Genomic DNA, 56453 nt, shown 5'->3' with positions numbered 1-56453 from the left:
GGCCGGCGCTGTGCACGGTCATGACGCGTCCGGCGTCGTGATGCGCGCCGCGTCCGACGGCTCGGGGCCGCCCGAAGGTACGCGCGTCGCACTGGGAATGGCTCCCCACGCGTGGGCGGAGCGGGTGGCGGTCGATCCCGCCTCGCTCGGCACCGTCCCCGACGGCGTGGACCTGGCCGACGCCGCCGCGCTGGGGATCGCCGGAGTCACCGCGCTCCGGGTGCTGCGCACGCGTTCCCTGCTGGCGCGCAACGTCCTGATCACCGGGGCCAGCGGGGGCGTGGGGCACTTCGCCGTCCAGCTGGCGGCGCTGGCGGTCGCCCGGGTGACGGCACTCGTCGGTTCCCCGGGCCGGGCCGCCGGACTCCGCGAGCTCGGCGCCGACGAGGTCCTGACCGAACTGGCCGATACCGGGGACCGGTTCGACCTCGTCCTGGACACGGTCGGCGGGCCGCTGATCGCCCAGGCGTGGAACTCCCTCGCCGAGGGCGGCACCATCCACCTGGTCGGTTACTCCTCGGGGCAGGAAACCACGTTCCCGGCAGGGGCCCTGTTCGGCTTCGGCGAACCCCGCAGCATCGCCACCTACGGCGACATGACGCCGACGAGGGGGGAACTGACGGACCTGCTGGGCCTCATGGCCGCCGGGAGGCTCTCGGCGCCGGTCGGCCTGCGGGGCGACTGGCGGGACGTGGACGACGCCGTCCAGGCGCTGTTCGCGCGGAAGGTGCACGGAAAGGTCGTTCTCGACGTGGCCTGAGGCGGTGGACGAGGACGCGTGCACCGGCGCCCGCCGGGGGCGGTTCGCGGCGGTGGGCGAGGATGGATCCATGGATGTGCTGGCGGAGGTCTTGCGTGTGTCGGGGGCGCGTGGGGCGCTCGGGGTCGTGCTGAAGGCCGGAGGAACCTGGGGCCTGTGGCTGGACTCCTATCCGGGAGCGGCACTGCACGTGGTGTCCCGCGGCACGATGTGGCTGCACGCCACAGGCGAGAAACCTCTTCAGGTGCAGGCCGGGGACGCCGTCCTGGTCCCGCCGGGCACCGCGCACGGGATAGCCGGCGCCGCAGGCGTGACGATGGGTTCCTGCGACCGTGAGGAGGCCGCCCGGGCCTTCGGCGACGGCCGGGCCCTGCGGCTGGGCTCGGAGCCGGTGCAGACGGAAGTGATCGTCCTGCACTATGAGCAGGACCCGGAGGTGAGCACGCCGGTGCTCACCTCCCTCGCCCGGCCGATGCACGTCACGGCACGCCAGAACGCGCAGCTCGGAAGGACCGTCGAACTTCTCGCCGCGGAGCTCGCACAGCCGCAGATCGGCACCACCGCCGCCGTCAACAGCATCGTCGACCTGCTGCTCGTCCAGTTCGTACGCGCCTGGCTGGCCCGCCACCCGGAGGAGCAGTCCGGCTCATGGCTGGGAGCGATGCGTGATCCGGTCGTGCGCGACGCCCTGGCATGTGTCCACGCCCGGCCGGAGCACCCCTGGACCACGGAGACCCTGGCCGCCGCGACGAGCGTCTCCCGGGCGACGCTGTCCAGGCATTTCCGGTCCGCACTCGGACAGACGCCGGGCGCGTACGTCACGCAGTGGCGCATCGACCTGGCGTCCGTCCGGCTCCGCGATACCGACGAGCCGGTCGAGTCGATCTCCGGCGCGGTCGGCTACGCCTCTCCGCACGCTTTCAGCCGTGCCTTCAGACGTGCCCGGGGCACGACCCCGGGAGAGTACCGTTCCCGGCTTCGCCGGTGACCGCAGGCAGGCGTTCACCGGCAGCACCAGAGCGCACGTGCGGTCCGGGCGGCATGCGCACGAGCAGCCGGGCGGAAGCGGCGCACAATGGGGCAACCCGGGGCGCTCACCTGCGATCTTTCGCTGTTCCCTGGGTGAAGTCCCCAGGAATCGAAGTGCCTTACTGAGTACATGTACTCAGGCCGCGGCGCGGCATGTGCGGAAAGCATGGGGTGCATGCCCGAATCGACAAGCACGCCGCCCCGGCCGGAGGACCCCGCGCCGGCGGGCGGCAGACGGACGGGGATCACCGCCGTCGGCAGCGCCCTGCCGGAAGCCGAGGTCTCCTCGCGGGAGTTGCTGCGGCAGGTGGCCGACGACAGCGGACTGACGCTGCCTCCGGACCTGCTGCGGCAGGCCACCGGGATCTCCTCCCGCCGTGTCGCGGACGAGGGCGTGTACGCCTCCACCCTGGCCGTACGGGCCGCGCGCCGCGCGCTGGCCGCGGCGGATCTGCACCCGCTCGACGTGGACCTGCTGCTGTTCGCCTCCGCGACCCGCGACATGATCGAGCCCGCCACGGCGCACATCGTGCAGGACGAACTGGGCAGCAGGGCACACGCGTTGGACGTCACCAACGCGTGCAACAGCTTCCTCAACGGCATCGACCTGGCCCGCTCCATGATCCTCGCGGGCCGGGCACGGCGCGCGCTGGTCGTCACCGGGGAGACGCCGAGCCGTTCCGTCCGCGCGCGGCCCGCCGGGCTCGCCGAGTTCCGCGAGTCCTTCGCCGGCTACACCTTCGGCGACGCCGGCGCGGCCGTGGTCGTCGAGGAGGTGCCGCACGGCGGCATCCTCGACGTGGACACCGAGACGCACTCGGAGCACTGGCGCGTCGGCGGCATCCCCGGCGGCGGCTCCCAGCACCCACGGGGCGACGAGCACACGTACTTCCGCGGCGACGGCCACGAGCTGCGCAGCGTGTTCGAGAAGGTCGGCACCGCCGTCGTCGAGCGCACGCTGCACCGGGCCGGCACCGACTGGGACGGCATCGCGAAGGTCCTGGTGCACCAGGTGACCGTGCCCTACCTCGACCGCTTCCGGGAGCTGACCGGCGTCCCCGAGGAGAAGCTGGAGATCACCGTCCCCGGGCTGGGCAACATCGCGAGCGCCTCCATCGGCGTGCAGCTGGAGCGGGTGTACGGCGAACTGGCCGCGGGCGAGCGGGTGTTGTTCGTCGGGCTCGGCGGCGGCATCAGCATCACGACAATGCTGTGGGAGAAGTCATGAACGCCCCGGACGCGGCCCGCCTTCCGCACCGGCTGTGGGTGATCGTCCCCGCGTACGAGGAGGAGGCCCGGCTGCCCGCCACCCTGCGCGCGCTCGCAGCGCAGCGCGACCGGGACTTCACCCTGCTCGTCGTCGACAACGGCTCCACGGACGACACGGCGCTGCTGGCCCGGAAGTTCGGCACGGAGGCGCCGTTCCCCGTCGAGGTCATCGAGGAGCCGGAGAAGGGCGTGGGGTCCGCGGTGGACACCGGGTTCCGGTACGCCATCGCCCGGGGCGCGGTGCTGCTGGCCCGTACGGACGCCGACTGTCTGCCGCATCCGGGCTGGACGGCGGCGGCGCGCGCGGCACTCGACGGCGAACAGGGCGCCGGTGGCGCCGAGTTGGCGTGCGGGCGGATCGTGGCACGGCACGACGAGCACGGGCCGGCGGGCCGGGCCGGGTTCCGCGTCCTGGTCGGGCTGGCCGCGCTGTTCGGACGGCTGCGCCCTGCCCACGCCCGCAAGTACGGCTACCGCGCGCCGTACCGCATGCACGCCGGCAACAACATGGCGGTCACCGCCGCCACGTACGAGGCGATCGGCGGCATGCCCCGGCGCCCCTCACCGACCGACCGGCTGTTCCTCAACCGGGTGCGCAAGCACACCGCCCGCATCGTGCACTCCCGGCGGATGGTGGTGGAGAACTCCACGCGGCGGCTGCGCGCTTACGGGTTGCGCGGCACCGCCCGCTGGTATCTGGACCAGGGCAGCGGACCGCACGGGGAGGACCCGCGCTGATGCTCGACCGCCTCGACCACACGCTGCGGGCCCGCCCCGAACAGCCCGCCGTCCTGGGCACGTCCCGCTCCGGCACACCCCGCGTGGTGGCCACGCGCGGCCAACTGGCGGACATGGCCGACTCGTACGCCGCAGCCCTGCACGCGCGCGGACTGCGTACCGGCGACACCGTGGGCGTCGCCGTCCGCCCCGGACCGCGTGCGCTGGCCGTACTGTTGGCGCTGTGGCGGCTGGGGCTGCGCGGCGCCGTCCTCGATCCGGGTGCGGGGCCCGACGTGCTGCGCGCGCGGCTCGCCCTCGCTCCCCCGGCGCTGATCCTCGCCGACGCCACCGCGCAGGCCGTCGCCGGCTGGGCCCGTCCGCTGGCCCGTCGGGCGCAGATCGCGCTGCCCGACCTCGCCGAGCTGGGCCCCGTGGCCACCGTAGGCCGCCGACTCCCGGGCTGCGCGCCGGTGTTGGAGCGTTCCGGTGCCGTGCCGCCCCGGGTGGACGTGCCGGGGGACGCGGACGCGGTGCTCGTGTTCACGTCGGGTACGACGGCCAGGCCGCGCGCCGTGGTGCACACGCGGGCGAGCCTGGAAGCGGGCATGGACGCGGTCGCCTCGATGGTGCCCGTACACGGCGAACAGCCCGTCCTGGGCGGCACGTTCTTCGTCCTCGTCCCCTGCCTGGCCCAGGGCGCGGCCGTGGCCCTGCCCGCCCGTTCCGCGCGCACCCTGGCCCGGCAGCTGCACCGGCTCGCCCCGCAGAGCACCTACCTCACACCGCCCCGACTGCGCGGCGCCCTGGCCGAGGACGCGCGCTTCACCGGCGGGGTGTGGACCGGCTCGGCGCCTGCCAGTGCCCAACTGCTCATGCGGGCACGCGACGCGGGGGCCCGTGAGGCGTGGGGGGTGTACGCACTGACCGAGATGTTCCCCGCGGCGGCCGTGGAGGCGCGGGAGAAGGCGGACTACGACGGGCTGGGCGACCTCGTCGGCGCCCCGCTGCCCGGCGTCGAGGCGAAGCCGGACGCGCAGGGCGAGTTGCTGCTCACCGGGCCTGCCGCCCGCCACCGCTATCTGGGCGAGGACCCCGAGCCCTGGGTGCGCACCGGGGACCGGGCGCAGCTGGACCCCTCGGGACGCATCGTCCTGGAAGGCCGCTGCAAGGACATGGTGCTGCGCGGCGCGGAGAACCTCTACCCGGGTCTGTACGAGCCGCAACTGCACGTCCCCGGCGTCGAGTTGGCGGTGCTGGTCGGCGTCCCGGCGGGGGACGGAGACGAACGGCTGGTCGCCGTCGTACAGCCGCGGTCCGGTACGTCCGAGCGGACCCTCCGCGGTGAGCTGGCGGAACCGCTGCGCAGGATGCGCGAGGCCCGCCCCGACGCGGTCCTGTTCGCCGACGTGCCCCTGTCGGGCCGCTCCCGCAAACCGGACCGGGAGGCGACGGCGCGGCTGGCGGCCGCCCGGCTTGCCGAGGGGTCGAACGCGGTGTGGTGGAGCGGCAGTTGAGGGCACGTCACCTGAGGGCCGTGCCGGGCGAGGCTGTCCGGGCGGTGTCGCTCCGCCGCATGGTCCCTGTCTGGGAGCGGACCGTGCTGCCAACCGTCCGCCCGGCGTGGGAGCGCGTCATGCGCGCACACCGCCGCTACACCTCCGCCAACGGCGACGCGTTGGCCGGTGCGCTGACGTACGCGCTGCTCATCGGGGCGGCCCCGGCGGTCCTGCTCGTCGGCTCCGCGGCCTCTCAACTGGGCGCGGGTGCAGGGTCGTTGCGGGAGGCGCTGGCCCGCCTCACCGGAGCGCTCCTCCCCCGCGAAGGCGCGGCACTCGCGGCCCGCATGCCGCTCGACGCATCGCACTGGCGGCCCGTGCTGGCCCTCGCGCTGGGCTGGGCGGTGGTCCGCATGACGCGCGCGCTGCGTACGGGAGTCCGGGCCATGTGCGGGCAGAACGCGGGCAGCGGCAACCCGTTCCGGGACGCCGCGCGGGATGTCGTGCTGGCAGCCGGTCTGTGCGTGGCGCTGGTGCTGGTGGCCGCCTTCGTATCCCTGGGCGGGGGCGGGCCGTTGGCGACTGTCGCGGCACTGTGGGCGCTGTTCGCCGCCGTGCTGCGGATGCTGCCCTGGCCGGGCGCCGGGCGTCCGCCTCTGCGGGCGGTGCTGCGTGCCGCGCTGGCGGCCTCGCTCGTGTGTCAGGCGCTGGCGCTCGCCGGAGGGCACTATCTCGCCGCGACGGCCGCCCTCCACGACACGCTGTACCGCTCGGCCGGACTGCTGGTCGGCGTGCTGATCTGGTGCGGCCTGTGCGCACGCGTGCTGCTGCGCGCCGCGGCGTGGGCCGCGACCGCCTCCTCCCCCGTCACCATTTCCCCTTCCAGGAGCGGCAGTTGAATCTCTGGGTGATCATCCCCGCGTACAACGAGGCGGCAGCGCTCCCCGGCGCTCTGGCCGCGCTCGCCGCGCAGCGGGACAAGGACTTCACGCTGGTCGTCGTGGACAACGACTCGACCGACACCACCGCGCAGATCGTCCGGGGCTTCGCCGGCAGCGCGCCCTTCCCCGTCGAGCTGGTCGCCGAGAAGGAGCCCGGCGCGGGTGCCGCCGCTGACACGGGCTTCCGGCACGCCATCGCGCACGGCGCCGACGTCCTGCTGCGTACGGACGCCGACTGTGTGCCGGCGCCCGACTGGACGGCCGTGGCCAAGGAGCAGTTCGCGCGCGGCGCCGAGATGGTGTGCGGGCGCAGCGTGCCCCGCCGCGACGAATGCACGGGCCCGGTCGAGGCCTACGTGCTGCCCGCCGTGATCCGGCTCGCCGCCCTGTACGGGCGCTTCCGCGCCGACCACCGTCGCCCGTGCTACCGCACCCCGTACATGCTCTGCCACGGGCACAATCTGGCCCTCACGGCAGACCTGTACGAGCGCTGCGGTGGTGCCGTACGGGTGCCTCTTCACGAGCGTTCCGAGGACGTGGCACTGCTCAACCGGGCCCGCAGACACAGCCGGAACGTGGTGCGCTGCGAACACCTCGTCGTCTTCAACAGCCTGCGCCGGCTGCGGGCTTGGGGCCCGCGCAACACGCTGCTCTGGTACTGGGACCGCCGTTTCCGCCCCGCCGACATCGAGGAGGTGCACGTACGATGAGCCGCCCCCTGGACGAGGCCGCTCGCCGGCCGGACCACCGCCGGGCGCGGCGGCGCGACCGGCAGGTGTATCTGCGCAGCCATCCGCTGCTGTTCGCGCTGCTCGCCGCGTCACGGGGCCGGCCCGTACGCCGCATCGGCCGCACGGTGCTGGTGCACGACAGCGACGCCTACCGGGAAGCGCTGACCCGCCTCCGTCTGGACCGTACGGCCGAGGGCACCACCGGCGGCGCCGCACAGTCGGCCCTCGCCGGGAACGCGCCCGACGCCGGCGGCATGCTCTTCGACCAGGAAGGCGCCGCGCACCGGGCCGAACGGCGTTCCCTGGCCGGGCACTTCGGCACGGACGGCCTGGAACGGCTGCGGCCCGTATGGCAGGACGTCCTCGACCGCGAGCTGGCCCCGCTGGCCCGCGGCTCGGACGTGGATCTCGTGGCGCTCGCCCGCGAACTGGCCGGCGCGACGACATGCGCGCTGCTGGACTGTGCGGCGTCCCCGCGTGCCGTCGCCGACGCCTGCGCGCGTGTCGCCTCGGCCTCCATACGCGCTCATCTGCCGGGGCCGGGCGCGCGGCGGGCGCGGAACGCCGCCGCACACGCCACCGCCGAGCTGCAACGCGTCCTGGGTTCGGACGGGGATCCCCTGCACGCGATGGTGGCGGTCGCCGCGGTGAACACCACCGCGGCGGCGCTCCCCCGTGCGGCGGCATGGTGCGCCGACGCCGGCTTGTGGGAGCAGGCGGAGGACGCGGCGCTGCGCCCCGCGCTGGCCGACGAACTGCTGCGGGTGACCGCGCCCTCGCCCCTGCTGCCACGTGTGGCGGCCGAGTCGGGGAGCGTTGGCGGCCACCCCGTACGGGCAGGCGACCGGCTGCTGTTGGTGGCCCGGCACGCTGTGGGCGCCCACCGCGACGACCCCGACGCGCACCACCCCGCCGACCCGGCCCTCACCCACCTGGTCTTCGGCGCCGGCCCCCACACCTGCCCCGGCGCCCGCCTGGCCCGCGTGCAACTGGCCGACACCCTGGCCGCGTTGGCTCCCCTCCGCCCCGCAGTGACCCACGCCCGAGCGGACCGCCACGCGGCCCTCCCCACCTGGCGCGACCTGACGGTACGGGCGACGGTCGACGCTGGGCGGGAGGCTCGCACGGGGGCGGGGCAACGAACTCGCCTGTCGGACACGCGCGTTGGCGGCACGGACGGAACGGGCGACGGCGTGGCGCACCCGCACCCGCACCCGCACACCACGGAGGCAGAGGCGAGCCGGCGAACCTGCCCGGCGAGCGGAGGCGGCGCGGACGAAACCGGAAACGCAGCGGAGCAGCCGCACACAACGGAGACGAAGGCGGGCCGACGAACTCGCCCGCCCCACACGGACGTTGACAGCACCCACGTCGAGGCCCCCGCAGGGCAGCCGCACACCACACAGGAGGCACGACGATGACGGCCGGACCGTACGCGCCGGGCGTCGACGCACCGGCGGATGCCCTCGCCGGGCTGCGGCTCGCCGTGACCGGGGCGAGCGGATTCTGCGGCGGGCATGTCGCCCGCGCCGCCGCCGCTCGGGGCGCGCACGTGGTGGCTCTGGGGCGCCGGCCGGGCCCGGTGGGCGAGCACCGTTTCTGGGACGCCGCCCGTACGGCTCCCGAACTGGCCGACGTGGACGCGGTGGTGCACTGTGCCGCGGACGTCGGCGATCCGGCGCCCGGCTCACCGCGGGAGGCCGCGATGCACGCGGTCAACGTCGAGGGCACCGCCCGGCTCATGGAGGCCGCCGGCGGCCGCCCCGTGGTGTGGGTGAGCAGCGCCAGCGTCTACGACCCGCGCCGCGACCGCACCCTGGTCACCGAGGCGCACCCGCGCGACGGACACCTCAACGCGTACGGCCGCACCAAGGCGGCCGGCGAACGCCTCGCCCTGGACGCGGGCGCGGTGGTCCTCCGCCCCCGCGCCGTCTACGGCGACGGCGACACCCAGCTCCTGCCGCGCCTGCTCAGCCGCGTACGGGCCGGGACGCTGCTGCTCCCCGGGCCCGATGTGCCGCTGAGCCTCACCGCGGTGGAGAACCTCGCCGACGCCTGCCTCGCGGCAGTGACCGCGGCCGTACAGCGGGACACCCCATCAGACGCGCCCCGTACGGGAGTTGAGCCCCGGACCGCCGGTGCGCGCTGGCTGCCCGGCGCGTACAACATCGCCGACGCCATCCCGTACCACCGTGACGCGGCGCTGTCCGCGGTGCTGCGCGCCCACGGCGTACGGGCCCGCATCCGCCACCTCCCGCGACCTGTCGCCCGGGCCGCGGGACGCGCCGCCGAGGAAGCGGCCCGCCGCCTCCCGCGCTCCCCCACCCCGCCCCTCACCCGCTACGCGGTCGACCAACTGGCCAGCCCCGTAGTCCTCGACCTCACCCGAGCCCACACCCAGAACTGGACCCCACCCCGCACCCTGGACGACTACCTCGCCGAGATGGCGGATCGCCGGGTGTGCGGGTAGCGGCCGGCCGTACGCAACAGACGGGCTCGGACGGCGACGGCCCGGACCACAGGCAATCAGCGCGGCTCGCCCGTGTATCTGCGGTGCGGCTCCGGCACGTCTGCGCCTACGAGAGGCCGAAGGGGGCGGGAGCGTGGCCTTCCCAGATCCGGCGGGACGCCTGTTCGGGGTAGGGCAGAGTCTCCGATTCGGCGTCCAGGAGACGGGTGAGCTGCTGGTCGCGCCGGTAGGCGGGCCATCCGGCATCGCCGGTGGTGACGAACCGGACCCACGCCCGCTGGAGTTCGCGGGAGAGCGCGTGGGCCTCGGGGGTGGGCGAGTCGCCGATGAGCCGTGTGCCGACGGGGCTGTTCAGCGTGCCGAAGGCCAGGGGGACGTCGAGGCTGTGGCAGGCGCCGAGGGAGCCGCCCAGCGCCGGAGCGCTCCAGCACAGCTCGAACAGGTACGAGGTTCCGCCGGCCGCGGCGTTCGCCTCGGCCAGCTGCTGTGACGGCATGCGGAAGAGCGCGTCGGAGTAGACCGTCTCCACCAGCTCCTCCGGCCCGGCCTGCGGGAACCCCGCGCGGTAGGCGTCCGCACCGTGCGGCTGCGGGGCCAGCAACTCCAGTGCCGCACGGGCGTCCTGCTCGGTGAAGGTGCCCCGGAGTCCGCTCATGACGCTGAAGTACCGGAACTCGTCGCGGGTGTGGCCGACAAGCAGCTCGGTCCCGCTCGCGCGCGCTCCGCTCAGCGCGGGCCAGGGCGTTTCGGGGAGGACCTCACCGTCGACGACGGGGCACAGCGCGGTGCCGGTCTCCGTGAGCCGCCCCCAGCTCTCGCGATGTGCGGGGAGGCCGGCGTTGAAAGAGGTGAGCTCCGCGGCCAGATGCCAGGGGTCGATGTCGCGCCAGGCCGCAGCGGTGGGGGCCGCCGCCCCGAGCCGGTCCGCGAATGCCGCGGTGACCTGCCGTGCCAGCGCGGGGGTGCTGTGCAGCCCCGGCACCGAGTGGGCGATGGCCCGCCGGAACAGGCCACGCGCATGCTTCATCGTCAGGAGGGCGGCGACCGACCCCGCTCCGGCGGACACCCCGCCCACGGTGACCCTGTCGGGGTCGCCCCCGAAGGCGGCGATGTTCCGCCGCACCCACTCCAGTGCGGCGATCTGGTCGAGGAACCCGCGATTGGGCGGCGCGTCGTCGAGGAACGCGAAACCCTCCGCACCCACGCGGCAGTTGATGCTCACCACGACGAGCCCCGCCTCGGCCAGCGCGGCCGGGTCGAACATCGGGTCGCTCGACGCCGCCGAGACGTAGCCGCCCACCGGAATCCACACCAGCACCGGCAGTCCCGCCGCGCCCGGATCCGGGGTGCCGACGTTGAGCGTCAGCCAGTCCGTGCCCTGCGACGGATCCACGTCGACCGGCAGGGACAGCGGCACCACAGGGCCGAACTCCGCCGCCTGTCTCGTCCCCTCCCAGCGCTGCGGCGGTGCGGGCGCCGCGAAGCGGAGCGCTCCCACCGGGGGCCGGGCGTACGGGATGCCGCGGAACACCGCGTGTCCCTGCCGCCGGCGCCCCTGCACCACACCTTCCGTGGTCCGGACTCTTGGCTGATCAGGCAGTTGCCCGGCCATGACGACCCCCTCCCGAAGTGGGCTCCAGGGTTATGGGTCAGATGTATTATGTCAACTGTATGGGAAAAGGTTCCGGGCGCGAGGGAGAGGGATGCCAAAACAGGTGGATCACCGCGGACGCCGCGAAACGATCGCCCGTGCGCTGTGGCGGGTGGTGGAGCAGCGCGGCGTCACGCAACTGACGATGCGCGTGGTGGCTCAGGAAGCAGGCATCTCCCTCGGGCAGCTGCAGCACTATTTCGCCTCCCGGGCCGCCATGCTCTCCTTCGCCATGGACTTCGCGTCCGAACAGACCTCGCTGCGCGTCGACCAGGGCCTCAAGAAGCTCGGCGACCGTCCGCACCCCCGCGACGTCCTGCGGCTGACGCTCGCGGAAATGCTCCCCCTGCATGCCGATGCCCGCGCGACCAGCCGGATGAGCGCCGCCTACGTCCTGGAGGCCCTGCACGACGAGACCGTCCACGAGCAGGCCCGCGGCGGCCTCCTCCAAGGGCGGTCTCTCGTCGAGCAGTTGGTCCGTCAGGCGGTCGCCGACGGGTACATCGGCTCCGACCGCGACCCGGCGACCGAGACCAACCTGCTCCTCGCCCTCAGCGGCTTCACCCCTCTGATCGAACTGGACGTGGTCGGCCCGCGGGACGCGCTCGCCGCGATCGATCTGCATCTGGACAGGCTGTTCAGCGGCGACGATCAGAGTGCCTGACCTGCACCGGACTCCGCCCGCCGGCGGCTTGGCGCCCGTGCCGGCATCGGCCGCGACGTCGTGGCACCGGGTGAACTTCTCGACCGCCCGCACCCTTTCGCCGGCCCGGCACACACCCCGGGACCCCTCCCCGAGCATCCCGAACGCCAGCCCGCACGTGCACCCGCCGCACCGCACGCGCTCTTGTTGTCCGGCCCCCGAACGGGTAGACCTCAGCTTCTGCTCGCGTATCACTCACGTTCGTGTACCACCTGCGTACCTGCACCGCCTCTGTCACCGTTCGAAGGGTGTGCTGCATGAGAACGACCGGTCGCTCGTCTGCGAGAAGCGCGTCGCCCAGACCCTCGTCCCGACCGTCCCCGTCGCGGCCGTTACTGCTCGCGGCGCCACTGGCCGCGGCGCTTGCCGCGGCACTGCTCGTTCCGCCCGCCACCGCGGCGCCCGGACCGGCGGAGCCGCGGCCGCATCCCGTACGCGAGGGCGGCGGGCGTGACGCGGCGGACGCGGCGCGAACTCCCGCACCGGCAACGGCAAGTACGCAGGACACGACCTCGCCGAAGCTCACGGGCGACGGCGGCTATCCGCGGAGGACGGTGCTCGACACCCCGCCCGTCAACCCGGCCGACAAGTCGACAAAGCTCGGCCTCGCCCCGTACCACTCGCTCGCACCCCGTCTCAACGCCCTGCAGAAGCTGGGCGACCGGGTGAGTGTGGAGGTCGCCGGGCGCAGCGCGGGCGGGCACGAGCTGTACATGGTCACGCTCACGGCCCCGGAGAGCTCCGCCGAGACGCGCACGCAGGAGCGTATGCGGGAGCGGATCGAGAACGCTCCCGACGCCGCCGCCAAGGATCCCCGCATCAAGTCCTCGTACAAGACGCCGGTGTTCATCAACAACAACATCCACGGCAACGAGTGGGAGGGCACCGACGCCGCGCTGAAGCTCATCGAGAGGCTGGCGAAGGCGAAGGACGCCGGTACGTCCGGTCTGCTGGCGAAGAACCGCATCTATCTGAACGTGACGGCCAACCCCGACGGCCGCATCGCGGGCACCCGCGCCAACTCGGCCGGTTTCGACCTGAACCGCGACTTCATCACCGGCACGCAGCCCGAGACGCGCGCCATCCGGCAGATCGCGATCGACAAGCAGCCGGCGGTCATGCTCGACCTGCACGGCTACGTCAACGGCACGCTGATCGAACCCACGACGCCGCCGCACGGCGAGAACTACGAGTACGACCTGTTCCTGAAGAACGCGTACGCCAACGCGCTCGGCATGGAGAAGGCCGTCAACGGCCTCGGCTACACCGACGGCAAGGACGGGGTGAAGCCGGCCGTCATCCCGTTCCGGGACGAGAAGGAGGGCTGGGACGACTGGCCGCCCATATTCACCCCGCAGTACATGCCGTTCCAGGGCGCGGTGGCCTCGCACACCATCGAGTTCCCGATGCGTGTGAACAACGAGGACTACGACAAGCTGCCCGTCGACGAGCTGCGGCGGCGGTCGGCCATCAACACCGACATCGCGGGCGCGGCGATGCAGTCGACGCTCGACTACACGCAGAAGCACCGGAGTTCGGTGATCGCCGACCAGATCGAGACGTTCCGGCGCGGCGCGGCGGGCGAGGCGCAGCGGCCGGTCTCGGAGAAGACGGTGCCGGGTGTGCCGGGCATAGGGCCGGAGGACGTCTACACGACGAAATTCCCGCGTGCGTACGTGATTCCGGCCGGCGACCGGAGCAGGTCACAGGGCGGCCAGAGATCCGCGGTGGCCGCGGCCCGGCTGGTGGACCATCTGGTGGCCAACGACGTACGGGTGACGCAGGCGCGCGAGGACTTCCGCCTCCAGGGGCGTTCGTACCCGGCGGGCTCGTACATTGTCGACATGCACCAGTCGAAGCGCGGTATCGCGAATGTGATGCTCGCCGAGGGGCGTGACATCAGCGCGGACGTGGAGACGATGTACGACATCTCCGGCTGGAGCCTCGGCCTCCTCTGGGGTGCGACGGTCGACAAGTCGGCCTCCGAGGCCCCGCGGGTGCCGGCCCGTCCGGTGCACGCCGCGTCGCCGACGGGCGGCGTCGCGCCGACCGGCAGCCTGAAGCTGAAGCTGGACGATCCGAAGGAGGTCGCGGCCCTCAACTCCCTGCTGGCGCAGGGCGTTCCGGCACGTCGCGCGGCCGACGGCTCGGCCATCGTGCCCGGCTCGGCGCGGGGAACGGCCCGTGAGCTGGCGGACCGGTTCGGCGTCGCGTTCTCGGCGACGCGGGAGAAGGGCACAACAGCGTTGCACCGTACGCGCGTTGCCGCGGCCGCCGCACCGGGTGAGCTGCACGCGCTGCGCGAGATGGGCTTCGCGGTGCAGCCCGTGTCGACTGCCGTACTGAACAAGGGCTTCGACTGGTCGAAGACCGACGCGCTGTACGTGTCCTCCGGCCTCGACCACGCGAAGCTGACACCGGCCGCGCGGGCGGCACTCGAGAAGAGCGGCGTCGGCGTCGTGGGCCTGGGTCAGGAGGGCGGCGCGTTCAACAAGGCCGCCTCGCTGCTCCCGGTGACGGCGGTGACCGGCAACGAGGCCGCGAACGGCGTGGTGCGGGTGAAGAACACGAACGGCCCGGTCACGGCCGGCGCCCCGCCGCACTCCTTCGTCTACTCGCCCGGCTGGTTCACAGGCCTGGGCAGCGGCGTACGGGCGGAGCAGTCGTACGGCTCCGGCAACCCGCTCGTCTCCGGCCACTGGCGCGCCGACGACGGCGGCAAGGGCGGCCCCCAGGACGCGGCCGGTCACCCCTCCATCGTCTCCGGCGCCTCCAAGGCGGGAACCCCGGTGACCCTCTTCGGCACCGAGCCCATGTTCCGCGCCCACCCCAAGGGCGAGTTCGCCCAGATCGCGAGGGCACTGCTGAAGCGCTGACCGCGCACAAGCACGCGGAGAGGGCCGTACTCCCGGGCGGGGGTACGGCCCTCCTCGCGCCGGGCAGGGGTACGACCCAACTCGCGTATCCCTTCGTCAGCTCGCGTATCCCTTGATCAGCCGTCCGTCGTCAGCCGTCCGTCGTCAGGGCCGCACGCGCGGCGGCGAGGATCTCCTCGGAGAGCGGGTCGTCCTTGGTGGCCCGGGACAGGACGAGCGCGCCGAACAGGGTGCACAGCCGGGTGAGACCGTCCTCGCCGCCGGAGTCCCCGGTGGCGAGAAAGCCGGCGAAGTCCCGCACTCCCTCGGTGTAGACGCGGCGGGCCTCGCGGCCCTCCGGCTCCCGCGCGATGTCGGTGGCGAGCGCGGCGACGGGGCATCCGTCCGCCGCACTGTCGCGGTGCTCGACGGAGAGGTAACTGTCGACAAGTGCCCGCTGGGCGGCGTCGCGCTCTCCGGCGTACTGCTCGAGCCCGTCCTTGTGAAGCCGGGTGAGTTCGTCGAACGCGTGGGCAGTCGCTTCGTCGACGAGTGCCTCTTTGGAGGCGAACTGCTTGTAGAAGCCGCCGTGCGTCAGACCGGCCTCCTTCATGAGGTCGGCGACACTGACGTGGGTGCCCTGCTCCCGGAACAGCCGGGAGGCAGTCTCCACCACTCGCCGGCGGTTCTCCTCCGCCTGCGCCTGCGATACGCGGCCCATCAGCCACCTCCCTCTTGGATGTCGTGTGCCATCTATCTTAGGCCACGCTCAAAATTGCCGGCATCATCCGACCAGGACGTACCTCCTGATCCGTTCCGGGGCCCGCGTCAGGACTGTGCCTGGCTCCCCGAATGCCGTTCCAGGAGCAGCCGGGCCGTGGCGGCCATCGCTTCGTCGACCATTTCGCCCTCGAAGGAGACCGCGCCGAAGCCGTTCGCCTGGGCCTGCTCCACCGCGGCGATCAGCCGTGCGCAGCGGGCGAGTTCACCGGGGGCGGGCGAGAACACGTCGTTGATGACCGGGACGTGGGAGGGGTGGATGGCCATCATGCCGGTGTAGCCGAGGGCGCGGTTCTGTTCGGCGAAGGCGCGCAGTCCGTCGAGGTCGGCGAGGCGTGTCCACAGGCCGGCGACCGGGTGGGGTGTGCCGGCGGCGCGTACATCCAGGAGGACACGGGAGCGCAGCTCATGGGTTTCCGTTCCCTGAGGGCTCCAGCGGTAGCCGACGGCGCGTTCGACGTCGCCGCCGGCTCCGGTGACGGCGCCGAGGTACGCGACGCGCGCCGCCGCTGCCGCGCAGTCGTGGGCCTCACGCAGGCCGCTGGCCGTCTCCAGCAGCGGGACGAGCGCGAAATGCCCGTCCCGCAAGCCGTGTTCACGTTCGCTCCAGCCGAGGAGACGGTCGGCGAACCGTACGGAGTCGGGGCCCGACACCTTCGGCAGGACCACCCCGCTCAGTCCGGGCCGCGCCACCGCGCGCAGCTCCTCGGCGGCCGCCCAGCCGTCGAGAGGGCGTACGCGAACGAAGAGTGCGGGCTCCCCCGCCGCGCCCTCGACTGCCCGGTCGAGGGCGTCCGTCACCGCATCGAGCGCTGCGGCTCTGCCCTGCTCCGGTACGGCGTCCTCCAGGTCGAGGATGACCGCGTCGGCCCCCGCCGCCCGCGCCTTGGGCAGCCAGTCGGTCCGGTTGCCCGGTACGAAGAGCAGGGACCGCAACAGGGGCCGCACCGGCGCCGCACGGACATCAGGCGCCACACGGGGATCAGGCGCCGTACCCGCGCCGGGCGCCGTACGCGCGTCGAACCCGGGGTCACACGACGTCATGCTTCACCAAGTCCGCCAGCTCGTCCTCGGCGAGCCCGAGCCACTCGCGGTACACGAGGTCGTTGTCCTCGCCCAGTGCCGCGCCGGTCCGCCACACCTGCCCGGGCTGCTGCCGGAAGTGCGGGAGCACGGCCTGCATCTGTACGGGCCCCAGGTCCGCGTCGTCGACCGTCACGATGTCGTCCCGCTCCGCGTACACGGGGTCGGCGGCGATGTCCGCGGCGCTGAACACGCGGGACGCCACGACCTCGTTGGCGGCGAACGCCTCCAGACAGTCGGCGGTGGCGCGTTCCGCCACCCACGCGCGGAGCCCGTCGTCGAGCTCGCCGCGCCGCGCGTACTGCTGCTCCACCGTGGCGAATTCGTCCTCGGGCAGAGCGAGCAGACGGGCGATGTTCCGTACGGAGCGCGGGGTCGCGGAGGTCACCGTGATCCACTCGCCGTCCCCGGACCGGTACGTGTTGATCACGGCGGCGGGTGCGACGGCCAGCTGGTTGCCGGCGCGTTCAGGGGTCGAGCCGAGCTGGTCGTGCACGATGACCTGCCACTCCACGAGCCGGAACAGCGGCTCGAACAGGGCGAGATCGATCCATTCGCCGTCGAACCCGGGGTCGTGGTCGCGGCGGTGGAGCGCGGCCAGCACGGCGTACGCGCCCATCAGCCCGGTCACGGCGTCGCCGTGCGAGAAGCCGGTGTGCACGGGCGGCCCGTCGGGGAACCCCGTCAGGTGCACCACGCCGCTGCGCGCCTCCCCGACCTTGCCGAAACCGGGGGCGTCGGCCTGCGAGGAGGTGGCGCCGAAGCCGGAGATCTGCAGCAGGACGGCCTTCGGGTTGAGCCGGTGCACCGCTTCCCAGTCGAGTTCCCACTCGCGCAGCCGCCCGTTCCGCAAGGTGACGATGACGACGTCCGCCCAGGCGACCAGCCGGTGCGCGACCGTACGGCCGGCTTCGTGGTGCAGGTCGAGCGTCACCGAACGCTTGTTGCGCCCGGCGACTTTGAACCACAGCGGGTGGCCGTCCTTCTTCGGGCCCATCCCGCGTGCGGCGTCGCCGCTGCCGGGCGGTTCCACGTGCACCACGTCCGCGCCCTGGTCGGCGAGCAGGGAACCGGCCAGCGGGCCGGCCACCACGTGCGCGAACTCGACCACTTTCAGGCCCTGTAGCTGGCCCCGGCCCCGACCGGGACCCTGGTCCGCGGTACTCCGATGCGTACTCGACTCCACTGTGCTCCCTCGCAGAATCCGTCACCCGCCCCCTGCACCGTGGGCGGGCCTGCGGCACCCGCAGCGGACTTCAGCGTGCCGAGGCGCGTACATGACTGTCCAGCAAGAGAGAGCGATCAATCCATGCGGTTTGCGCATGAGTTGACGGGTCCCGTACGGGGGCGAACCGCGACCCCGGGCCGGTTCAGGCCCAGGAGACACCGGGCGGCAGGTCGCGTTCCTGCTCGCGGAACTCCTGCAGGGTCTCCAGGAACCGGTCCGCCGCACGCGGCAGCGTCCGGCGGGCCCGCACCGCGATGTCCAGACGCCGGTCGACCGCGGGCCCCACGAGCGACCGGAACTCCACGGGACCGGAACCGAGGAGCGGCAGCACCAGCGCGGGCATCGCGGTCACTCCCAGCCCGGCCGCGACCAGCCCGCCCACCGTGGCCACGCTGCCCGCCTCCGCTGCCGGTGCCGTATGCGCGTCGACCTGCGCGAACGCCGCGTCCGTGAGCCGCCGTACGCTCGACTCCCGTCCGACGGCGAGGAACGGTTCACGGGCCAGCTCCTCCCAGGACACCTCCTCCCGCCCGGTGAGCGGATGGTCCTGCGGCAGCACGGCGACGAAGCTGTCGCGCACCAGGGGCCGGTGCTCCAGCTGCCCCGACGGCTCCCCCGTGGTGATCGCGAAGTCCGCGTCGCCCGACAGGACCCGGCCCAGCGCGGCCTGTTCCAGCCCGTCCATGATCTGCAGCGCCACCTGCGGCCACTGTCGTCGGAAGGCCGAGATCACCTGGGGCAGCAGCACCGCGGCGACCGAGGGCAGCGTGGCCACCGCGACCGACCCCGACTCCCCGTGCAGGAAGCGTTCCAGCTCCTTCATGCCCGACCGGTGGGAGTTGACGATCTGCTCGGCTATCCGCAGCGCCTCCACGCCGACCGCGGTCAACTGCACGTTGCGGGTGTCGCGTTCGAGGAGCTGCGCCCCGAGCCTGCGCTCCAGATCGGCCACCGCGCGGCTGAGGGAGGACTGCGAGACGTGCAGGTCGGCGGCGGCTGCCGTGAAGCTCGCGGCGCGGGCGACGGCCGCGTACGCCGTCAGTTGACGCAGGGTGCTGTCCATGGCGAGCGAGCTTAGGACGCACCGCCATTGATGCACAGATCGCATGGACAGATCCCGGTCCGATGCTGGACGCCGATCGGTCGCCGCTCCGAAACTCGTCCGCGACGCACCGGCGCCCGCACGGAACGCCGCTGTCCGTGCACGGAGCCGTAGAAGAGGAAGCGAGCGACATCGATGCTGGCAGTTCTGGGATTCACCACGATCGGCCTGTTCCTGCTGCTGACGATGACGAGACGGATGTCCGTCCTGGTGGCGCTGGTGCTGCTTCCCGTACTGGCCGCGCTCGTCGGCGGGTTCGCCGGGGACCTGGGCGAGATGGTCCTCGCCGGGCTCACCACGGTGGCACCCACCGGCATCATGATCGCCTTCGCCGTCCTGTACTTCTCCCTGATGGTGGACGCCGGCCTGTTCGACCCGCTGATACGCGGCATCCTGCGCGCGGCCCGGAACGATCCTGCGCGGGTCACCGTCGGTACGGCCGTCCTGTCGATGAGCGTGGCCCTGGACGGCGACGGCGCCTCGACGTTCCTCATCGCCGTCTCCGCCATGCTGCCCGTCTACAAACGGCTGGGCATGAGCCCGCTCGTACTGTCCGGGGCCGTCTGCCTCGGCGCGGGCGTGATGAACATGATCCCCTGGGGCGGCCCGACGGTACGCGCCATGGCGGCGCTCAAGCTCGACAGCTCCGAGGTGTTCACCCCGGTGCTGCCCGCGATGTGCTGCGGCATCGTCTGGGTCCTGCTCGCCTCCTACTGGATCGGCCGCAAGGAACGCCGCCGCCTGGGCGCGCTCACGACACCGGACGGTCAGTCGGCCGGCAACGGAGAAGCAGGCAGCGAGACGGCCGAGGGTGCGCGCCCTGCTCACGTAGCCGGGGACGGCCCGGGAACGCCCCACGTGGCCCGGCAGCCCGCACGGTGGCTCGGCGTCTTCAACCTCGTACTCACGCTGTCGCTGCTCGTCTGCCTCGTGCTCCAAGTGATGCCGCTGCCCGTGCTGTTCGCCGTGGCGTTCGCGGTCGCCCTGCTCGTCAACCACCCGCGCTGGGAACACCAGCAGGCGCTGCTCGAGAAGCACGCCAAGAGCGTGGTGCTGGTCACCACGATGATCTTCGCGGCCGGCGTCTTCACAGGCGTGCTGACGGAGACGAAGATGATCTCCGAGATGGCGGAGGCGCTCGTCTCCGTCGTCCCCGACTCCCTCGGCGGCCATCTGCCGGTCCTCGTGGCGGTCACCGGGATGCCGCTCAGCCTCGCCTTCACCCCCGACGCCTACTACTTCGGCATCCTCCCCGTGCTGTCCCACACCGCCGAAGGCTTCGGGACCGGCCGGGCCGAGGTCGCCAGGGCCGCCATCCTCGGCCAGATGACGACCGGCTTCCCCCTCAGCCCACTGACCGCCTCCACGTTCATCCTCATCGGCATGAGCGGCGTACAGCTCGGCGAACACCAGCGGTTCATCTTCCGCTGGGCCTTCGCCACCACCCTGGTGATGACCGCCGCGGCGCTGCTCACCGGCGCCATCCCGCTCTGATCCCGGCCCGGTTCGGGAGTACGGCGAAGCGGCCGTTCCCCAACGGGCCGCCACCCCGCCTCCGTTCAGGCCGAGCGGCGCGCGAGCCGCTCCAGCAGGGTCACCGCCTCGTCGGCGCGCTCGTACGGTACGAAGAGGTGGTCGTGGTGGAAGCCGGCGACGATGTTGCAGCTCAGACCGGCGTCGGCGAGTTCCTTCGCGACGGCGGCGGTGAGGCCGACGGCCTCCAGCGCGGAGTGGATCCGCAGCGTGATCCAGCCCGCCACGTACTCGTACGCCAGCCCCGCCGCGTCCGCCTCCTCGGCGCGGACGACCAGGGTCACGCCCTCCTGCTCGGCCACCGTGACCACGGGCCGCACCCCGGCGGGCGCCGCCCCCGCGACGGTGGTGAAAACGTAGCGGCCCGCGGCCAGTTCCGGCCGCATCCCGCTCAACAGCTTCCGCAGATCACGTTCACCCGACACGACCGTAAGCCTAGGCGCCACGGAGCGCAGCCGGCACATCCCGGTACATCCCGGACCGCGTCGATCATGCGTACGCGGCGCCGGGGCGGCAAGCTAACGGCCCGGTGACGGTTGGGTCGCGAGACGGATGATCCACCTGTCTCCGACCGCGGCGAGTCGTTGCACCTGGCATGCACACCTATACGGAGCACCGCGCTCTCGCCCGCCTCTCCGGCGCCTACTGGCTCGACTCCCCGCTCCAGCAGGAGACCGGCTGTGTCGGCTGCCACGCACCCGACACCACCCCTCCCCCGCCCGTGAACTCCGGCGTACGCAGCATCCGTTCGGCACCGGGAGTGCCCGCCCCGCCGCCACAGCCCGACCCGTGAGGGCAGCCCGGCCCTGAGCCCGGCCGTGAACCCTCCCCTGAGCCCGGCCCGGTCCGTCCGGCCCCTTTCGGTCCAGTCCCGTCCCCCTGGGGGTACGAGCCGGGCTGCGGGGTGGCACGCGCGTGTCGTCTGCGGGCGCCACCCCGGGGCAGGTCGTCCGGCGTCCTATTCTGGGCGCCATGGTGAACGAGGCTGATTTGCGGCATCTGCGCCGCTGCGTGGAACTGGCCACCGAGGCGCTGGACTCGGGTGACGAGCCGTTCGGCTCCGTGCTCGTCGGCGCGGACGGGACGGTCCTCGCCGAGGACCGCAACCGCGTCGCCGACGGCGACCAGACCCGCCACCCCGAGTTCGAGCTGGCCCGCTGGGCGGCCGGGCACCTCTCCCCCGCCGAGCGTGCGGCGGCCAGTGTGTACACGTCCGGCGAGCACTGCCCGATGTGCGCGGCCGCGCACGGCTGGGTCGGCCTCGGCCGCATCGTGTACGCCACCTCGTCCGCTCAACTGACCGAGTGGCTGGACGAGTTGGGCGTCCCGACAGGGCCCGTACGGCCGCTGACGATCCGGGAGGTCGTCCCCGGCCAGGAGGTGGACGGCCCCGTACCCGCCCTCGCGGAGCAGGTACACGAACTGCACCGCCGCCTGCACGCCGGAAGCCGGCACGAGACCTGAGGGGCCCGGCCCACCCCTCCCGCCGCCCCCGTCAGGCCCCCGACCCGGCGCCCCCGCGGCCCCGGCTCAGGGTGCGGGCGCACCAGCCGATGACGAAGGCGTTCACGAGCGCACCGAGGGCGATGGCGACGAAGATCATGGACATGTGGTCCGGCAGCAGGAGCAGGATCAGACTGACGGGCATCGTGGCGAACAGCGGGATCACGCCCGCGAAGGACGCGTCGGGCTGGTCGCCGGAGCTCACCACGAGGGCCCAGACGAGCAGGCCCGCGCAGACGGCGAGGTAGACGAGGGCGAAGACGCTGGTGAGCGCGTCCCGGACGGTTCGCAGGACGGGGTTGCCGGGCTGGCGGGTGCCGTTCTGGCGGGGCTCGGTCATGACGGTGGGCTCCTCGGATGCGGTACTCATGGGTTCAATGTCCTTTCCACGACGGGCTGTTGTGGCGGGTCGGCGGCGCATGGCTTGCCCGCATACGTCACCCCGGAGACGTACGAGGGTGCGTCGCGGCACACCTCACGGCGGTCTCGGTGCGGCAGCCCGCACAGCGGATTCGGTTCGGTACGGGGGCAGTTGGCGGGCCGTCAGGTGTGCGTCTCCGGCGGGTTCACACGGGCGAGGCCCAGGTCGTACGCGAGGATCGTCGCCTGCACCCGGTCCCGCAGCCCGAGTTTGCGCAGCAGCGCGTTCACGTGGGACTTGACGGTGCCGACGGTGATGTCGAGCTCCCCCGCGATCTCCGCGTTGTTCAGGCCGGAGGCGACCAGGGTGAGGACGTACCGCTCGCGCGCGGTCAGCCGGTCCAGGAGCCCCGCGTCCGCGCCCTCCCGAGGTCCGGCGGCAGCGGCGCCGTCGGCGTAGTGGCCGATGAGGCGGCGTGTCGCGGACGGCGCGAGGATGCTCTCCCCGGAGGCCACGACCCGGATGCCGTGCAGCAGTTCGGCCGCGCGGACGTCCTTGAGGAGGAAGCCGGAGGCGCCGGCGCGCAGCGCGCCGAAGACGTACGAGTCGAGGTCGAAGGTGGTCAGGACGAGGACGCGGGGCGCGTTCTCGTGGCCGGTCAGGATGCGGGTGGCGGCGATGCCGTCGAGTTCCGGCATCCGTACGTCCATCACGATCACGTCCGGTGCGAGCTCCTCCGCGAGGCGCACCGCGGCGGCGCCGTCGCCGGCTTCCCCGACGACCGTCATGTCGGGCTCGGCGTCGATGACGGCGGCGAAGCCCGCGCGGACGACGCTCTGGTCGTCGACGACCAGCACAGTGAGGCTCATCGGGACTCCTCCTCGTCTCCCGCGTACGGGGTCCCGGCGCGGGCCGGGGCCGGGGTGAGGGGCAGGCGCAGCACGGCCGTGTCCGCCTCTCCGGTGCCGAGCGTGCCGCCGAACGCTTCAGCACGTGCCGCGAGCCGTTCCCGGGCCCGGGAGCGTGGGGCGAGGGGTACGCCGGTGACGGTGAGCGTCAACTCGCCGTCGAGGGCGTCCAGTTCAAGTACGGCGGGTTCGTCGCCGACGGCTTCCAGTGCGGCTTCGGCGGCACGGTACGCGGCGAGGTCCACCTCCGCCGGCAACCGTTCCGGCACCCGGCCGGTGAGCCGCGCCTCGACCCGGCGGCCGGTGGCCCGGTACTGCCGGACCAGCAGGTCCAAGGCCTGGAGCGTGGGCTGCGGCCGGAGTTCGGCGGGCTGTTCGCCGTCGCGGACGGTCTCCAGCAGGGCGCGCATGGCCGCCAGCGCTTCGCGGGCCCGTTCGCCGGTCTCCGCGAGCCGTCCGGCCTCCGCCTCCTCGACGACCTCGGCGGTACGTGCCAGCACGGTGCTCTCCAACCCCTCAGTGATACGGCGTCGTTCGGCCCAGGCGTCCCGGACGGCCTCCTCGGTCCATGCTGCGAGACGCGCCTCGTCCGCGTCCCGCACGACGCGCCCACGCCGCCCGTACGAGCTCCCGACAGCCCACGCGGCGCCAGCCGCCGAGACCGCCCCGCCAACCACCCCCACAACAACCACCCACCCATGCCCGAGCACGGCAACGCCAGCGACCACGGCATGCACGATCCCGGCCACCCCGGGCACACCCCACCGCCCAACTCGCCCACCCCCGTACAACGCCCCAACAACCCAACTGGCCGCCACCACCCTCCAGTTCGCAAGCCCCATGCCCCCACCCCGTACGGCCCCGTCCCCCGCACCCGCCGAAGCCGCCCCGCCCACCTGGCGCACCCCCGCACGTGAGCCCGCACGCACGCCGAGAAACGCCCCCGGCTCACGCGTCGCCACCGCGGCAAGCGCCACGCACGTCGCGACCATGCTGAGCGCAGGCGGGAGGAGCGCCGGTCCGCCGTAGTCGCTCGCGGTCATGGCCGCGGGCCACAGCGCGGCGAGAACGAGCAGTGCGGCCAGGGCTGTTCGCGGGGTCCGGCGGAGCCGGAGGAGCGCGAGTGCCTGTGCCGCGCCGAGCAGCGCGAAGAGCGCGCCGGCGGAGACGCCGGGCCCGGCGGGCGTCTCGGCCTCCCGGATGACGAGCAGCGGCACCAGCGGCTGGACGCACAGCCCGACGGCCGCGACGCACTGCGCGAGACGGTACGTCCGCGGCACGGATGCCCGTGCGGGGCCCACGCTCCGGCCCGGCAGGGCCGCCCGTACCTCCCAACCGCCTTCCTGCGTCGCCCCGCTGGTGAGCGCGCCGCCTGCCTCGCGGGCCCGGCCGCGCAGCAGGTTCTGACCGCGGCCGCCGCCAAGACCCGCGCCGGTTTCCGTACCTTCGCTCGCCGCCTCCGGCCGCGCGTTGCGTACGACGACCTCCACACCCGCACCGTCGTACGCGCAACGCACGGTGGTCGCGGCGCCGGGCGCGTGGCGCACCACGTTGGTCAGCGCCTCACGGACGATGCCGTACGCCGCGTCGCCGACGGCGCCGTCCGGCAGCATCTCGCCGTCACGGGGCTCGAACGAGCAGGTCACCGGCAGCCCCAGGGTGCGGAAACCCGCGACGAGTTCGCGCATCCGCTCCTCCGGAGCCGGGCGGTCCTCCGCGGATGGCGCCGGAGCCCGTACCGCGCTCAGCGCACGCGTCACCTCACGGCCCGACTCGGCGGCGAACCGCACGGCCTCCCCGGCCATTTCGGGCCGCCGCACGCGCAGTCCGAGCGCCGCCTCCACGGTGACGACGACCGCCGTCAGGTGGTGCGCGCTGACGTCGTGCAACTCCCTTTCCATGCGCCGCCGTTCGGCCGCGGGGAGCCGGTGCCGTTCGGCTTCCGCCCGGTGCAGCCGCTCCTCGGTGGCCAGCCGTGCGGCCCTCCGCCGCCGCAGAACCATCCCCGTACCGGTCGCGGCCGCGTACAGCAGCGCCGTGAGCACGAGGTCGAGGCCACCCACCCCCGGCAGGCTCACCCCGTGCAGGGTGAGCCCATGGACCGCCTGCCAGACCGCGAGCGTCGTCACGCACAACAGCGCGGTCACGGTGTCCCGTTCGACGGCCACCGTGAACAGCGCCAGGGCGGCACCCGCGGTTCCGAGCACTGCCGTCGCGCCCGTCGGCAGCGGGGACGCGCCGAGCGCGCAGGCGGCGGCGACGAGGACGAGGACCGGCACCGGGCGGGTACGGCGAGCGGTGAGCGCGACGGTCACCAGGCCGTCCACCAGGGCGGCGGCCAGCAGTTCCGCGGCCGTCGGTACGGCACCGAGCAGCAGCGCGGCCCCGGGCCACACCGCGGCCTGGACACCGAGCAGCAGGACCGGGAGGAACCGGTCGTCGTTTCGTTCCATGATGCGTCTCAGGCTATGGCCCGGTCCGGCCGCGGACGTCGCCCCGCAGGGCGATCATGCCCTCCAACCAGCGATAGAGAAGGCCCCGCCCTCCCCCGCACCCGTCACCCCGCGAAACGCCCGGCCAGGCCCCTCACCACCGTGGCAGCGGGGCCTCGAATCCCGGGTGGACGCGCCGCATGTAGCCCGTGTCGTCGCGGTCGCGGATACCCGATTCCACGTACCGGCGGTGCATCCGCTCCAGCGCGTCGTGGTCGAGCGTGACGCCGAGCCCCGGCCCCGTGGGCACACGTACCGCGCCGTCGCGCAGCTCCAGCACGCCTGGCTCGACGATGTCGTCGGCCGCGTTCCACGGGTAGTGGGTGTCGCAGGAGTGCGCGAGCTCGGGCAGCGCCGCGGCGACGTGCGTCATGGCGGCGAGGCTGATACCCAGGTGCGAGTTGGAGTGCATGGACAGCGCGATGCCGAACGCCTCGCAGACGGCGGCCAGTTCCCGCGTACGGCGCAGCCCGCCCCAGTAGTGGTGGTCGGTGAGCAGCACCTGGACGGCGTTCTGTTCGACGGCCGGCTTCAGATGTTCCCAGGCGATCACGCACATGTTGGTCGCCAGCGGCAGGTCCGGCCGCCGCCGGGCCACCTCGGCCATGCCGGGGATGCCGGCGGTGGGGTCCTCCAGGTACTCCAGTACGCCGTGCAGGCGGTCCGCCACGTACGCCGAAGTCTCCACCGTCCAGGCGGTGTTGGGGTCCAGCCGCAGCGGTGCGCCGGGGAAGGCGTCCCGGAGTGCCTCCATCGCGGCGATCTCCTCGTCCGGCGGGAACACTCCGCCCTTGAGCTTGAACGAGTCGAAGCCGTACCGCTCCCGCATCAGCCGCGCCTGCGCGACGACGCCGGCCGGGTCGAGCGCCTCGCCCCAGTCGTCGGCGACAGCCGGTTTCCCGTCGAGGGCGGGGTGTCCGTCCCATTTGTAGAAGAGGTAGGCGGCGAAGGGCACGGCGTCACGGACGGCGCCGCCCAGCAGGTCGCTGACGGGGCGGCCGATGAGCTTGCCCTGCGCGTCGAGGCAGGCCACCTCGACGGCGGAGGTCGTCCAGCCCCGCTGGTGCGAACCGGGCACGGACGGGCGCAGCACGTCGTCGACGGCGGCCACGATGGCCGTCGTGTCGAAGACGTCCATGCCCACGACCGTCTTCGCCGCCGCGCGCAGCCTCTCCAGCCGCACCTCCCCGCCGGTCGACTCGCCGAGCCCCACCGTGCCGTCCTCCAGGACGAGTTGGAGGACGCAGCGCAGGGCGTACGGCTCGTGCACTCCGCTGGAGTTGAGCAGCGGCGGATCGCGGAAGGCGATGGGCGTGGCGATCAGCTCGCGGATGCGCGTGCCGGTTCCTGCCGGGGCTCCTGTGCTCATACGGGGGCCGTCTCCAGACTCTGGTCGCTCAACTCGCCCCGCCCGACGGGGCGTTACGGAGACGCCGGCACTTCACACGGTCGGCGCTCCAGGGCATTCATGTAGTCAAGGCCGATATTCATACATGAACTCACTGACCACAAGCCCCACTCGGCCGTTACGCCGCGAAGCCCCGCCAGTTGCGCTCCGGCAGCGTGAAATCCCCGTCATGACAGATCCATTGACCCGCCGCGGGGCCGTTCGTAAGGTCTCCCCAGCTGTGACCCAAGTTCATGTCAATGAACTCCCCTTCTACAGCAATCAACGTGGGAGACCCGATGACCCCGCAGTCCCCGGAGAAGAAGACCCCAGCCGGGGACGCCGCCCCGGCCACTGCCGAGAGCGCCGCGGAAGGACGCGCGGTCACCAAGTTCCTGCGCCGCATGCTGCCGGTCCTGGTCCTGATGCTGCTGATCAACCAGATGGACCGGACGAACGTGGGCTTCGTCCAGGACGACCTGCGCGCCGACGTCGGCGTGGGCGCCGCCGCGTACGGGCTCGGCGCCGGGCTGTTCTTCATCGGATACGCCGTCTTCGAAGTGCCCAGCAACATGCTGCTGGAGCGTTTCGGAGCGCGCGTCTGGCTGACCCGCATCATGATCACCTGGGGCGCGGTGATCATGGCGATGTGCTTCATCCACGACGTCTGGATGTTCTACGGGCTCCGCTTCCTGCTCGGCGTCGCGGAGGCGGGCTTCTTCCCCGGCGTCCTCCTCTACTTCACGCAGTGGCTGCCCGACTCCAGCCGCGGCAAGGCGAGTGCGATCTTCCTCGGCGGCTCGGCGACCGCGTACATCGTGACGGGCCCCATCACCGGTGCCCTGCTGGAGCTGCACGGGCTGGCCGGAATCGCCGGCTGGCGCTGGATGTTCGCGCTCGAAGGCGCCTTCTCCATCGTGTTCGGCATCTTCGCCGGCTTCTTCCTCGTCTCCCGTATCGGCGAGGCGAAGTGGCTGACCCGGGAGGAGAAGGACGCGCTGAGCGCGGCGGTCGCCCGCGACCGCGAGGCACGCGACCGGGCGCCGCACACGTCCCGGCTCAAGCTGATCTTCCACCCCCAAGTGGCGGCGCTGACCGGCGTGTTCTTCGCCATGGCCCTCACCGGGTACGCGATCACCTTCTGGCTGCCCAGCCTGGTCGAGGAGATCGGCGGCCTCTCCTCCTTCGAGATCGGCCTGCTGTCCGCCGTCCCGTGGATCTGCGCGGTGGTCGCGATGTACACGGTCAGCCACTTCACCGACAGCTCCCCCGACCGGCGCCCGTATCTGGCGTTCGCCCTGGTGGCCTCGGCCGTGGGCACCTTCTTCGCGACCCTCGGATCGCCGTGGTTCGGTCTCGCCGCCATCACCCTGGCCGCGGTGGGCGGGAAGTGCGCCGCTTCGCTCTTCTGGCCGATGGCGCAGTCGGGGCTGGACGCCAAGATCGCCGCACCGGGTCTGGCCGTCGTCAACTCACTGGGAAATCTCGGCGGGTTCGTCTCCCCCACCCTCTTCGGCTACCTCAAGGAACACACCGGAAGCACCAACGGCGGCCTCTACACCCTCTCGGCGACCTCACTGCTGGCACTCATCGGCGTCTTCTTCCTCCGCCGCCCCGGCACCCCGGCAGCCGGCCAGGGCAAGAACGCGCCCGCCCCCGCCGAAGGCCGGACGGCAGTCGGCGAGACGGGCTGAGACGGAAGCCGCGGCCGCGGCCCGGGACGGCCGCGGTACGAAGCCAGGGCGAGGACAAGCGCGGAACAGGCCCGCCCGTCAGCGCGGGACCGCCCGGCGGACCTGCGACACGGAAGCGCGGCCACGCGGCAGCGCAGGGCCACGAACAGTTCAGTTCCGCGGAGCCACAGCAGCCACACCGCAGGACTGCGGAAACCAGTCAGCGGGCGGGACGGTGACAGGTGCCGGCAGGGCGGAATCGTGCCCACCAGTCAAAGGCGAGCGGGACCGTGACGGAGTCAGTAGCGCAGCACAGCGGCGATGTGCCCGGCGTCGGCCAGTGCCCCGTCGGGTACGAAGTCGACCCGGGTGCCCGTGTCCAGTGCCGTTTCGATGATCCCGTCGACGATGTCCTGAACGGCTTCCGGATCGTCGTCCTCGGCCGGCTGAAGGTGCCCGTCCCCGGTGCGGACCGTCACGCGGTAGTGCTCTTCGACGACCAGCCGGTGGATGCGTCCGGTGCCCGCCTTCTGCCACACCTCGTCCACGCCCGCCGCGTAGGCATGGCGGCTGCGCGCCCGGTCGAGCTCGGCCAGCGCGTCGGCGACCGTACGTTCGCTGTCCGCGGCCCGCGCCGCGGCCACCGCGGTCGAGACCGCTTCCGGCGTCCCGTGGGCCAGCCCTCCGTGAGCGACCTGGATCCCGTCGGAGGACGCCGTGCCCACCTCGTCCAGCAGGGCCAGGGCCTCCGGAGCGCCGGTGACGTAGAGCGGGCGGGGCCGCGCCGCGAGGAGTTCGGCCAGCGCGGCGTCCGCGTCGCGGAAGAACTGGCGGGTCTGCTCGTCGCTGAAGGTGCTCGGCACGTCGCCGATGCGCTCCTTCCGCTCGGCGTCCGGGTCCTCGAGGCTGCGCGTCAGCGGGAACCCGCGCGACTCCTCCTCCGCGAGCTGCTCGCCGTGGCCGTTCCACAGGGTCACACGGTCGGCGGCCACGGCCAGCACCCAGTAGGGCTTCTCCGCCACGTGCGCGGCGACGAGATTGCGGGTGAGGAAGGTGTCGGCGACGACGACCCGTTCCGGCACGGTACGGGTGACGGCCCACGTACGGTGCTCGCCCGGCGCCGCGAAGATCACGAGCCCGTCCGCGGCGTGCGCGAGGTCGACGTCGTCCGCCGCCCTCTCCAGCTGCGCGAGAACGTCCTCGCGCCGCTCCCTGGTGACGCCCGCGTCCCCTTCGAGCCGCCGTGCGGCCTCGCGCAGGAGGTTGCGCAGCCGGACCGGGTCCTGCGCGTTGTCCGGCTTCCGCCGGTGCGTGGGCATCGTCAGGGACACGGCGGGATAGTCGCGCTGCCTGCGGAGCTCTTCGAGGGCGGCGGGTGTCAGCGAGGGGTGCATACCGGATGTCCTTCTTCCTGCGGCCTTCGACGCCGGTGACGGCACCGGCGGAACGGGGCGGGTCAGTAGCGCTGGGCCTTGACGATCTTGGCGTCGAGATGCGGCTCGGGAGGCTTCCGGCTGACCACGAGGGGCTGGGCCTTCTCGCCCGCCTCCAGGGACTCGGTGCCGACGACGACCGTCTCGGCCACCTTCCCGTCGGAATCACTGAAGTCGACCTGCACGGCGAACGAGGCCGTCTTGTCCGTGCGGTTGGTGATATTGGCGACGAGAGTACGTACGCCATTGGTCTCGGACAGCGGCTTCCCGGTGAGCGACACGTCCCGCATCGCATTGCCCTTGCCGTCGGCCTTGCCGAGCTGCTTCTCGTACTCCTTGCGCTGCCGTTGGAGGTCCGCGTCGACCGACGCCTCGAATTCCGAGGCCCGGGCGGAATTCGCCGAGGCCGAAGCGCTCCTCTCGGCCTTCCTCGATTCGACAGCGGACTGCCTCGCCGACGGGTCCGCGCTGCTCGCACCGGCGCTGCTGGTCGGGTGCGGGCTGACGTTCCCGCTGCTCTTGCCGCCGTCGTCGCCGCAGGACACCAGCGATGCCGCACACACGGCCGCCGCGCACAGCGCGAGCAGCGCTGACCGGCGCGGCCGCTTCTCCGTACGGAACGGCGGAATTGCTCCAGTCATGCTCTGTTCCTCCTGTGCCGGTCCTCTGCCGTGCGGCCGGTGCGGTGAACGCGCCGCTGTCCGGCCGGCGGTTTCGCGCGCGGAGCCTCGTGAATTGCCCGTGCGCCGGGTCGGTATCCGCGTCGCGGCCAGAATCTGCCACACCTCACGGGTGGTCGCACTCCGAGTGATTCCGGGTCGCGGAAACGGACGAGATCCGGTGTTCCGCCCGTCTTTCCGAGATGCCCACGCGCGAAAAGCTGCGCAGAATCCCCCTAGCTGACAGTTACACCGACCGGCCGACCGACGGTGCGAACGGTGTTCCGTACACCGCGCACCCGGGTCTGGAAGGACGCCATGTCGCACGTGAACACCGCCGAAACAGAAGCAGCGTCTCCGGCGCCGGCGAAGCTGTCCTTCCTCACCCTCGCCGCCATGGTCGTCGGATCCATGGTGGGCGCGGGCGTGTTCTCCCTGCCGGGACGCTTCGCGGAAGAGACGGGGGTCGCCGGCGCGCTCATCGCCTGGGCCATCGCCGGCGCCGGCATGCTGATGCTCGCCTTCGTCTTCCAGACGCTCGCCAACCGCAGGCCCGACCTCGACGCCGGTGTGTACGCGTACGCCAAGGCCGGGTTCGGTGAATACCTCGGCTTCTTCTCGGCGTTCGGCTACTGGGCCAGCGCCTGCGTCGGCAACGTGACGTACTGGGTGCTGATCATGTCGACGGTGGGGGCGATCTGGCCCGCACTGGGCGAGGGCGACACCGCGCTCGCCGTGGTGCTCTCGTCCCTCGGCCTGTGGGCGTTCTTCCTGATGATCCGGCGCGGCGTGAAAGAGGCCGCGGCCATCAACAAGATCGTGACCGTGGCGAAGATCGTGCCCATCCTGGTCTTCATCGTGCTGGCCCTGGTCTACTTCGACCCCGGTGTCTTCGCCGACAACTTCGGCGGCGCCGACTACGCCGGCTCCCTCTTCAGCCAGGTCCGCGGCACGATGCTGGTGACCGTGTTCGTCTTCCTCGGCATCGAGGGCGCCAGCGTCTACTCGCGGCACGCCAAACGCCGTTCGGACGTCGGCAAGGCCACGGTCCTCGGCTTCCTCAGCGTCTTCGCCATCTTCGCCTCGGTGACCATCGTGTCGTACGGGATCCTGCCGATGGACCAGATCTCCGAGCTGCGCCAGCCGTCCATGGCGGGCGTGCTGGAGGAGGCCGTGGGCACGTGGGGCAAGGTGTTCATCAGCGTCGGGCTGATCGTCTCCGTACTCGGCGCCTATCTCGCGTGGACGCTGATGTCCGCCGAAGTGCTCTTCGTCGCCGCCAAGGACGACGACATGCCGCGCTTCCTGCGCCGCGCGACACGGGACGACGTGCCCGTCCCGGCGCTCCTGATGACCTCGCTGCTCATCCAAGTGGTCCTCGTGGTCACGGCGTTCTCCGACGACGCGTTCAACTTCGCGCTGGACCTGACGAGCGCGCTGTCGCTGATCCCGTACCTGCTGGCCGCGGGGTTCGCGGTCAAACTGGGCCTCAGCCGCGGCAGTTCGGACAGTTCCGGCAGTACGTCGTCCGCGTCCGGCGGCCTCTCCGGGCGGGAGCTCGTCGTCGCGGTCATCGCCACCCTCTACACGGCGTTTCTGCTGTACGCGGCAGGGCTCCGGTTCGTCCTGCTCGCCTTCATCGTCTACGCCCCGGCCACCATCCTGTTCGTGATGGCCCGACGCGAACAGGGCCGGCGTCTCTTCTCCCCGCGTGAACTCGTGATCCTGGTGATCTCCGTGGCCGGCGCGGTCATCGGCGTCGTCGCCCTGGCCGCCGGCTGGATCTCCCTGTGAACCCGCACCGCTGACCAACTCCCCATCCCTCGCGCACCCTTCGGGAGGTCGCCTTGTCCGCCGCCAACACCACCCAGCCCTCGTACGGAGTCCATTCCGAGGTCGGCAAGCTGCACAAGGTCCTCGTCTGCTCGCCGGGCCTCGCCCACCGCAGGCTCACCCCGACCAACGCCGACGGTCTCCTCTTCGACGACGTCATGTGGGTGGAGAGCGCCCAGCGCGACCACGCCGACTTCGTCGGGAAACTGCGGGAGCGCGGCGTCGACGTGGTCGAGCTGCACGATCTGCTCGCCCAGACCATGGGGATCCCGGAGGCGAAGAGCTGGCTCCTGGACCGGAAGATCACCGCCAACCAGGTCGGCCTCGGGCTGATCGACGGCACCCGTTCCTTCCTGGAGACGCTCGCACCGCGGCAGCTCGCCGCGTACCTCATCGGCGGCCTCGCCACCGCCGACCTGCCCGACGACTTCCGCTCCGGATACACGGCGCTCGCCCGTGAATCGACAGGCGTGCGCGAGTACTTGATGCCGCCGCTTCCCAACACCCTCTACACGCGGGACACCACGTGCTGGCTGTACGGCGGCGTGACGCTCAACCCGCTGTACTGGCCGGCGCGGCACGACGAGACGCTGCTCATGAAGGCGATCTACGCGTTCCATCCCGACTTCAAGGGCGCGACGGTGTGGTGGGGCGATCCCGAAGAGGACTGGGGGCAGGCCACGTTCGAGGGCGGCGACATCATGCCCGTCGGCAACGGCGTCGTCCTCATGGGCATGAGCGAGCGCACCTCCCGGCAGGCCGTCACGCAGGTCGCCGCGTCCCTGTTCCAACAGGGGGCCGCCGAGCGGGTCATCGTCGCCGGGATGCCGAAGCTGCGCTCCGCCATGCACCTCGACACCGTCTTCACCTTCGCCGACCGCGACCTCGTCACGCTCTACCCGAAGATCATGGACGCGGTGCACACGTTCTCCCTGTACCCGGCCGACAAGGCGCCCGGCCTGGACATCGTCGACGAGGGCTCGCGCCCCTTCGTGGACGTGGTCGCCGAGGGACTCGGGCTGCCCGCCCTGCGCGTGGTCGGCATCGGCGGCGACGTCTACGCCTCCGAACGCCAGCAGTGGGACAGCGGCAACAACGCGGTCGCCGTCGAACCGGGCGTCGTCTTCACCTACGACCGCAACACCCAGACGAACGCGCTTCTGCGCGAGGCGGCCGTCGAAGTCATCCCCATCGTCGGCGGCGAACTGGGCCGCGGCCGAGGCGGCGGCCACTGCATGACCTGCCCCCTCATCCGCGAACCGGTCACCTTCTGAGCAACCCACGCTCTGAAAGGGGCGCGGGGAACTGCGCAAACCCCATGCGAACCGCAGCCGCCGCACCCCGCCCGCCCCAGGCAGGGCGACGTACGGCGACGCTCCCGGCTCACCCCCGCGACGGCCGGCTGACCGCCAGGTCACGGGTGCATGCGGGCGCCCTTGATGGTCCTGTCCACCGCGTTGCGGGGGCCGTAGACGGCGAGGCCGACCACGTCCAACTGGTCGCCCGGCACGGCCCGTACCGCCGCGCGGTTGGCGCCGTCGTGGCCGGTGGCGAAGAGGTCGGAGGTGAAGACCGCGCGGGGCAGGGCGCGGGAGAGGGCCTTGCCGTGGGCTGCGGTCAGCGTCTCCTTCGTCCCCTCGAAGACGAGGACGGGCTGGCGGAACATCGGCAGGTACGGCGTGCCGTCCGCGTCCTCGTACGGTTCGCCGATCACTTCGGGGATCTCCGAGCCCAGGCCGCTGACCAGGAACGCGGTCACGTTGAGCCGCTGCCACTGCTCCAGGTCCTCGCGCAGCAGGACGGCGATCTTGGTGTCGAAGCGTACGGGCGTGTTCTCGGTTGTCATACTCCGAGACTGCCCGCCGCCGCACGGCGGTTTCTTGTACGTTCTTTGCATGGTGGCAGGTCAGGACGTGGCTGGTCAGGAGGTTTCCGCGTGGCGTCCCCGGATCCCGGGCGTCGCGGAGGTCTTCCACGCCCACTTCACCGGGCACGCCTACCCGATGCACGTGCACGACGTGTGGACCCTGCTCATCGTGGACGACGGCGCGGTGCGCTACGACCTGAACCGCCGCGAGCACGGCACCCCGCACGACACGGTGACCCTGCTGCCGCCGCAGGTCCCGCACAACGGTTCGTCCGCCACCGCGCAGGGCTTCCGCAAGCGCGTCGTCTACCTGGATCTGACCCAGCTCGACGAGAGCTTCATCGGCGCGGCCGTGGACGGCCCCGACATGGCGGACCCGCTGCTGCGCGAGCGCATCGGCCAGCTGCACTCGGCGCTGTCGCGCCCTGGCGACGAGCTGGAGGCCGAGAGCCGTCTCGCGCTGATCAGCGAACGGCTGCGCGGGCATCTGCGGGAGCGGCTCGTCGTGCCCGTACCGGAGGCGGGTCACAGCGTGGCGCACAGCCTGCGCGACATCCTCGACGCACGGCTGCTGAGCGGCGTGAGCCTCGACGAGGCCGCGGGTCTGGTGCACGCCCATCCCACGCACCTGGTACGGGCGTTCACCGCCGCGTTCGGCATCGCCCCGCACCAGTACGTGACGGCCCGCCGGGTCGACCACGCCCGCCGGCTCCTCCTGGACGGCCGGCCTCCCGCCGAGGTGGCACCCGCGGCCGGCTTCTACGACCAGTCACACCTGAACCGCCACTTCAAACGCGTCACCGGAGTAACCCCCGGCCGCTACACCCGCCCAACACCGGCCGCCACGTAACGCGGGCTGGGCACCGCGCTCTCTACGACCGCAGCGGCAAGTCACCCCGCGCGGGCCTGACCGGCGATTGTCGGCGCGGCCGGGGCGGTCACCGCCGCCCCACCCCACTGCACGCGCGTCCCGCCGCGGCGAAATGAGAGCCGCTCACGCACCGGGCCGCCACGGCGGAATGAGGACCGCTCACGCACCGGCTGCCACGACCCGGCACCCCGCACCGCGACGCCGGGACCACGCATCCACACGACGCGCCCGCCACACCGGCCGAGCGCGGCCGGGCGCCGCACCCTTCTCCGCCGCAGCGGCGAGTCGCCCCGCAGGTCTGACCGGCGGTTTCAGCGCGGCTCGACCGGTCACCGCCGACCCGTCCCGCCGAACGCGCCTTCCGCTGCGGCGGAATGAGAGCCGCTCACGCGCAGGCCGCCGCAGCCAAGCGCCCCGCGCCACGACGCCGGGACCGGGCGCCCACACCTACGCGCCCGCCGCTACCGCCGCGCGGCGGATGTCACAGGGCCCTCGCCATCGCGTCCCCGCGATGTCATCGTACGATGACATCGGTTGATGACACTGGCGCACAGGGCGGGAGGCTCCCCGTGGGGAATGAGTGGACGACACCGGCGCGGAAGGAACGGGCGCTGGTGCCGGTGCTGTTGTCGGTGGGGATGCTGGTGGCGATCATCAGCAGCCTCGGCGCGCCGCTGATCCCGACCATCGCGCGGGTCGATCACGTCTCGACGGGCGTCGCCCAGTGGTCGCTGACCGTGACCATGCTGATGGGCGCGGTGTCCACACCGCTGATGGGCCGGCTCGGCGACGGACCGCACCGGCGGCGGGTGATCCTCGGCGGGCTGGCGGTCGTACTCGTCGGCAGCCTGCTGGCCGCGCTGCCCACCGGGTTCGCGGGGCTGCTCGTGGGCCGGGCGATGCAGGGTGTCGGCCTCGGGCTGACCCCGCTGACCATGGCGACCGCACGCGACGCGCTGCCGCCCGAACGCGCCCGGCACGCGGTGGCCACCCTCTCCCTCACCTCGGCCGCCGGTATCGGTCTGGGCTATCCGGTCACCGGGGTACTCGCCCAATACTTGGGCCTGCACTCGGGGTTCTGGTTCGCCGCGATCGCCTCGGCCCTGGCGCTCGCGGCCCTGTCCGTCGCCCTGCCCCCGTCGCCGCAGCGCCCCAAGCATCCGCTGGACGTCCTCGGGGCGCTGCTTCTCGCCGCCGGTATGGCCGGGTTGCTGCTCGCGTCCACCATGGGAGCGCACTGGGGCTGGAGTTCGCCGCGCCTGCTGGCGCTGATCGCGGTGTCCGTGCTGCTGCTCGTCTGGTGGGTGGCGCACGAACTGCGCACGCCGCACCCACTGGTCGACGTGCGCCTCGTCCGGGACCGCAAGGTGCTCGCCGCGGATCTGACCGCGCTGCTGTCCGGTGTGGCGATGTATCTGATGCTGCCGCTGGTCACGCAGTACGTGCAGACGCCGGAGTCCGCCGGGTACGGGTTCGGCGTCTCGGTCGTGGTCGCCGGTCTCGTCCTGGTGCCCTTCTCCATATGCAGCATGATCTCCGGCCGGGTGGTGCGGATGACCTCCCGTACGGTGCCGCTCTCCTTGATGCTGGCCGCGGGCTGCGTGGTGTCCCTCGCCGCCACCGCGCTGTTCGCGCTCACGCGGGACAGCCTGTGGGAAATGTTCGTGACCATGGGTCTCATCGGTCTGGGCGCGGGCGTCACCATGTCGGTGATGCCCGCGCTGATCGTGAGCGCGGTCCCGGCGCACGAGACCGGCAGCGCGATGAGCTTCAACCAGGTGGTGAAGTACATCGGTTACTCCATGGGCAGTGCGTTCAGCGCGACCGTCCTCGCCGCCGACACCGACGCGCAGGGCCTGCCCGCCGACAGCGGCTACCAACTGGCCGCACTGTGCGGCTGCGTGGTCTGGGTGATCGCGGCCCTGACGGGCTGGGCCCTGGCCCGTACGCCCCGCTCCGCCGGCACAGCACGCTCAGCCAACACCCGATTCGACACAGCCCGATCCGAGGCCGCGCAACCCGACGCGGCGGGACAGACCACCGGGAGCCAGGCCCCCTCTTGAGGCACCCCGATCACCCCTGGGGAGAATCTGGGGAGTTTGAGTCGCCGTTCCCCGCCCCCTCCTCCGCCCCGTCGAACAGCACGTCGATGGCACGGCGCCCCTTGTCACCGGCCTCCGGCATGAAGTGCGCGTAATGATCGAGCGTGATGGTCGGCGACGAGTGCCCCAACCAGCGAGCTAGCGTGACCACGGACTCCCCGGCCTCCAACATGACCGATGCGTAAGTGTGCCGAAGTGCGTGGAAACCGTCACGCCGCGCCGCCGCCCACTGCCAACGCTTCGCTCCTTCGGGGAGGGGCGGAATGACGCCAGCCTTCGCCAGCGCCGGCTTCCACGTATAGGTGTTCCACGAGTTCGCGGCAATGGCGTTGCCAAGTCGAGTCGTGGCCAAGAGGAGGACCTTCTTGCGCGGCACGTCCCGGCCAGGTTCGCCCCACGGGAGCTCGACCTCGACGGGCGGGTAGCGCCCGATGTGCTGCTTCAGCTCTGCAGCTACCGAGGCAGGCATGTCAACCACACGCGGTTTTCCACTCTTTGGCAGGGTGTAGTACAACTTCCCCCTCAGGGCCTGCACCTGTCTCCGGACGTGCAGGACACCGCGCTCCCAGTCGATATCCTCCGGCGAGAGGCCGAACACCTCGCCCTGGCGCAGGCCGCACCCCAGGCCGAGCACCACCGCTATGCGATACCGCTCGGCGATCACGTCACGGACGCGAAGCGCCGTCTCCAGCGGCCACGCCTCGCTCCTCGCCTTGGACGCCTTCGGCCATCGAACCGACTTCGATCGCATCGGGTTCCTTGGAAGACGCCGGTCGTCGACAGCCGTCTCCAGGATCCCGGAAAGCTCAGCCAATATGCTACGCCGGTAATCGACAGAGGAAACCTTCGATTCCAACTTCACGATATAGCGGCGCAGTTCCGCAGGCGTGATTTGACGGACCGTCAAATGCCCCAGATGCGGCAGGATGTGGAGCCGAACCCGCTGCTCCTGTCTCTTCCTGGTCCCCGGCGCCCCCTTAGTTCCCACGTTCAAGTACTTCTCTATGTACTCTGCGAGGCTGATCGATCCGTCGCGGGGATCCACAAACTCCCCGCGTTCCTCTTCTGTGGCTGAGCGACGAAGCCACGCCTTGGCGTCCTCCAAGGCGTCGAAGGAACGGTCCCGGACGCCCGGGATGCCGGCGACCTTATACCGCTTCCCCTTCCCATAACGGGAAGTTCGTTCCCGTCTCCCGGTCATCGGGTCCTTCTTCTTCTTGACCCAACGATCTTCAATGTAGCCGGACAGCTGTGCCTCCTTATCGGCAGTAAAACAAATCTCCGCCACGCATAGAACGTCAGGCGTTGCGCGCGCGGCTGAGCCGTCGCTGAGGGACAGCGTTCAGCGGACTCAAAGCCGCGTTGGAGCGAGAGTCCGCCAGCTCTTGGTCACGGATCCAGGCATCGAGGACTTCCCGGCGGTACACGACGCGTCCACCACGCCCCATACGGAAGCTCGGCGGCCCCTGGCGCCGGTGTCGCCAGACATAGAGCGTGTGCGGGGACAGCCCGAGATATTGGGCGGCCTCCTTCACTCTGAGAAACGAGGCTGGGGCAGCGTCTTGTGGGACGCCAGCAGGGGGCATCCAAGACTGTGAGGACATAGAGGCTTTCTGCTCGACGGGGAACGAGCACGAGGAGCACAGAACGTCCGCCCGCGCCAACACCTAGCGCAGTGCGGCCTGACAACCGTCTGCCGGGAGCCGCCCACAGCACGCCGTCGTGGGCAGACCTGAACCGCGCCTCCTCGTAACCGAACGAAGCTGTCTGCGTCCGCCCCGGCTCCACCGCCAAGTACAGCCGGACGCGAACAGTTCAATCGTCACCACGATGGCCGGTTCGGCTAACCGGCCATCGTCGGCTATGTTGCGCGCCCCGCTCAACGTCTGCGGGCCGCGGACGACCCCGCACTCAGGAAGTCGCCTTGTAAGAGTCGGCCAGGATCGCAACAACCAGAGGCACCGCAACTCCCGACCGGCCTGGGCCAGAGTTTCGGTACACAGACCCCAGCACCGGCGGACGAAGTACAGCAGTTGGATCGAACTACGAAAGCAAACAAGCTGACCTCCCACGCATGTCCCAGGCCAACGGACCGCCTAATTCGGAACTTATGCGGCCCCGCAGCCGTCAACTCCCCGAATCTGGCCTGGTGTTCTAAAGGAGGTTGTACGTTGACATCGCCTCAACGGAGGTTTCCAGTCCGTTTAGGCTCGACCCTGTCTGCCGTGGGCGAATCCGATTTGAAACGGCGACCACACACGGCCCCTGGGGACACCGTCGTCGACACGCCCTCATCCACACTCGCACTACTCTCTGTCCCTGCAGGGGCCCGTGCCCCGGAACCGGTTGCAGAGCAGCACAACTCGCCAGCGGCAGCCCGTATTACACAAGTCCCGGCTGGCGACGAGAGGGCAAAATCAGGCGGCTCTCAATATCAACCAGGGGGAGAACGACGGACGTCGATCAGGAACTCGTCGACCCAATCAAGCTTGGGTCCATCCCCGCATGCGAGAGGAGCAGCCGGCCGCCGGCGAATCGACCGCCGACGACTGGGGGCCACCCCCGCGTGGGCGGGGAGCAGGACCAGGTCTCCGCGCAGCAGATGCAGGACCTGGGTCCATGCCCGCGTGCGCGGGGAGCAGCGTGGCGGCGGCGGGGATCAGGTGTCCGGTGCGGGTCCATCCCCGCGTGCGCGGGGAGCAGGAGATCAACGCCGACCCGCAGGCCCGACTCCTGGGCCCATCCCCGCGTGCGCGGGGAGCAGGCCGAGCCGGACAACGCGGTCAGCCATGCCCAGGGTCCATCCCCACGTGCGCGGGGAGCAGAACGGGGCGAGAGGTTCGCCCTCGGAAGGAGCGGGTCCATCCCCGCGTGCGCGGGGAGCAGCACCCCTACAGCGACGACCGGCACACCCAGGAGGGTCCAACCCCGCGTGCGCGGGGAGTAGTTCGGCAGCGCGCTGAGTGCACATGCCGCGCTCGGGCTGGAGGGTCCATCCCCGCGTGCGCGGGGAGCAGATACGGCCGCCCTCGCCGTCGACCCCGGCGACGGGGCCATCCCCACGTGCGCGGGGAGCAGTCCCGGATCTTCCGGTGCTTTCCTGATTCCTGAGGTCCATCCCCGCGTGCGCGGGGAGCAGGCCGAGGGCGGCGGCGACTTCGTCGATGTCCAGGGTCCATCCCCGCGTGCGCGGGGAGCAGATGCTCGTGAGCTGGTCCCACAGATCCTCGTTGGGTCCATCCCCGCGTGCGCGGGGAGCAGGATCTGGAGGGACATCCATGAGCAAGTTTGTCAGGTCCATCCCCGCGTGCGCGGGGAGCAGTTTTCCAGCTTCTCCGCGATGTGCTTGGGCGGGGGTCCATCCCCGCGTGCGCGGGGAGCAGTTGCTGACCTCGGCGTTTACCGGACGAGAACCCTCTTCTGAACAACAATCAGGGATTCGGACATTTCCACCAACCGGTCGAACCGAGTATCGGTGTACTCCACCGGCGCAGGATACGCACCACCGTCAACATGCTTGCTGTACATCTCGAGTGAGCCTTCGTGTAACTGTGCCACCAGGACTCCCACCTGCAGACCAGCCTGGCAACTCAGCTGCCCGAGCAGGCAGGTTCGTGCATGCGCATTCTGGTCCTGGGCAACTGCCCGAAGGGATACGTGGTTATCTATCACCGGATCGAGCGGACCAGCGTCCAGCGGTATGACCGTCTTTCGCGACGGAGTTCGACGAGATCGACACTGGTGATGTCGAGAGGTACGGGTGGTAGCGAGCGCAGCGCCCTTGCCGCGTCGATGAGGGGGGCTGCTGGGCGGTCGTGGTTGTTGTAGGCAATGCCGAGGTGGGGGCGGAAGCCCGCGGTCGGTTTGCTGCCCGTGAAGCCGGCCTCGGTGGTGAGGTTGGTGAGGGTCGCGTGGAGCTCGATGAGCGGGGTCCACGGCGTGAGGCTGAGGCGGAGCGCCCCCCGGGAGCCGGCCAGGGGGTGAGCCTGTACGTGAATCGTGTCGGGGATGAGACCGCGGGCGCGGTGGGCGAGGTCTTCGATGGCCTGCGGTGATGTGTGCGGCCTGTCCGTGATCCGTGTCAGGGTGACGTGCAGCCCGTCGACGGGGACCAAGTCGAGGCCGAGATGATCCAGCTCTTTGTGGCAGCGATTCACCAGGGCATGGAGCTCAGGAGCGTCGGCAAAGGTGAGCATCCAATAGTAGGCGCGCCGGCCCGGATACCAGCCCGGACGGTCCCAGTGATCCGTCATCCGGTCGACGGCGGCGAACGCCTGCCAGTCGTGCTCGACGATGGCCTCGGGGGAATCGAGGTCGGTGGGCGGTGCGGCAGGGAATGATCCGGGAACTACGGCGAGCTCGGGGGCCACTGGGCTCCAATCCATTACGGCGCGGTTCGCGGGCGTGAGCCGTCGACGAGCGGCTTGGCCTGCGGCTGCGACTGCCACGCCCGTAGTTCGTCGGCATACTCCCTCACGGCAGGCACCCGAGACCAGCCAGCCGCCAGGGCGTTCAGTTCCTTCGCCCGCTGCCACACCGAGCGGATCGGGGCGCCACTGCCGGCACGCAGCGCGCTGCGACCGAGTGCCATGGCTCGCTCGATGTCGGGCGGCTGCTGACAGAGGAGAACAGTTGCGACGTCGAGACGTACCAGGGCGCGGCTCCAGTTGGACTGCGAATGTTCGACGAGGTCGTCGATTTCGCTGGCGCGTATCAGAGCGGGCTGGACGTCGCCCAAGGACACATGGGCGGTGATGGCGTTAGCCAGCATGCGGGCCCGTGAGTAGGGAGCGAAGCTGATGCAGGGAGTCAGGCCCCCGGGCAAGGAAGACTGGTTGTCAGTGAGATCTATGGCCTGGCCGATCGCTCGTGCGGTGACCGATGAATCCTGTTGGCGGGCAGCGGCCCGGGCGAGGCCATTGACGTGGAGGCGGATCGCTTGGGGGTTCTTGGGCGCGAGGTCGATACCCGAAGTCGCTGCTTGTGCGGCCTCGGCGTAGCGCCCTGCGTAATACAGGCCCAGAGAGCGAGTCCCGAGGGCCCACATCTGTAGGGCGGTGTCGCCAGCTTCGCCGGCGAGGGCCTGTGCTTCCGTGCAGTAGGCGTCGGCCAGCGGGTAGGGCGCTCCGGCATTCACCGCCATGTACCCAAGCAGCCCTGAAACGCGAGCGCTCAGGGCGAAGAGTTCCGTGCGGATGCGGGGCGGTTGATGACCGTCGAGCGCCGCATGGAGAGTTCGGCGCAGCAACCGTGTCTCGCCGCTGAGCCTGTGGGGCCCCACCTCCTCGTACCGAGCCACGAGGCTGTCGATCGATGAGGTCGCCATGGCCAGTAGCGCGGGGTTCGAATCGCTCCGCGTCAGTGCGTCGGCGCGCGCGATGACATCCAGGGGGTCGTCGAATCCGAGCACGTCTGCGTGGCTGCGTGCGGCGCGATGGGGGAACGGATCGGCCCTGCTCTTCTCAGGGGAAGATGGAACAGCGGTTGGCTGCCTGTCCGCATCAGCGGCCGTCTGGTCCGCATGCCGCTCCACCCGGCGCCAGAGCCTGCATAGGGCGCCGCCAGCCTCCAGCGCGTCATCGAGAGCGGCAGCGAGCACGCTGTCACAGGGCCGCTCCGCCTTCTCGATGCGCTCGATCGTTGTCTTGCTGACGTGCACCAATGCCGCGAGAGCTGTGGTGGAGAGCCTCCTGGTCGTACGCCAGTTGCGGAGCTCAACGCCGAACCACGCTTCCCAGGAGGCCGAGTCGTCCAGGGGCCTTGGTCGCTGCGGCATGGTCATCCCCTTCGGAGCCTGATGCGGACACAGGGCCTCCTCGCTGCTGTCCGCATCATGAGCGGATTCTTCACGGCGAGGGGCGACTGGATATCGCCCCGGGCGCCTTGTTTCTTACCCCACCACGAAAGTCCACCGCGGAGGTTCGGGCCGACTCCACGACGTCCGGCGTCTCAGGCAGGTGCCGGAGCGGGGCGCATCTCGCGTCAGAGGCGCTTGGTCAGGAGCCTTGCCAGCCGTCCCTGAGGGCTTTCGTGAATGCTCCCCAGGCGCTGCGAGACGCTGTGATGTGCGGGCGCTCGGGGTCCTTGGAGTCGCGCAACTGCACGCTGCGTGGGGTGAGCGCGCATTCCACGCACTCCCCCTGCGGCTCGTTGCTGTAGCTGCTCTTTACCCAGGTGAGCTGGGAGTCTTGCACGGTGTCCCTCGCTAGGTGTGACGTTGCAGGTGCTTCTTGCGTGCGTCGGCGATCATCTCCGCCGAGCTCCTGGCGTCCAGTGCTTCCTGACGCAGGAAGTTGAAGGTGTTGCGGTACTTCTCCCGGGCGGCCTCCGCTTCGAGGAATAGGCTCCCTGCCTGGTTCTCCAGGTAGGTCACGTCCAGCTCCGGGTCAGCCCCGCCATAGACAACGAACGTGCTGAGGGCGGCACTGTACGAGCCCCTGTCGAAAGGCAGGACCTGGATCGTGATGTTCGGTTCACGTCCGCGCTCCAGCAGGTGGCCGAGCTGCGCAGCCATCACCTCCGGCCCGCCGGTGCTTCGCCGGAGCACCGCCTCGTCAAGCACCACTTGGAACGTCGGCGGCCCGGGCCGGTCGAGCACTTCGGCCGGCCGCTGCATGCGGATAGAGAGGAAGTCCTCGACCTCGCTCTGCGGCAGAGCACCCTCGGGCGTGGGGGCGATCGAGCGGGCATAGTCGAGCGTCTGGAGTAGGCCAGGCACGACGCCGAGCGAAAAGTGGCTGATACGCATGGCTTCGTACTCCAAAGCCAACAGCAGCAACATCGGATCGCTGAGTCGGTCTGCATACGGAACCCACCAACCGTCGGTGTGCTGGCTGGACTTCGCCAGCGCGACAAGGCCCTGACGCTCTACGTCCGATGCCCCGCTCGCTCGGCAGAGTTGGTCGACCACATTCCACTTGATCGTGCCCTTGCCGCGCTCATAGCGGCTCACCGTGGCCTTCGAGACCCCGGCCAGCTCACCTGCTTGCTCGGCGGACAGCCCTCTGCGGTCACGCAGAGCGCGAAGTCGGATGCCGACCTGGCGCTTCCGGGTGGTCGGTCCGCCCGGAAGCTCATCCACGGCGGGCGCGGTTGACATGTCCCTCAAAGTGCCCCCTTCGGACGGGCCGTTGCGGCCACAAGTTACATGGCGAGCCGTAGTGCCGCGGTGGTCTCCCGCCGTGAGCTCGGGCCCATGCGGACAGTTGCCGGTGAGCGTTACATGGTGAGCCGATCCGAGCCCATACTTCCAAACCTGCCGCCACAGACAGCAGTTGACCTCGGAGGAACGGCCCGATCCGCCGTGCCACGCGGCGGCACTGTGCCGCAGTTCCCGAACGCTTCTCTGCACCGATCGCTTGGGAGGGACCCATGACCCCCACAACAGCCGTCGCACCGGCCGTGGCCGAACCGCGCGGGTTCGAAGTGGTCTTCCTCCCGGACGCCCGGCGCGTCCCAGAACTGCGGCGGATCACCGCAGCGCAGCTTCACGCCTGGGACCTCGGGGCGCTCCTGGACTGCGCTCTCCTGGTGGTTTCCGAGCTGGTCACCAACGCTATTCAGCACGGGCAGGGGCCCATCAACCTCACGGTGAAACCACAGCTTCAGGTGCTGCGCATCGAAGTCACAGACGGCAGCTCGACCCCAGCACGGAAGCGGCCCACAAGAGATACCGACGAGAACGGTCGGGGGCTGGAAATTGTCGACACTCTCTCACGGGACTGGGGAGTCAGCCCGGATGGCACCGCCACCTGGGCCACCCTCCGCCTCACCGGGCCAGGGGCGTGATGGCTATGCCCTCGCAACGCCACCGCAACGCTGGGAGCGGAAGCCCACCCCACTCGCAACCGGACCGCCCACCGCGGCCGTTCTGTCCCCGCCGTGCAGAGCCTCACCGCGCGGCGTGCACTACTCCTTGCTCGAGGAACTGAAATGGAAGCCGTCACGACTCACGCAACCGCATTCGTCAACAACGTTGCGGATCTAGGGAGACGCGCCACTGGCATCGCGCCATTCGCTTTCGATCGCTGCGTACGTGACCGAGTCGCGCCAGGAGCCGCACACGAACACGTGGTGGCGGATGCGTCCCTCTTCAACCATGCCGGCACGCCGAAGAGTCTTGTCCGACGCATCGTTGTCAGGGGCTCGGGCGGCCCAGATCCGGTGCAAATCAAGCTCATTGAAGCCAAGCGTAAGCAGCGTCCGTACCGTCTCGGTGCCGTAGCCGACGCTCCAGACATCCGAGCGGAGGGCGAAGCCGATCGTCGCGGCCTGCTGGGAGTGTGGATCGAGGGCCAGACGGGCCACACCGATCATCTCGTGGCTGCCAATGAGGCATACAGCGAGCATGTATTCGCTGCGGGGCTGGGCTGCCGCAGTAGCCGTCGCACCGTTGATGATGTCTACGACCTGCTGCCGGGTGCGAGGTTCGAAGCTGAGGTGCTCGGTGACCTGCGGGTTGCCGTAGATGGCGTGGACAGCATCCACGTCTTCGACGGTCAGTTCCCGCAGGAGCAGCCGTTCGCTGGTCTGCTGGACCGGATACATGCCTGCGGACTCTACACAGAGCCTCTAGCTGGGCAGGGCGCGTACCGGGGTGGAGGTGAAGACCTCGATTTCGGCGCGCAGTTCCCTGGCGGGCCCGGCGGTACGTACCTCCTTCTTAGCGAGCGCGCGGTGGACGCGTTGGGCGCTGAGGATGATGCCGTTGTTGTGCTGCTCGGGCGGGAGGTCGAGGACGGGTCGTACTGCTTCGGCGGCGCCGTCGAGGCTGCCGGCGGCGATGCGGGTGAGGGCGAGGTTGGTGTGCGCGCCGGCCTCATCGCCAAAGGCCCACTCGGCGACCTGGGCGTTCTGGTAGGCGAGCACGGCTTCCTGGGCATGTGCTTCGAGCGCCGGGTCGGGTTCGGGCGAGAGGACCTCGGCCTCGGCCACGTAGTACAGGCGCCGGGGGTTGGGGAAGGTGAAGATTCCGCCGATGCGGTCCAGTTCGTCGGTGGCGAGGGATTCGCTGGCGTTGTTCGCGGTCTGGCAGGCCAGGCGCACCGATTCGGTGTCGCCGAGCAGGGCGTGGGCGCGGGCTTCGAGGCAGGCCAGCCAGACGCTGATGGTGCCGGAACTGGTGGGTGCGATGCTCGCGCCGTTGTCGCCGTAGTGGGCGGCATCGTCGGGCCGGCCGTGCCAGTAGGCGATGAGCGATTGCAGGCCGCGGAACCAGGCGCGCATGGCCGGGTGGTCGGCCTGGTTCGCACAGACGTAGGCGGCGCGGGCTTGGCGCATGGCCGAGTTGGGGTCGCCCAGATCGTGCGCGGCTTTGGCGAGCATGCCGGAGCTCATCGCGGCCAGCAGGTGCAGGTCGCGTGCCTGTCCGGGCTTCATCCGGTTGCTTTCCAGGAGCCGGAAGGTCAGGTCCTGAACCTCGGTGAGGTCGTGGAGGATGCTGCTGAGCGGCACCCGTGGGTACGCCTGCGCGAGGCGCTGCACCTCCTCGCTGATGTGGTTCATCGTCTCCTGGCCGATCTGGTTGCCGTCCGCTGCTACCGCGAACCGCAGGGCTCGATCTGCCGCCATCGCAACCTGCCTTCCCATCTCGTACGCCTCGGCCCCGGAGGTGGGACGGAGGATGGTGCTGCGCGCTGCACGGAGTGCCTGGGACTCGTCGCCGCCCCCGCGTGTCATGTGCGGTGCGGTAGCGAGGAGTTCGTGAATCGGGTGGCCCAGCATGTAGGCCAGTACCCGGCGAGCGTCCGGCACGGGAGTGACCTTGCCGAGGTACCACCGCTCGAAGGTGGCCTCGCCGAGGGACATGCCCCGCAGGTGCGGGCTCTGCTCGATCTCGGCCAACTCGGTGGCGCAGCGCTCGAACTGGGCCTTGAACGTCTCGAAGCTCGTCCAGTCCTTCTGTTCGATCAGCACTCGCAGCAGTGTCGGCATGGCTCCCCGTTCCGTGCGGTCAGCGCGTCGCTTTCGACCGTAGAGCGCGGAAGCCGGGTCGCGACACCACTCCGAGCGCCCCCGGGACGGATGAGGGGGAGATGAGGGGCCGGTGATGGTGACCATCATCTTCGCTGCGCAACGTGATGGGGCGCTGAGGGTGGAGATGAGCCCCGCAGCCCCATGACGCTCGAACCTCGCCCGACTGCGGGCGGGACCTCACCGCATCTGGAAGCAGGAAGTCATGGAGCGAGCCGCATTGTTGGTGGTCTCCTCCTCGCATCGCGTGGAGGAAGCGCTGCTGGACGAGCGCGTCTGGGACACCGGGCGGTGTGCCCTGTGCCGCACGGCCGACATACCGGTGACTGCCGTGGCCTTCAGCGTGCTCCCCGACGGAAGCTCTGTTCCAGAGCTGCGCTGTCGTTGCTGCCTGCGGGCCGGCTTCCGCGTGCAGAAGCAGACCGCGTGCGTGCTCCACCGGCCCTACCGGCCGTACTTGCCGGACTGCGGGGCCCAGTGGGGCGCCCGGCCTGGAAGCCGTGAGCGGGGTGGGGCGAGGTGAACATGCAGCACGCATTGATCGCGTTGGGAGCGTTCGTAGCGCTGGGGGTTGCGGGCTTGTCTGCGCACAAGAACGACCGCGAACAGCGCCACCGACGCGAACTGACCGATTCCGCAGGGGCGTTGCACTACAGCGTCCTTCCCGGCGAGCCGAGCGCGGACAAGAAGGCGATGAAGGCGTTCGTGAGCTGCGCGGGGTTCATGGCCCTGTGCCTCGCCCTTATCTCCGCCACGTTGCTCGTCGACCGTGTCCACTGACCAGGACTGGAGCCTTGTGATGAACCCCTCCGCTGCGCGGCAACTCTCGCCACCCGAGACGCAGATTCTGTTCACACTCGCCCGCGAGACGGCCAGATCAACCGGGGTGGCCGAGCCGCGGCCGGCAGCCACCGCACAGTCGTCCGTGGCGGCGTGAGGAGATGAGATGCGCGACCGTACCCGAGCACGCCCCTCCCGACTCTGCGCTCCCTCACGCGATTGGCGCCATGCCGTGGTGGGACTGGCTCGACGATCACGACTTGCCGGACCTGCTGCGCCACCAGCCGTGGCAGGCCGTGGTGTTGCCGCGCACGCCGGGGCTGTGGCTACTCGGCAAGGTGGTGGCCCTGGGCCGGGAGGTGGGTCCGGTACTGGCGTGCTGTGTGCACGAGCTGCTGTACGTGCCGGTGGCCGCCCGCGCCCCGAGTTGTCCGCTGGCCCAGCGGATGTCTCTGACGGAAAGCCTCTCTTGCCCGTTCGATGTGCGGTTTCCCTTCGGGTGCCCGGGCCGGCAGTTGCGCCTGCCGCACCCGCAGCCGACGGCGTTGACCGATTTCCAGGCGCTCTTCGACCTGTGGCGCAGGCGCGGAAGTCTTGCGGCCTGATGACGCTCACTCTGCCAGTGGTCCTGGCGCTCGCGGTGGTCACCGGGCTGATGGTGAAGTCCGGCGGGCTAAAGGCCGGGCACGCCGTGGTGTGCGCGCTCCTGGGCTTCTACCTGCGTGACTCCTCGCTGGCGCCGACGCTCGATGACCTGACCCGCGAGGTCCTGGAGCTGGTTGCCCGGCTCGATCTGTAGACCGGGGCCGCCGGGGCGGCCTCCCCTCCTCCGCGTCCGGTGACCTGTCCCGGAGCGCGGGGTGAGCGCCCCGGCGCCCCCTGCCCAACTACTGCCCGCTTTACGTTGTTTGTGAGGATTTCATGACTGCCACAGAGCGGCCCCAGCGCCGCCACAGCACCGGCAGACGGCTGCGCGTGTCTCCCCGTACGGTGCGGGGCCGGCTTGTGCTGATCGTGTCGGTGGCGATCGCCGCGCTGCTGGCGCTGGTCCCGGTCAGCGTGGCGCAGACGTGGGAGACGCAACAGAATCTGCGCAACGACTCCGCGACGGGGCGGCTGGGCGGGGAGAAGTCGCTGCCCGCCTTCCAGGGCATTCTGACCGAGCGCACGCTGACGGCCACCTACCAGGCCCGCCCGACCGCCACGACGCGGAAGGCACTTGCAGAACAGCGGAAGAAGACGGACGCCGGGGTGGCCATGTTCCGGCATCTGTCCGGCACGACACTGCAGACCGACCAGCGCCACAAGTGGTCGTATGTGCAGCGCGTGTACCGGGAGCTGGACCAGCTCGCGCAGGTGCGCCGCGGAGTCGATGGCGGCAGGGCGAGCTGGGCGAAGAGCACCGGCTACTACTCCGGTGTGATCGCGAAGTTCGTGCAGTTCTACCAGGCACTCAGCGCGATGGATGACCCGGAGCTGAACACTGAAACCAGGGCACTGGTGGGGCTGTTCTGGGCGGTGGACGCTCTGGCCCGGGAGGACATGCTGATCGCCAAGGCGCGGGCGGCAGGCCGGATGGGCGCCGAGGACCGGGCCGCGTTCGCGGAGGCGTACGGCTCGCAGAAGGTGATGTACGAGCGGTGGATCGCGCCCTATCTGCCGGCTAAGGACAAGGCCACTTACGACCGCATCACCGCCAGCACGGCATGGCGGACCAAAAGCCAGGTGGAACGCGCGGTCATCAACGCTCCCAGCACCACCGGCATCGGCGTGCAGGCGCTGCCGCCCGAGCTGAAGCAATGGACCCCGGCCTACCGGCAACTGGCCCAGAAGATCGGAGCGTTGAACCTCAGCCGGACGCAGGGCCTGCTGGCACACGGCTATGCGCGGGCGGATGAGCTGTGGACCCAGGCCGCGTGGCAGGCCGGCGGCGGGCTGCTGGCCGTCGCGCTACTCGGCGCGGTGTTCACCACCAGCAGCCGCGCCCTCATCCGCCGTACGAGGCAGACCAGCGACCGCGCCCTGGCCGTCGCCGAGGAACAACTGCCCGCCATCGTCACCGCGGTGCAGCTGGGACGGGAGGCAGACCTCTCCGGTCTGCCTCAGCACCAGCCAGCCCCGCATGATGAGTTCGCGAGGATCGACAACGCGGTGGCCTCCCTCGCCCAGCGGGCCGCCGAGGGGCCGGTGGCGGTGCGCCGGGAGCGGGACGGCTTCGCTTCCTTCTCCGAGGGCGTGGCCACCCGCGCCGTGGTCATCACCGGTCGGCAGCTGCTGCCGCTCTTCGCCGAGCTGCAACACCGCCACGATGACAATCCGGAGTTGCTGGAGCGGCTGTACGACGGCGAGCACCACACCGTTCGGGTACGGCGGCTGATCGAGAACCTGCTGATCCTCTCCGGCGGTCTGCCGGACAACCCGCACACCGAGCCGGTACACATCAGCAACCTGATCACGGATGCGGCCGGGGAAGCCCCCGGCTACCGCGAGGTCACCCGTGCCTACCTCTCCTCCGCGCAGGTGCGCCCGGAGGCGGCCGGAGAACTGACCCACCTGCTGGCCGAGTTGATCGAGAACGCCACCACCTACGCGCCTCGCGAGACCGTGGTGGCCCGCAGCGCCCCGACCGCGGACGGGGTGGCCGTAGAGATCGAGGACCGCGGGTTCCCGCTGTCGCAGGAGCGCCTGACCCAGCTCAACGCCCGACTGGGTGAGCAGCCCCCGTTCAGCGTGCTGGCCGGATCCGCGCAGCAGCTGGGTCTGTTCGTGGTGGGCCGGCTGGCGGCCCGGATCGGCGTGCAAGTGACCCTGCAGCGCTCTGCCTACGGCGGACTGCTCGCCGTGGTCACCCTGCCCCGCTCCCTCCTGGAGCCCACCACTCCCGCGGTCCCGCCACCGGCGGCGCCTGCCCCCGCTGCGTCACCTCCGCCGTCGCCCGCCGCACTCCAGCCGCCCGAACCGCCGGCGCCCCGCCCGGCCCCGGCCACCGGCCTCGGACGCGCCCAAGCCCCCGAGGCCCCGGCTGCCGCGCGCCCCGCCACCTCGCGGCTTCCGGTGCGCGAGCGCGGCGCCCACATGGCCTGGCAGCTGCGCCAGCAGCATCACGCGGCCAACGGACACCGCCCGGCGGTCGATAACCGGCCGCTGGAAGAGGTCCAGACGCACTTCACCGACCTGTACGACGCGATCAACAACCCCGACGGAGAACCGCGATGAGCATCAAGGACCTGCCCAACGTCGTCCGCAACGACGCCAACACCCCCGAAGATCTGGAACGCCACGACATGCTGCGCGACAGCTTCGCTGGGCTCCCGGACGTCTCCGCCCTGGTGCTGCTGGCCAATGACGGCACCGCCCGGTGCGGCTACGGGCTCGACCCCGATCTCGTGGACACCCTGGCTGCCGCCTGCTCCGGCCTGGCCAGCCTCGGCAAGGGCATCTCCACCGTGGTCGACGGAGGTGAGGTCCAGCACCTCAACCTCACTTTCGAGCGTGGCAGCGCCGTGGTCACCCGCTGTGGCGACGGCTCCACCCTGTTCGTCTACGCCCCCACCACAGCGGAGTGGGGGCCGATCATGCGCGAATGCGTGCGTCTGGCCCGCTCGTTCGAGCCGCAGATGGGCACTCCCGCCCGGCACTCCGAGCACGCCTCGCAGTGATGCCCGGGCCACCCCCGCCGCCCCGCGGCACGCGGCCCTTCGCTCTCAACGCCGGGCGCGCCCGGCAGGAGGGGGCCGAGCGCATCGGCATGCAGTCCACCATCCATGCGGCCGTCGATGCCGAGGCCGCTGAGCGGTGGCCGACCGAGTGGCAGACCGTGCTGCACCTGTGCCAGCGGAGTGGAACCAGCGGAACCGCGGTGGCCGAACTGGCCCACGAGCTCGGCCTGCGCCTGACCCCCACCGCGGTCTTGCTGGCCCAGCTGCAGCAGCACGGCCTCGTCTCCCACCAGCCCATCCTCCACGAGCCCCCGTCCCGGGAACTGCTGGAGAAAGTGATCGCCTGCCTTGATAAGAAACTCTGAACCCCAGCCGCACGGCGCCTCCCGGCCGCCCACGCTGAAGTTCCTGATCGCCGGCGGCTTCGGCGTCGGCAAGACCACCTGCGTCGGGGCCGTCAGCGAGATCACCCCGCTGACGACCGAGGAAACCCTCACCACCGCCGGAGTCGGCGTCGATGACCTGCGCGGCCTGCCGGCCAAGCAGGCCACCACCGTGGCGCTGGACTTCGGCCGCCGCACTCTGCAGGACGCCACGCTGCTGCTGTTCGGCACCCCGGGCCAGGACCGCTTCTGGTTCATGTGGCGCGACCTGAAGGAGGGCGCGCACGGCGCCATCGTCCTGGTCGACACCCGCGATCTGGAAAAGAGCTTCGCCGCCGTCGACTTCTTCGAACAGGAGGGTATCCCGCTGCTGGTGGCGGCCAACTCCTTCCACGGCCGACAGGACTACAGCCCGGAAGAGATCGCCCACGCGCTCCAGGTCGATCCCGCCCGCACCCCGGTGCATCTGTTCGACGCCCGCGATGCCGCCCAGGTCAAGCAGGTCTTCATCGCCCTGCTCCGGCACCTGGCCCAGCACGCCCCCGCCTGAGAAAGGACACACCCCCATGCCCGTCAGCGACGTCGACTTGGGCAGCGCAGCACACCTCGCCGACCCCTACCCCACCTACACCCAGCTGCGGCAAAAAGGCCGAGCGGTCTACCTGGAGCGCCACGGAGTGTGGGCCATCACCCGGCACCGCGACGTGAAAAGTGTGCTGGAGGACCCCGCCACCTTCTCCAGCCGCAAGGTCGCCCTCAACACCTACGCGAACCAGACCTTGCTGCGCGGCACCGTTCTCGCCTCCGACGGCGCCGATCACCGGCGACTGCGCAAGGTCCTCTCCAAACACCTCGCCCCGCGCGCCCTGGCGGAGCTGAGCGAGTGGCTGCAGCAGGAGGCGGCCCAGGCCGTCGCGGACGCCCTGGCCGCCGGCCGCATCGAGGCAGTCGAAGACGTCGCCGTCCGCTACCTGGTGCGCGTCTTCGCCCGCCTGCTCGGCCTGGAGGAGATGGACCGGCAACAGCTGCGCGAACTGGTATGGCTGGCGCAGGGCACCTTCGACGCCTTCGGCGACGACAACGACCCCCTGACCCAGCGGGCCTTCCCGCTGTCCGAGGCGATGTTCGCCTTCATCGTCACGCACTGCACACGGGAGGGGGCCCGCAAGCACCCCACGAGCTGGGCAGCGGGCGTATATACCGCCGTGGATGCCGGACACATCGGAGAAGACGAGGCGGTACCGCTGCTGAGCGCCTACCTCGTCGCCGGCGTCGACACCCTCATCCACGGCCTCACCCACCTCCTGCACCAGCTGGCGCTCCACCCCGAGCAGTACGCCCACCTGCGCGAAGACCCCACCGAAGCCGTGTTGTCCAACGCGTGGCACGAATCGCTAAGGCACGACGCCCCGGTCCAGTGGTTCGCCCGCGACGTCACCCGCACCACCACCCTCGGCGACGTCATCCTCCCCCGCGGCTCCCAAGTCCTGCTGCTGTACGGCTCTGCCAACCGCGACCCCGACCAATGGGGTCTGGACGCCCACCACTTCAACATCGACCGCGCCCAGGCACGCCAACACCTCTCCCTGGGCGCCGGCCCCCACACCTGCGCCGGAGGTCCCCTCGCCGAACTCGAAGTCACCACCCTGCTCCGCGAACTCCTGTGCGCCTGCCCGCACATGGCACTTCAGCACACCCCCGTACGGCAGCCCAGCACCATCCTCCGTGGCCTGAAAACCCTCCCCCTCACCCTCCACAGCCACGCCGACCACACCCATCGCATCCGCGACGTCTCCGACGCCGCCTGACCTCGGAGTACACCGTGACTACCTGCCTCCCGATGCCGAAGACCGAGACCGAGCCGGCTCGTGACACCCGCGGCAGCCTCACCGACCGCACCGTGAAGCGCATGCGCGAGCGCATAGCGACCACCTGCTACCCGCCGGGGGCCCAGCTGCCGGTACGGAGGATCGCCGCCGAGCTGAACGTATCCACCGGGACCGCCCGTACTGCGATCATCCGGCTGGCCGCGCAGGGCGAGTTGCTGTGGCAGCCCGGCACCACCGCCATCGTGCCCACGCCGCCGCCCGTGCCGCATAACCCGCACCGTGCCGCCGCCGGCCACCGCGTGGAAGCTCCGAGCGGTGCGCGCCATCCCACCGTCACCGTGCTGCTGCCCGACTACCCCGGTGCGCGCACCGAGGAACGGCACACGACCTGACCCGCACCCCGCTGCGGTGCGGGTCAGGGCTCCGGCCGAACCGCCATGCCAGGCAACACCCGACACGAGGGAGAGAGCAGCATGCCGCTGAATCCCGATGCAACAACGTCGGCACCGACGGTGGACCCGTTCGAGCTGGACATCAGCATCCTGCCGACCGCGTCCTCGACTGCCGTGCCATTGGCCTCCGATGACAGCTGCGGGTCCACGTGTGGCACCTCGTGTGTCTCCAACGTCGTCTGAGCGCTCTTCACGCTCCCGGTGTCAGCGCACCGGGTCTCCCAGACGCCGCCCTGGCCGGGGCGACGTACGACAACCGACCTGTGGAGGTCTCCCATGGAAGACGAGTTCGAGCTGGACATCAGCGTTCTGGAGTCGAGCGACGGCTCCGCGGAGCTGATCAGTCTCACCGATGACGGCTGTGGCAGCACCTGCGCCAGCCCGTGCGCCACCAACGTGGCCTGACCAGAGCAGTACCGCAGTAGCCGGTGCCGGCCTGCGTCAGGCAACCCCGCTGGCCAGGTCGGCACCGGTACGGACCGTCTCACGAGAGAGCACATGGCGATGGAGAGCAGCTCGCTGTACCAGTGCACCGGGACCGCGATGGTGCGTGCCTCGCAGCACGCCCACCCCCTCACCACGTGGCCCGACTTGACCGACACCTCCCCGCGCAGCGTCTCCGGCTGGCGCGGCTGGCTCCAGGACGTGTGGCGCGACGAGGACCTGGCCGCGGCCATCGAGCACGCCAGCCCCTCCCTGAACCGCCAGGTGGAGGCGGTGTTGGCAGGCGAGGTCGACAACGCCCGTCAGGTGCGGCGCATTGCCTCTGCGGTCCTGCGCTACATCCAGCGCATGCGGGGCCGGGCCACGCCCTTCGGCCTTTTCGCCGGCATCGCCCCCGCCACCTTCGCCAACGCGCCAGCCGTGGGCTGGGGACACGGGCACCGGAGCGTCGCGCAGGCGGACGGCGCCTGGATCGCCGAGGTCGCCCGCCGTCTGGAAGCCTGTCCGGATGTGCTGCGCCGCCTGCCGCTGATGGCGAACAACGCCGCATTCCGGCGCGGAGACCGCCTGGTCCTTCCCCATCCGCCGCGAACCGAGCCCGGGCGCGCGGCGGTTGCCGAGATCTCGCTGCGCTACACCTCCGCCGTGCGCATGGTGTGGGAGGCCGCCCACAGCCCGGTCCCGTGCCAAGGACTGGTGGACAAGCTCCAGGCCGAGTTCCCCCAGGTGCCGACATCGAAGGCCGAGCACCTGGTCCACCGTCTGGTCGACCAGGGCGTTCTGCTCAGCGCCCTGCACGCCCCCTCGGAATCCACCGACGCCCTCGCTCACCTGCTGGCGCAGGCATCGGAGGCGGGCTGCGCGGACATCCCCGAGGTCGCCCCGCTGGTCGCAGAGTTGCGTGCCATCCAGCGCGATCTGGCCACCTACAACGCGAGCGACGACGCCCGGACCGGAAGGGCGAGGCGTGCCGCGCTGCGCACGCACATGTGCGCCATCAGCGACGTGGTGGACCAGCCGCTCGCGGTGGACTCGCGGCTGGACTGCACGCTCATGCTGCCACGCCACGTAGCCCGCGAGGCTGAGGCCGCCGCCTCCACACTCGCCCGCCTCAGCCCTTACCCCTACGGCCCGCCAGCCTGGAAGAAGTACCACAACCGCTTCTTCGAGCGGTACGGCATCGGCTCCCTCGTGCCGCTGCGCGACCTGGTCGACGCGACCGTTGGGCTGGGCTACCCCGAGGGCTACCTGGACGCCGAGCCGCAACCCGCCGAACCCGTGACCAGCCGCGAGCGACGCCTGCTCACCCTGGCCCAACAGGCCGCCCTCGACGGGAGGGACGAAATCGCCCTTGACCACGAGATGGTCGACGCCCTGACGGTCGGCGAGCCGGACCGCGTACGCCTGCCGCCGCATCTGGAACTGCGGTTCCGGCTGCATGCCACCACCACCGCTGCCCTCGCAAGCGGCGACTTCTCCCTGGCTGTCCTCTCT

The 56453-nt window shown here is 71.1% G+C and carries 53 protein-coding genes (2 of these 53 only partly in view); 32 read left to right on the top strand and 21 right to left on the bottom strand.

From position 1 onward, the window contains the following. The 9 genes from AC3AGO_RS31770 to AC3AGO_RS31730 all read left to right on the top strand — a co-directional run. Positions 1-760: the 3' portion of a zinc-binding dehydrogenase gene (locus AC3AGO_RS31770; protein WP_487823723.1), read on the top strand. Its footprint begins 149 nt before the window's first position; 760 of the gene's 909 nt are visible here — the last part of the coding sequence; its start codon lies off the left edge, out of view; its stop codon occupies positions 758-760. A gap of 70 nt (positions 761-830) precedes the next feature. Continuing rightward, positions 831-1748, top strand: a complete 918-nt coding sequence (locus AC3AGO_RS31765) for a cupin domain-containing protein (RefSeq protein WP_487823722.1) — start codon at positions 831-833, stop codon at positions 1746-1748. Positions 1749-1964: 216 nt separating this feature from the next. Then, a complete protein-coding gene (locus tag AC3AGO_RS31760) occupies positions 1965-3017 on the top strand; it encodes a 3-oxoacyl-ACP synthase III family protein (protein ID WP_487823721.1) in 1053 nt (350 codons plus the stop codon). Next, positions 3014-3796, top strand: a complete 783-nt coding sequence (locus AC3AGO_RS31755; RefSeq protein ID WP_487823720.1) for a glycosyltransferase family 2 protein — start codon at positions 3014-3016, stop codon at positions 3794-3796. Before AC3AGO_RS31760 ends, AC3AGO_RS31755 begins: the two co-directional genes overlap by 4 nt. Continuing rightward, a complete protein-coding gene (locus tag AC3AGO_RS31750) occupies positions 3796-5292 on the top strand; it encodes a class I adenylate-forming enzyme family protein (RefSeq protein WP_487823719.1) in 1497 nt (498 codons plus the stop codon). Before AC3AGO_RS31755 ends, AC3AGO_RS31750 begins: the two co-directional genes overlap by 1 nt. A gap of 119 nt (positions 5293-5411) precedes the next feature. Next, positions 5412-6173 carry a YhjD/YihY/BrkB family envelope integrity protein gene (locus AC3AGO_RS31745; protein WP_487823718.1) on the top strand — a complete coding sequence of 254 codons (762 nt, stop codon included), beginning with the start codon at positions 5412-5414 and terminating at the stop codon, positions 6171-6173. After that, positions 6170-6925 carry a glycosyltransferase family 2 protein gene (locus AC3AGO_RS31740; RefSeq protein WP_487823717.1) on the top strand — a complete coding sequence of 252 codons (756 nt, stop codon included), beginning with the start codon at positions 6170-6172 and terminating at the stop codon, positions 6923-6925. Before AC3AGO_RS31745 ends, AC3AGO_RS31740 begins: the two co-directional genes overlap by 4 nt. Continuing rightward, the gene (locus tag AC3AGO_RS31735; protein WP_487823716.1) at positions 6922-8367 is read left to right on the top strand and encodes a cytochrome P450; all 1446 of its coding nucleotides are present in this window, start codon (positions 6922-6924) and stop codon (positions 8365-8367) included. The genes AC3AGO_RS31740 and AC3AGO_RS31735 overlap by 4 nt, the downstream gene beginning before the upstream one ends. After that, a complete protein-coding gene (locus tag AC3AGO_RS31730) occupies positions 8364-9416 on the top strand; it encodes an NAD-dependent epimerase/dehydratase family protein (protein WP_487823715.1) in 1053 nt (350 codons plus the stop codon). Before AC3AGO_RS31735 ends, AC3AGO_RS31730 begins: the two co-directional genes overlap by 4 nt. Positions 9417-9522: 106 nt before the next feature. Here AC3AGO_RS31730 and AC3AGO_RS31725 read toward each other — a convergent pair whose 3' ends face one another. Beyond that, entirely contained in the window at positions 9523-11028 is a 1506-nt protein-coding gene (locus tag AC3AGO_RS31725) for a carboxylesterase/lipase family protein (RefSeq protein WP_487823714.1), read from the bottom strand. A 91-nt stretch (positions 11029-11119) separates the two neighbouring features. Here AC3AGO_RS31725 and AC3AGO_RS31720 point away from each other — a divergent pair, with 91 nt between their 5' ends. Next, positions 11120-11731, top strand: coding sequence for a TetR/AcrR family transcriptional regulator (locus AC3AGO_RS31720; protein WP_487823713.1), 612 nt, complete (start codon positions 11120-11122; stop codon positions 11729-11731). Between the two features lie 296 nt (positions 11732-12027). Next, the gene (locus tag AC3AGO_RS31715) at positions 12028-14646 is read left to right on the top strand and encodes a M14 family zinc carboxypeptidase (RefSeq protein ID WP_487823712.1); all 2619 of its coding nucleotides are present in this window, start codon (positions 12028-12030) and stop codon (positions 14644-14646) included. A gap of 130 nt (positions 14647-14776) precedes the next feature. Here the strand turns inward: AC3AGO_RS31715 and AC3AGO_RS31710 are convergent, their stop codons facing one another. From AC3AGO_RS31710 to AC3AGO_RS31695, 4 genes are all read right to left on the bottom strand, one after another. Beyond that, positions 14777-15346, bottom strand: coding sequence for a TetR/AcrR family transcriptional regulator (locus tag AC3AGO_RS31710; RefSeq protein ID WP_487823711.1), 570 nt, complete (start codon positions 15344-15346; stop codon positions 14777-14779). 107 nt (positions 15347-15453) lie between these two features. Beyond that, positions 15454-16380 carry an HpcH/HpaI aldolase/citrate lyase family protein gene (locus tag AC3AGO_RS31705; RefSeq protein ID WP_487823710.1) on the bottom strand — a complete coding sequence of 309 codons (927 nt, stop codon included), beginning with the start codon at positions 16378-16380 and terminating at the stop codon, positions 15454-15456. Between the two features lie 55 nt (positions 16381-16435). Then, positions 16436-17674: a CaiB/BaiF CoA transferase family protein gene (locus AC3AGO_RS31700; RefSeq protein ID WP_487823709.1), complete on the bottom strand. Its 1239-nt coding sequence runs from the start codon at positions 17672-17674 to the stop codon at positions 16436-16438. A 184-nt stretch (positions 17675-17858) separates the two neighbouring features. Beyond that, complete coding sequence (locus tag AC3AGO_RS31695; protein ID WP_487823708.1) at positions 17859-18779, bottom strand: LysR family transcriptional regulator; 921 nt, start codon at positions 18777-18779, stop codon at positions 17859-17861. Positions 18780-18953: 174 nt separating this feature from the next. On the opposite strand from AC3AGO_RS31695, the gene AC3AGO_RS31690 reads away from it, so the two are divergent. Then, positions 18954-20312, top strand: a complete 1359-nt coding sequence (locus AC3AGO_RS31690) for a CitMHS family transporter (RefSeq protein ID WP_487823707.1) — start codon at positions 18954-18956, stop codon at positions 20310-20312. A 65-nt stretch (positions 20313-20377) separates the two neighbouring features. On the opposite strand, the gene AC3AGO_RS31685 is transcribed toward AC3AGO_RS31690, so the two are convergent. Further along, entirely contained in the window at positions 20378-20776 is a 399-nt protein-coding gene (locus AC3AGO_RS31685) for an ACT domain-containing protein (protein ID WP_487823706.1), read from the bottom strand. A 170-nt stretch (positions 20777-20946) separates the two neighbouring features. Between AC3AGO_RS31685 and AC3AGO_RS31680 the strand changes: the two genes are divergently transcribed. Together AC3AGO_RS31680 and AC3AGO_RS31675 are read left to right on the top strand one after the other, a co-directional pair. After that, positions 20947-21144, top strand: a complete 198-nt coding sequence (locus AC3AGO_RS31680) for a hypothetical protein (RefSeq protein WP_487823705.1) — start codon at positions 20947-20949, stop codon at positions 21142-21144. Positions 21145-21323: 179 nt separating this feature from the next. After that, positions 21324-21815 carry a nucleoside deaminase gene (locus tag AC3AGO_RS31675; RefSeq protein WP_487823704.1) on the top strand — a complete coding sequence of 164 codons (492 nt, stop codon included), beginning with the start codon at positions 21324-21326 and terminating at the stop codon, positions 21813-21815. A gap of 31 nt (positions 21816-21846) precedes the next feature. On the opposite strand, the gene AC3AGO_RS31670 is transcribed toward AC3AGO_RS31675, so the two are convergent. The 4 genes from AC3AGO_RS31670 to AC3AGO_RS31655 all read right to left on the bottom strand — a co-directional run bounded on the left by AC3AGO_RS31670 (position 21847) and on the right by AC3AGO_RS31655 (position 26984). Continuing rightward, the gene (locus AC3AGO_RS31670) at positions 21847-22224 is read right to left on the bottom strand and encodes an SCO4225 family membrane protein (RefSeq protein WP_487823703.1); all 378 of its coding nucleotides are present in this window, start codon (positions 22222-22224) and stop codon (positions 21847-21849) included. Positions 22225-22397: 173 nt separating this feature from the next. Beyond that, positions 22398-23084, bottom strand: a complete 687-nt coding sequence (locus AC3AGO_RS31665) for a response regulator (protein WP_487823702.1) — start codon at positions 23082-23084, stop codon at positions 22398-22400. Next, positions 23081-25576, bottom strand: coding sequence for a sensor histidine kinase (locus AC3AGO_RS31660; protein ID WP_487823701.1), 2496 nt, complete (start codon positions 25574-25576; stop codon positions 23081-23083). Before AC3AGO_RS31660 ends, AC3AGO_RS31665 begins: the two co-directional genes overlap by 4 nt. Before the next feature lie 133 nt (positions 25577-25709). Beyond that, the gene (locus AC3AGO_RS31655) at positions 25710-26984 is read right to left on the bottom strand and encodes a glucarate dehydratase family protein (protein ID WP_487823700.1); all 1275 of its coding nucleotides are present in this window, start codon (positions 26982-26984) and stop codon (positions 25710-25712) included. A gap of 317 nt (positions 26985-27301) precedes the next feature. On the opposite strand from AC3AGO_RS31655, the gene AC3AGO_RS31650 reads away from it, so the two are divergent. Beyond that, on the top strand, positions 27302-28696 hold the full coding sequence (locus AC3AGO_RS31650; protein WP_487823699.1) for an MFS transporter: 1395 nt from the start codon (positions 27302-27304) through the stop codon (positions 28694-28696). A gap of 278 nt (positions 28697-28974) precedes the next feature. On the opposite strand, the gene AC3AGO_RS31645 is transcribed toward AC3AGO_RS31650, so the two are convergent. Both AC3AGO_RS31645 and AC3AGO_RS31640 read right to left on the bottom strand, forming a co-directional pair. Further along, positions 28975-30069 carry a baeRF3 domain-containing protein gene (locus AC3AGO_RS31645; RefSeq protein ID WP_487823698.1) on the bottom strand — a complete coding sequence of 365 codons (1095 nt, stop codon included), beginning with the start codon at positions 30067-30069 and terminating at the stop codon, positions 28975-28977. A 62-nt stretch (positions 30070-30131) separates the two neighbouring features. Next, on the bottom strand, positions 30132-30749 hold the full coding sequence (locus AC3AGO_RS31640) for a hypothetical protein (protein ID WP_487823697.1): 618 nt from the start codon (positions 30747-30749) through the stop codon (positions 30132-30134). 336 nt (positions 30750-31085) lie between these two features. Between AC3AGO_RS31640 and AC3AGO_RS31635 the strand changes: the two genes are divergently transcribed. Further along, the gene (locus tag AC3AGO_RS31635) at positions 31086-32561 is read left to right on the top strand and encodes a basic amino acid/polyamine antiporter (protein ID WP_487824886.1); all 1476 of its coding nucleotides are present in this window, start codon (positions 31086-31088) and stop codon (positions 32559-32561) included. Positions 32562-32614: 53 nt separating this feature from the next. Beyond that, positions 32615-33874, top strand: a complete 1260-nt coding sequence (locus AC3AGO_RS31630) for an arginine deiminase (protein ID WP_487823696.1) — start codon at positions 32615-32617, stop codon at positions 33872-33874. A gap of 140 nt (positions 33875-34014) precedes the next feature. Here AC3AGO_RS31630 and AC3AGO_RS31625 read toward each other — a convergent pair whose 3' ends face one another. Then, positions 34015-34446, bottom strand: a complete 432-nt coding sequence (locus AC3AGO_RS31625) for a DUF2000 family protein (RefSeq protein WP_487823695.1) — start codon at positions 34444-34446, stop codon at positions 34015-34017. A gap of 49 nt (positions 34447-34495) precedes the next feature. On the opposite strand from AC3AGO_RS31625, the gene AC3AGO_RS31620 reads away from it, so the two are divergent. Both AC3AGO_RS31620 and AC3AGO_RS31615 read left to right on the top strand, forming a co-directional pair. Further along, positions 34496-35317: a helix-turn-helix transcriptional regulator gene (locus AC3AGO_RS31620; protein WP_487823694.1), complete on the top strand. Its 822-nt coding sequence runs from the start codon at positions 34496-34498 to the stop codon at positions 35315-35317. A 590-nt stretch (positions 35318-35907) separates the two neighbouring features. Beyond that, entirely contained in the window at positions 35908-37401 is a 1494-nt protein-coding gene (locus AC3AGO_RS31615; protein WP_487823693.1) for an MFS transporter, read from the top strand. A gap of 10 nt (positions 37402-37411) precedes the next feature. On the opposite strand, the gene AC3AGO_RS31610 is transcribed toward AC3AGO_RS31615, so the two are convergent. From AC3AGO_RS31610 to AC3AGO_RS31585, 6 genes are all read right to left on the bottom strand, one after another. Beyond that, positions 37412-38728, bottom strand: coding sequence for a tyrosine-type recombinase/integrase (locus AC3AGO_RS31610; RefSeq protein WP_487823692.1), 1317 nt, complete (start codon positions 38726-38728; stop codon positions 37412-37414). Positions 38729-38738: 10 nt separating this feature from the next. Then, entirely contained in the window at positions 38739-39026 is a 288-nt protein-coding gene (locus AC3AGO_RS31605; protein WP_487824885.1) for a helix-turn-helix transcriptional regulator, read from the bottom strand. Positions 39027-41108: 2082 nt separating this feature from the next. Beyond that, the gene (locus AC3AGO_RS31600) at positions 41109-41810 is read right to left on the bottom strand and encodes a 2'-5' RNA ligase family protein (protein ID WP_487823691.1); all 702 of its coding nucleotides are present in this window, start codon (positions 41808-41810) and stop codon (positions 41109-41111) included. A 14-nt stretch (positions 41811-41824) separates the two neighbouring features. Next, a complete protein-coding gene (locus AC3AGO_RS31595; RefSeq protein WP_487823690.1) occupies positions 41825-43216 on the bottom strand; it encodes a helix-turn-helix domain-containing protein in 1392 nt (463 codons plus the stop codon). 220 nt (positions 43217-43436) lie between these two features. Continuing rightward, positions 43437-43634 (bottom strand): DUF397 domain-containing protein, encoded by a 198-nt coding sequence (locus AC3AGO_RS31590; protein WP_487823689.1) that lies wholly within the window; start codon positions 43632-43634, stop codon positions 43437-43439. An 11-nt stretch (positions 43635-43645) separates the two neighbouring features. Next, positions 43646-44539: a helix-turn-helix domain-containing protein gene (locus AC3AGO_RS31585; RefSeq protein WP_487823688.1), complete on the bottom strand. Its 894-nt coding sequence runs from the start codon at positions 44537-44539 to the stop codon at positions 43646-43648. A gap of 272 nt (positions 44540-44811) precedes the next feature. On the opposite strand from AC3AGO_RS31585, the gene AC3AGO_RS31580 reads away from it, so the two are divergent. Beyond that, the gene (locus AC3AGO_RS31580; protein WP_487823687.1) at positions 44812-45228 is read left to right on the top strand and encodes an ATP-binding protein; all 417 of its coding nucleotides are present in this window, start codon (positions 44812-44814) and stop codon (positions 45226-45228) included. Between the two features lie 195 nt (positions 45229-45423). On the opposite strand, the gene AC3AGO_RS31575 is transcribed toward AC3AGO_RS31580, so the two are convergent. Further along, entirely contained in the window at positions 45424-45987 is a 564-nt protein-coding gene (locus tag AC3AGO_RS31575; protein WP_487823686.1) for a GNAT family N-acetyltransferase, read from the bottom strand. 24 nt (positions 45988-46011) lie between these two features. Beyond that, positions 46012-47373 (bottom strand): NsdA family TPR-like regulatory protein, encoded by a 1362-nt coding sequence (locus AC3AGO_RS31570; RefSeq protein WP_487823685.1) that lies wholly within the window; start codon positions 47371-47373, stop codon positions 46012-46014. Between the two features lie 618 nt (positions 47374-47991). Between AC3AGO_RS31570 and AC3AGO_RS31565 the strand changes: the two genes are divergently transcribed. From AC3AGO_RS31565 to AC3AGO_RS31510, 12 genes are all read left to right on the top strand, one after another. Further along, on the top strand, positions 47992-48192 hold the full coding sequence (locus AC3AGO_RS31565) for a hypothetical protein (protein ID WP_487823684.1): 201 nt from the start codon (positions 47992-47994) through the stop codon (positions 48190-48192). A gap of 227 nt (positions 48193-48419) precedes the next feature. Continuing rightward, positions 48420-48797, top strand: a complete 378-nt coding sequence (locus AC3AGO_RS31560; RefSeq protein WP_487823683.1) for a hypothetical protein — start codon at positions 48420-48422, stop codon at positions 48795-48797. Then, positions 48797-48991, top strand: coding sequence for a hypothetical protein (locus AC3AGO_RS31555; protein WP_487823682.1), 195 nt, complete (start codon positions 48797-48799; stop codon positions 48989-48991). Before AC3AGO_RS31560 ends, AC3AGO_RS31555 begins: the two co-directional genes overlap by 1 nt. A gap of 122 nt (positions 48992-49113) precedes the next feature. Then, positions 49114-51408, top strand: coding sequence for a sensor histidine kinase (locus tag AC3AGO_RS31550; RefSeq protein ID WP_487823681.1), 2295 nt, complete (start codon positions 49114-49116; stop codon positions 51406-51408). Continuing rightward, the gene (locus AC3AGO_RS31545) at positions 51405-51851 is read left to right on the top strand and encodes a roadblock/LC7 domain-containing protein (RefSeq protein WP_487823680.1); all 447 of its coding nucleotides are present in this window, start codon (positions 51405-51407) and stop codon (positions 51849-51851) included. Before AC3AGO_RS31550 ends, AC3AGO_RS31545 begins: the two co-directional genes overlap by 4 nt. An 89-nt stretch (positions 51852-51940) precedes the next feature. After that, complete coding sequence (locus AC3AGO_RS31540; protein WP_487823679.1) at positions 51941-52216, top strand: DUF742 domain-containing protein; 276 nt, start codon at positions 51941-51943, stop codon at positions 52214-52216. Then, positions 52203-52784: a GTP-binding protein gene (locus AC3AGO_RS31535; protein ID WP_487824884.1), complete on the top strand. Its 582-nt coding sequence runs from the start codon at positions 52203-52205 to the stop codon at positions 52782-52784. Before AC3AGO_RS31540 ends, AC3AGO_RS31535 begins: the two co-directional genes overlap by 14 nt. Positions 52785-52800: 16 nt before the next feature. After that, a complete protein-coding gene (locus tag AC3AGO_RS31530) occupies positions 52801-54042 on the top strand; it encodes a cytochrome P450 (protein WP_487823678.1) in 1242 nt (413 codons plus the stop codon). 14 nt (positions 54043-54056) lie between these two features. Next, a complete protein-coding gene (locus AC3AGO_RS31525) occupies positions 54057-54455 on the top strand; it encodes a GntR family transcriptional regulator (protein WP_487823677.1) in 399 nt (132 codons plus the stop codon). A 45-nt stretch (positions 54456-54500) separates the two neighbouring features. After that, positions 54501-54698, top strand: coding sequence for an FxLD family lanthipeptide (locus AC3AGO_RS31520; RefSeq protein ID WP_487823676.1), 198 nt, complete (start codon positions 54501-54503; stop codon positions 54696-54698). 93 nt (positions 54699-54791) lie between these two features. Continuing rightward, positions 54792-54920: an FxLD family lanthipeptide gene (locus AC3AGO_RS31515; protein ID WP_487823675.1), complete on the top strand. Its 129-nt coding sequence runs from the start codon at positions 54792-54794 to the stop codon at positions 54918-54920. A gap of 93 nt (positions 54921-55013) precedes the next feature. Beyond that, positions 55014-56453: the beginning of a lantibiotic dehydratase gene (locus AC3AGO_RS31510; protein WP_487823674.1), read on the top strand. It continues 1650 nt past the right edge of the window; 1440 of the gene's 3090 nt are visible here — the first part of the coding sequence; the start codon lies at positions 55014-55016; its stop codon lies off the right edge, out of view.

The organism is Streptomyces sp. BL1, from assembly GCF_057628045.1.
Note: the sequence above shows the minus strand (reverse complement) of the source record. Positions and strands in the feature narration are given on the sequence as shown.

Coding starts and splice junctions, on each gene's coding strand:
- AC3AGO_RS31765 (WP_487823722.1), top strand. CDS start 831: ATGGATGTGCTGGCGGAGGTCTTGCGTGTGTCGGGGGCGCGTGGGGCG.
- AC3AGO_RS31760 (WP_487823721.1), top strand. CDS start 1,965: ATGCCCGAATCGACAAGCACGCCGCCCCGGCCGGAGGACCCCGCGCCG.
- AC3AGO_RS31755 (WP_487823720.1), top strand. CDS start 3,014: ATGAACGCCCCGGACGCGGCCCGCCTTCCGCACCGGCTGTGGGTGATC.
- AC3AGO_RS31750 (WP_487823719.1), top strand. CDS start 3,796: ATGCTCGACCGCCTCGACCACACGCTGCGGGCCCGCCCCGAACAGCCC.
- AC3AGO_RS31745 (WP_487823718.1), top strand. CDS start 5,412: ATGCGCGCACACCGCCGCTACACCTCCGCCAACGGCGACGCGTTGGCC.
- AC3AGO_RS31735 (WP_487823716.1), top strand. CDS start 6,922: ATGAGCCGCCCCCTGGACGAGGCCGCTCGCCGGCCGGACCACCGCCGG.
- AC3AGO_RS31730 (WP_487823715.1), top strand. CDS start 8,364: ATGACGGCCGGACCGTACGCGCCGGGCGTCGACGCACCGGCGGATGCC.
- AC3AGO_RS31725 (WP_487823714.1), bottom strand. CDS start 11,028: ATGGCCGGGCAACTGCCTGATCAGCCAAGAGTCCGGACCACGGAAGGT.
- AC3AGO_RS31720 (WP_487823713.1), top strand. CDS start 11,120: ATGCCAAAACAGGTGGATCACCGCGGACGCCGCGAAACGATCGCCCGT.
- AC3AGO_RS31715 (WP_487823712.1), top strand. CDS start 12,028: ATGAGAACGACCGGTCGCTCGTCTGCGAGAAGCGCGTCGCCCAGACCC.
- AC3AGO_RS31710 (WP_487823711.1), bottom strand. CDS start 15,346: ATGGGCCGCGTATCGCAGGCGCAGGCGGAGGAGAACCGCCGGCGAGTG.
- AC3AGO_RS31695 (WP_487823708.1), bottom strand. CDS start 18,779: ATGGACAGCACCCTGCGTCAACTGACGGCGTACGCGGCCGTCGCCCGC.
- AC3AGO_RS31690 (WP_487823707.1), top strand. CDS start 18,954: ATGCTGGCAGTTCTGGGATTCACCACGATCGGCCTGTTCCTGCTGCTG.
- AC3AGO_RS31680 (WP_487823705.1), top strand. CDS start 20,947: ATGCACACCTATACGGAGCACCGCGCTCTCGCCCGCCTCTCCGGCGCC.
- AC3AGO_RS31675 (WP_487823704.1), top strand. CDS start 21,324: ATGGTGAACGAGGCTGATTTGCGGCATCTGCGCCGCTGCGTGGAACTG.
- AC3AGO_RS31670 (WP_487823703.1), bottom strand. CDS start 22,224: ATGAGTACCGCATCCGAGGAGCCCACCGTCATGACCGAGCCCCGCCAG.
- AC3AGO_RS31665 (WP_487823702.1), bottom strand. CDS start 23,084: ATGAGCCTCACTGTGCTGGTCGTCGACGACCAGAGCGTCGTCCGCGCG.
- AC3AGO_RS31660 (WP_487823701.1), bottom strand. CDS start 25,576: ATGGAACGAAACGACGACCGGTTCCTCCCGGTCCTGCTGCTCGGTGTC.
- AC3AGO_RS31655 (WP_487823700.1), bottom strand. CDS start 26,984: ATGAGCACAGGAGCCCCGGCAGGAACCGGCACGCGCATCCGCGAGCTG.
- AC3AGO_RS31650 (WP_487823699.1), top strand. CDS start 27,302: ATGACCCCGCAGTCCCCGGAGAAGAAGACCCCAGCCGGGGACGCCGCC.
- AC3AGO_RS31645 (WP_487823698.1), bottom strand. CDS start 30,069: ATGCACCCCTCGCTGACACCCGCCGCCCTCGAAGAGCTCCGCAGGCAG.
- AC3AGO_RS31640 (WP_487823697.1), bottom strand. CDS start 30,749: ATGACTGGAGCAATTCCGCCGTTCCGTACGGAGAAGCGGCCGCGCCGG.
- AC3AGO_RS31635 (WP_487824886.1), top strand. CDS start 31,086: ATGTCGCACGTGAACACCGCCGAAACAGAAGCAGCGTCTCCGGCGCCG.
- AC3AGO_RS31625 (WP_487823695.1), bottom strand. CDS start 34,446: ATGACAACCGAGAACACGCCCGTACGCTTCGACACCAAGATCGCCGTC.
- AC3AGO_RS31620 (WP_487823694.1), top strand. CDS start 34,496: ATGGTGGCAGGTCAGGACGTGGCTGGTCAGGAGGTTTCCGCGTGGCGT.
- AC3AGO_RS31605 (WP_487824885.1), bottom strand. CDS start 39,026: ATGCCCCCTGCTGGCGTCCCACAAGACGCTGCCCCAGCCTCGTTTCTC.
- AC3AGO_RS31595 (WP_487823690.1), bottom strand. CDS start 43,216: ATGCCGCAGCGACCAAGGCCCCTGGACGACTCGGCCTCCTGGGAAGCG.
- AC3AGO_RS31585 (WP_487823688.1), bottom strand. CDS start 44,539: ATGTCAACCGCGCCCGCCGTGGATGAGCTTCCGGGCGGACCGACCACC.
- AC3AGO_RS31580 (WP_487823687.1), top strand. CDS start 44,812: ATGACCCCCACAACAGCCGTCGCACCGGCCGTGGCCGAACCGCGCGGG.
- AC3AGO_RS31575 (WP_487823686.1), bottom strand. CDS start 45,987: ATGTATCCGGTCCAGCAGACCAGCGAACGGCTGCTCCTGCGGGAACTG.
- AC3AGO_RS31570 (WP_487823685.1), bottom strand. CDS start 47,373: ATGCCGACACTGCTGCGAGTGCTGATCGAACAGAAGGACTGGACGAGC.
- AC3AGO_RS31560 (WP_487823683.1), top strand. CDS start 48,420: ATGCCGTGGTGGGACTGGCTCGACGATCACGACTTGCCGGACCTGCTG.
- AC3AGO_RS31555 (WP_487823682.1), top strand. CDS start 48,797: ATGACGCTCACTCTGCCAGTGGTCCTGGCGCTCGCGGTGGTCACCGGG.
- AC3AGO_RS31550 (WP_487823681.1), top strand. CDS start 49,114: ATGACTGCCACAGAGCGGCCCCAGCGCCGCCACAGCACCGGCAGACGG.
- AC3AGO_RS31545 (WP_487823680.1), top strand. CDS start 51,405: ATGAGCATCAAGGACCTGCCCAACGTCGTCCGCAACGACGCCAACACC.
- AC3AGO_RS31540 (WP_487823679.1), top strand. CDS start 51,941: ATGCAGTCCACCATCCATGCGGCCGTCGATGCCGAGGCCGCTGAGCGG.
- AC3AGO_RS31530 (WP_487823678.1), top strand. CDS start 52,801: ATGCCCGTCAGCGACGTCGACTTGGGCAGCGCAGCACACCTCGCCGAC.
- AC3AGO_RS31520 (WP_487823676.1), top strand. CDS start 54,501: ATGCCAGGCAACACCCGACACGAGGGAGAGAGCAGCATGCCGCTGAAT.
- AC3AGO_RS31515 (WP_487823675.1), top strand. CDS start 54,792: ATGGAAGACGAGTTCGAGCTGGACATCAGCGTTCTGGAGTCGAGCGAC.